The organism is Alkalicoccobacillus gibsonii (assembly GCF_016798245.1).
GTDB lineage: Bacteria > Bacillota > Bacilli > Bacillales > Bacillaceae_D > Alkalicoccobacillus > Alkalicoccobacillus gibsonii.
In genome coordinates, this window is the sequence record NZ_JAEUZA010000007.1 from 1 (window position 1) to 57671 (window position 57671).

63 protein-coding genes and 1 tRNA gene (1 of these 64 running past the window's edge) are annotated in these 57671 nt (G+C 42.2%); 10 read left to right on the forward strand and 54 right to left on the reverse strand.

Going from position 1 to position 57671, the window contains the following annotated elements:
- Positions 1–306: 306 nt before the first annotated feature.
- The 24 genes from lysS to JNO66_RS19110 all read right to left on the reverse strand — a co-directional run bounded on the left by lysS (position 307) and on the right by JNO66_RS19110 (position 21679).
- Positions 307–1797 (reverse strand): lysine--tRNA ligase, encoded by a 1491-nt coding sequence (gene lysS, locus JNO66_RS18995; RefSeq protein ID WP_203090780.1) that lies wholly within the window; start codon positions 1795–1797, stop codon positions 307–309.
- An 81-nt stretch (positions 1798–1878) separates the two neighbouring features.
- Entirely contained in the window at positions 1879–2079 is a 201-nt protein-coding gene (locus JNO66_RS19000) for a helix-turn-helix domain-containing protein (protein WP_203090781.1), read from the reverse strand.
- Positions 2067–2555: a 2-amino-4-hydroxy-6-hydroxymethyldihydropteridine diphosphokinase gene (gene folK, locus JNO66_RS19005; protein WP_203090782.1), complete on the reverse strand. Its 489-nt coding sequence runs from the start codon at positions 2553–2555 to the stop codon at positions 2067–2069. Before folK ends, JNO66_RS19000 begins: the two co-directional genes overlap by 13 nt.
- Positions 2548–2919, reverse strand: coding sequence for a dihydroneopterin aldolase (gene folB, locus JNO66_RS19010; protein ID WP_203090783.1), 372 nt, complete (start codon positions 2917–2919; stop codon positions 2548–2550). Before folB ends, folK begins: the two co-directional genes overlap by 8 nt.
- 4 nt (positions 2920–2923) lie before the next feature.
- Positions 2924–3739, reverse strand: coding sequence for a dihydropteroate synthase (folP, locus tag JNO66_RS19015; protein WP_203090784.1), 816 nt, complete (start codon positions 3737–3739; stop codon positions 2924–2926).
- A 12-nt stretch (positions 3740–3751) separates the two neighbouring features.
- A complete protein-coding gene (gene pabC / locus JNO66_RS19020; protein WP_203090785.1) occupies positions 3752–4594 on the reverse strand; it encodes an aminodeoxychorismate lyase in 843 nt (280 codons plus the stop codon).
- Positions 4579–5172: an aminodeoxychorismate/anthranilate synthase component II gene (gene pabA, locus JNO66_RS19025; RefSeq protein ID WP_203090786.1), complete on the reverse strand. Its 594-nt coding sequence runs from the start codon at positions 5170–5172 to the stop codon at positions 4579–4581. Before pabA ends, pabC begins: the two co-directional genes overlap by 16 nt.
- Positions 5173–5184: 12 nt before the next feature.
- Positions 5185–6624: an aminodeoxychorismate synthase, component I gene (gene pabB, locus JNO66_RS19030; protein ID WP_203090787.1), complete on the reverse strand. Its 1440-nt coding sequence runs from the start codon at positions 6622–6624 to the stop codon at positions 5185–5187.
- 105 nt (positions 6625–6729) lie between these two features.
- Positions 6730–7656, reverse strand: a complete 927-nt coding sequence (cysK, locus tag JNO66_RS19035; RefSeq protein WP_210340952.1) for a cysteine synthase A — start codon at positions 7654–7656, stop codon at positions 6730–6732.
- 114 nt (positions 7657–7770) lie between these two features.
- Positions 7771–8649 carry an Hsp33 family molecular chaperone HslO gene (gene hslO / locus JNO66_RS19040; protein WP_203090788.1) on the reverse strand — a complete coding sequence of 293 codons (879 nt, stop codon included), beginning with the start codon at positions 8647–8649 and terminating at the stop codon, positions 7771–7773.
- A gap of 16 nt (positions 8650–8665) precedes the next feature.
- Positions 8666–9436, reverse strand: a complete 771-nt coding sequence (locus JNO66_RS19045) for a type III pantothenate kinase (protein ID WP_203090789.1) — start codon at positions 9434–9436, stop codon at positions 8666–8668.
- Positions 9437–9558: 122 nt separating this feature from the next.
- Entirely contained in the window at positions 9559–11547 is a 1989-nt protein-coding gene (gene ftsH, locus JNO66_RS19050; RefSeq protein ID WP_203090790.1) for an ATP-dependent zinc metalloprotease FtsH, read from the reverse strand.
- Between the two features lie 69 nt (positions 11548–11616).
- Complete coding sequence (hpt, locus tag JNO66_RS19055; RefSeq protein WP_369874037.1) at positions 11617–12156, reverse strand: hypoxanthine phosphoribosyltransferase; 540 nt, start codon at positions 12154–12156, stop codon at positions 11617–11619.
- A 53-nt stretch (positions 12157–12209) separates the two neighbouring features.
- Positions 12210–13595 carry a tRNA lysidine(34) synthetase TilS gene (gene tilS / locus JNO66_RS19060; protein ID WP_203090792.1) on the reverse strand — a complete coding sequence of 462 codons (1386 nt, stop codon included), beginning with the start codon at positions 13593–13595 and terminating at the stop codon, positions 12210–12212.
- 108 nt (positions 13596–13703) lie between these two features.
- On the reverse strand, positions 13704–14657 hold the full coding sequence (locus JNO66_RS19065; RefSeq protein WP_203090793.1) for a protein kinase domain-containing protein: 954 nt from the start codon (positions 14655–14657) through the stop codon (positions 13704–13706).
- The gene (locus JNO66_RS19070; protein ID WP_203090794.1) at positions 14623–15357 is read right to left on the reverse strand and encodes a VWA domain-containing protein; all 735 of its coding nucleotides are present in this window, start codon (positions 15355–15357) and stop codon (positions 14623–14625) included. Before JNO66_RS19070 ends, JNO66_RS19065 begins: the two co-directional genes overlap by 35 nt.
- A 74-nt stretch (positions 15358–15431) precedes the next feature.
- Positions 15432–17927, reverse strand: coding sequence for a stage II sporulation protein E (spoIIE, locus tag JNO66_RS19075; protein ID WP_203090795.1), 2496 nt, complete (start codon positions 17925–17927; stop codon positions 15432–15434).
- 325 nt (positions 17928–18252) lie between these two features.
- Positions 18253–18326, reverse strand: a tRNA-Met gene (locus JNO66_RS19080).
- A 142-nt stretch (positions 18327–18468) separates the two neighbouring features.
- Positions 18469–18939 (reverse strand): S1 domain-containing RNA-binding protein, encoded by a 471-nt coding sequence (locus JNO66_RS19085; protein WP_203090796.1) that lies wholly within the window; start codon positions 18937–18939, stop codon positions 18469–18471.
- A 76-nt stretch (positions 18940–19015) separates the two neighbouring features.
- The gene (locus JNO66_RS19090) at positions 19016–19393 is read right to left on the reverse strand and encodes an FtsB family cell division protein (RefSeq protein ID WP_203090797.1); all 378 of its coding nucleotides are present in this window, start codon (positions 19391–19393) and stop codon (positions 19016–19018) included.
- 6 nt (positions 19394–19399) lie between these two features.
- Positions 19400–19987, reverse strand: coding sequence for a spore cortex biosynthesis protein YabQ (yabQ, locus tag JNO66_RS21015; RefSeq protein WP_203090798.1), 588 nt, complete (start codon positions 19985–19987; stop codon positions 19400–19402).
- Positions 19984–20292, reverse strand: coding sequence for a sporulation protein YabP (gene yabP, locus JNO66_RS19100; RefSeq protein ID WP_203090799.1), 309 nt, complete (start codon positions 20290–20292; stop codon positions 19984–19986). Before yabP ends, yabQ begins: the two co-directional genes overlap by 4 nt.
- Positions 20293–20407: 115 nt before the next feature.
- Positions 20408–21214, reverse strand: coding sequence for an alpha/beta fold hydrolase (locus JNO66_RS19105; RefSeq protein WP_203090800.1), 807 nt, complete (start codon positions 21212–21214; stop codon positions 20408–20410).
- 126 nt (positions 21215–21340) lie between these two features.
- A complete protein-coding gene (locus JNO66_RS19110) occupies positions 21341–21679 on the reverse strand; it encodes a L,D-transpeptidase (RefSeq protein ID WP_203090801.1) in 339 nt (112 codons plus the stop codon).
- 389 nt (positions 21680–22068) lie between these two features.
- On the opposite strand from JNO66_RS19110, the gene ehuB reads away from it, so the two are divergent.
- The 4 genes from ehuB (at position 22069) to ehuA (ending at position 25160) form a co-directional block, all read left to right on the forward strand.
- Entirely contained in the window at positions 22069–22929 is an 861-nt protein-coding gene (gene ehuB, locus JNO66_RS19115) for an ectoine/hydroxyectoine ABC transporter substrate-binding protein EhuB (protein WP_203090802.1), read from the forward strand.
- Between the two features lie 100 nt (positions 22930–23029).
- A complete protein-coding gene (gene ehuC / locus JNO66_RS19120) occupies positions 23030–23686 on the forward strand; it encodes an ectoine/hydroxyectoine ABC transporter permease subunit EhuC (protein WP_203090803.1) in 657 nt (218 codons plus the stop codon).
- Positions 23683–24387: an ectoine/hydroxyectoine ABC transporter permease subunit EhuD gene (gene ehuD, locus JNO66_RS19125; RefSeq protein WP_203090804.1), complete on the forward strand. Its 705-nt coding sequence runs from the start codon at positions 23683–23685 to the stop codon at positions 24385–24387. The genes ehuC and ehuD overlap by 4 nt, the downstream gene beginning before the upstream one ends.
- Positions 24384–25160, forward strand: coding sequence for an ectoine/hydroxyectoine ABC transporter ATP-binding protein EhuA (gene ehuA, locus JNO66_RS19130; protein WP_203090805.1), 777 nt, complete (start codon positions 24384–24386; stop codon positions 25158–25160). The genes ehuD and ehuA overlap by 4 nt, the downstream gene beginning before the upstream one ends.
- Positions 25161–25217: 57 nt before the next feature.
- Here the strand turns inward: ehuA and JNO66_RS19135 are convergent, their stop codons facing one another.
- Positions 25218–25814: a YqaA family protein gene (locus JNO66_RS19135; protein WP_203090806.1), complete on the reverse strand. Its 597-nt coding sequence runs from the start codon at positions 25812–25814 to the stop codon at positions 25218–25220.
- Positions 25815–26078: 264 nt separating this feature from the next.
- Here JNO66_RS19135 and JNO66_RS19140 point away from each other — a divergent pair, with 264 nt between their 5' ends.
- Positions 26079–26231, forward strand: coding sequence for a DUF1540 domain-containing protein (locus tag JNO66_RS19140; protein ID WP_203090807.1), 153 nt, complete (start codon positions 26079–26081; stop codon positions 26229–26231).
- Positions 26232–26278: 47 nt separating this feature from the next.
- Here the strand turns inward: JNO66_RS19140 and JNO66_RS19145 are convergent, their stop codons facing one another.
- The 5 genes from JNO66_RS19145 to JNO66_RS19165 form a co-directional block, all read right to left on the reverse strand.
- A complete protein-coding gene (locus tag JNO66_RS19145; RefSeq protein WP_203090808.1) occupies positions 26279–27346 on the reverse strand; it encodes an NAD(P)/FAD-dependent oxidoreductase in 1068 nt (355 codons plus the stop codon).
- Between the two features lie 121 nt (positions 27347–27467).
- Positions 27468–27677 carry a hypothetical protein gene (locus tag JNO66_RS19150; RefSeq protein WP_203090809.1) on the reverse strand — a complete coding sequence of 70 codons (210 nt, stop codon included), beginning with the start codon at positions 27675–27677 and terminating at the stop codon, positions 27468–27470.
- 202 nt (positions 27678–27879) lie between these two features.
- Positions 27880–28047 (reverse strand): hypothetical protein, encoded by a 168-nt coding sequence (locus JNO66_RS19155; RefSeq protein WP_203090810.1) that lies wholly within the window; start codon positions 28045–28047, stop codon positions 27880–27882.
- An 80-nt stretch (positions 28048–28127) separates the two neighbouring features.
- The gene (locus JNO66_RS19160) at positions 28128–29822 is read right to left on the reverse strand and encodes a M3 family oligoendopeptidase (RefSeq protein ID WP_203090811.1); all 1695 of its coding nucleotides are present in this window, start codon (positions 29820–29822) and stop codon (positions 28128–28130) included.
- A 46-nt stretch (positions 29823–29868) separates the two neighbouring features.
- On the reverse strand, positions 29869–30315 hold the full coding sequence (locus JNO66_RS19165) for an Lrp/AsnC family transcriptional regulator (protein WP_203090812.1): 447 nt from the start codon (positions 30313–30315) through the stop codon (positions 29869–29871).
- Positions 30316–30476: 161 nt separating this feature from the next.
- Between JNO66_RS19165 and JNO66_RS19170 the strand changes: the two genes are divergently transcribed.
- Entirely contained in the window at positions 30477–31106 is a 630-nt protein-coding gene (locus tag JNO66_RS19170) for a YitT family protein (RefSeq protein ID WP_203090813.1), read from the forward strand.
- Positions 31107–31126: 20 nt separating this feature from the next.
- Here the strand turns inward: JNO66_RS19170 and JNO66_RS19175 are convergent, their stop codons facing one another.
- Genes JNO66_RS19175 through JNO66_RS19200 form a run of 6 tightly spaced genes read right to left on the reverse strand, consistent with a single transcriptional unit; the run spans position 31127 to position 36117 of the window.
- Complete coding sequence (locus JNO66_RS19175; protein ID WP_203090814.1) at positions 31127–31663, reverse strand: phosphoglycerate mutase family protein; 537 nt, start codon at positions 31661–31663, stop codon at positions 31127–31129.
- Between the two features lie 24 nt (positions 31664–31687).
- Positions 31688–32119: an NUDIX hydrolase gene (locus JNO66_RS19180; RefSeq protein ID WP_246483373.1), complete on the reverse strand. Its 432-nt coding sequence runs from the start codon at positions 32117–32119 to the stop codon at positions 31688–31690.
- Between the two features lie 18 nt (positions 32120–32137).
- Positions 32138–32776: an HAD family hydrolase gene (locus JNO66_RS19185; protein WP_246483374.1), complete on the reverse strand. Its 639-nt coding sequence runs from the start codon at positions 32774–32776 to the stop codon at positions 32138–32140.
- The gene (locus JNO66_RS19190; protein ID WP_203090817.1) at positions 32776–33036 is read right to left on the reverse strand and encodes an RNA-binding S4 domain-containing protein; all 261 of its coding nucleotides are present in this window, start codon (positions 33034–33036) and stop codon (positions 32776–32778) included. The genes JNO66_RS19185 and JNO66_RS19190 overlap by 1 nt, the downstream gene beginning before the upstream one ends.
- 16 nt (positions 33037–33052) lie before the next feature.
- A complete protein-coding gene (gene yabN / locus JNO66_RS19195) occupies positions 33053–34507 on the reverse strand; it encodes a bifunctional methyltransferase/pyrophosphohydrolase YabN (RefSeq protein WP_203090818.1) in 1455 nt (484 codons plus the stop codon).
- 8 nt (positions 34508–34515) lie between these two features.
- On the reverse strand, positions 34516–36117 hold the full coding sequence (locus tag JNO66_RS19200) for a putative polysaccharide biosynthesis protein (protein ID WP_203090819.1): 1602 nt from the start codon (positions 36115–36117) through the stop codon (positions 34516–34518).
- A gap of 167 nt (positions 36118–36284) precedes the next feature.
- Between JNO66_RS19200 and JNO66_RS19205 the strand changes: the two genes are divergently transcribed.
- The gene (locus tag JNO66_RS19205) at positions 36285–37352 is read left to right on the forward strand and encodes an undecaprenyldiphospho-muramoylpentapeptide beta-N-acetylglucosaminyltransferase (RefSeq protein WP_203090820.1); all 1068 of its coding nucleotides are present in this window, start codon (positions 36285–36287) and stop codon (positions 37350–37352) included.
- A 52-nt stretch (positions 37353–37404) separates the two neighbouring features.
- Here JNO66_RS19205 and spoVT read toward each other — a convergent pair whose 3' ends face one another.
- The 18 genes from spoVT to JNO66_RS19295 form a co-directional block, all read right to left on the reverse strand.
- A complete protein-coding gene (gene spoVT, locus JNO66_RS19210) occupies positions 37405–37941 on the reverse strand; it encodes a stage V sporulation protein T (RefSeq protein ID WP_203090821.1) in 537 nt (178 codons plus the stop codon).
- 154 nt (positions 37942–38095) lie between these two features.
- Positions 38096–41641 carry a transcription-repair coupling factor gene (gene mfd, locus JNO66_RS19215; RefSeq protein WP_203090822.1) on the reverse strand — a complete coding sequence of 1182 codons (3546 nt, stop codon included), beginning with the start codon at positions 41639–41641 and terminating at the stop codon, positions 38096–38098.
- A 169-nt stretch (positions 41642–41810) separates the two neighbouring features.
- Positions 41811–42038, reverse strand: a complete 228-nt coding sequence (locus JNO66_RS19220; RefSeq protein WP_203090823.1) for an anti-sigma-F factor Fin — start codon at positions 42036–42038, stop codon at positions 41811–41813.
- A gap of 70 nt (positions 42039–42108) precedes the next feature.
- Positions 42109–42666 carry an aminoacyl-tRNA hydrolase gene (pth, locus tag JNO66_RS19225; protein ID WP_203090824.1) on the reverse strand — a complete coding sequence of 186 codons (558 nt, stop codon included), beginning with the start codon at positions 42664–42666 and terminating at the stop codon, positions 42109–42111.
- Positions 42667–42741: 75 nt separating this feature from the next.
- Positions 42742–43392, reverse strand: coding sequence for a 50S ribosomal protein L25/general stress protein Ctc (locus tag JNO66_RS19230; protein ID WP_203090825.1), 651 nt, complete (start codon positions 43390–43392; stop codon positions 42742–42744).
- A 103-nt stretch (positions 43393–43495) separates the two neighbouring features.
- Positions 43496–44446, reverse strand: coding sequence for a ribose-phosphate diphosphokinase (locus tag JNO66_RS19235; protein WP_203090826.1), 951 nt, complete (start codon positions 44444–44446; stop codon positions 43496–43498).
- A gap of 29 nt (positions 44447–44475) precedes the next feature.
- On the reverse strand, positions 44476–45837 hold the full coding sequence (gene glmU / locus JNO66_RS19240; protein ID WP_203090827.1) for a bifunctional UDP-N-acetylglucosamine diphosphorylase/glucosamine-1-phosphate N-acetyltransferase GlmU: 1362 nt from the start codon (positions 45835–45837) through the stop codon (positions 44476–44478).
- A 168-nt stretch (positions 45838–46005) separates the two neighbouring features.
- Complete coding sequence (gene spoVG / locus JNO66_RS19245; protein ID WP_203090828.1) at positions 46006–46299, reverse strand: septation regulator SpoVG; 294 nt, start codon at positions 46297–46299, stop codon at positions 46006–46008.
- Between the two features lie 247 nt (positions 46300–46546).
- Positions 46547–46921, reverse strand: a complete 375-nt coding sequence (locus JNO66_RS19250) for a RidA family protein (RefSeq protein ID WP_203090829.1) — start codon at positions 46919–46921, stop codon at positions 46547–46549.
- Positions 46922–46934: 13 nt separating this feature from the next.
- Positions 46935–47777, reverse strand: coding sequence for a pur operon repressor (gene purR / locus JNO66_RS19255; RefSeq protein WP_203090830.1), 843 nt, complete (start codon positions 47775–47777; stop codon positions 46935–46937).
- A 29-nt stretch (positions 47778–47806) separates the two neighbouring features.
- Positions 47807–48700 (reverse strand): 4-(cytidine 5'-diphospho)-2-C-methyl-D-erythritol kinase, encoded by an 894-nt coding sequence (gene ispE, locus JNO66_RS19260; RefSeq protein ID WP_203090831.1) that lies wholly within the window; start codon positions 48698–48700, stop codon positions 47807–47809.
- Positions 48701–49087: 387 nt separating this feature from the next.
- A complete protein-coding gene (locus tag JNO66_RS19265) occupies positions 49088–49273 on the reverse strand; it encodes a small, acid-soluble spore protein, alpha/beta type (RefSeq protein WP_203090832.1) in 186 nt (61 codons plus the stop codon).
- A 118-nt stretch (positions 49274–49391) separates the two neighbouring features.
- Positions 49392–49661: a biofilm formation stimulator Veg gene (gene veg, locus JNO66_RS19270; protein WP_203090833.1), complete on the reverse strand. Its 270-nt coding sequence runs from the start codon at positions 49659–49661 to the stop codon at positions 49392–49394.
- A 228-nt stretch (positions 49662–49889) separates the two neighbouring features.
- Positions 49890–50753 carry a sporulation peptidase YabG gene (gene yabG, locus JNO66_RS19275; protein ID WP_203090834.1) on the reverse strand — a complete coding sequence of 288 codons (864 nt, stop codon included), beginning with the start codon at positions 50751–50753 and terminating at the stop codon, positions 49890–49892.
- Between the two features lie 54 nt (positions 50754–50807).
- On the reverse strand, positions 50808–51686 hold the full coding sequence (gene rsmA / locus JNO66_RS19280; RefSeq protein WP_203090835.1) for a 16S rRNA (adenine(1518)-N(6)/adenine(1519)-N(6))-dimethyltransferase RsmA: 879 nt from the start codon (positions 51684–51686) through the stop codon (positions 50808–50810).
- Complete coding sequence (rnmV, locus tag JNO66_RS19285) at positions 51679–52242, reverse strand: ribonuclease M5 (RefSeq protein WP_203090855.1); 564 nt, start codon at positions 52240–52242, stop codon at positions 51679–51681. Before rnmV ends, rsmA begins: the two co-directional genes overlap by 8 nt.
- Before the next feature lie 116 nt (positions 52243–52358).
- Positions 52359–53630, reverse strand: coding sequence for a G5 and 3D domain-containing protein (locus JNO66_RS20850; RefSeq protein WP_203090836.1), 1272 nt, complete (start codon positions 53628–53630; stop codon positions 52359–52361).
- Between the two features lie 466 nt (positions 53631–54096).
- Positions 54097–54867 carry a TatD family hydrolase gene (locus tag JNO66_RS19295; RefSeq protein WP_203090837.1) on the reverse strand — a complete coding sequence of 257 codons (771 nt, stop codon included), beginning with the start codon at positions 54865–54867 and terminating at the stop codon, positions 54097–54099.
- A 171-nt stretch (positions 54868–55038) separates the two neighbouring features.
- Here JNO66_RS19295 and JNO66_RS19300 point away from each other — a divergent pair, with 171 nt between their 5' ends.
- The 3 genes from JNO66_RS19300 to JNO66_RS19310 form a co-directional block, all read left to right on the forward strand.
- The gene (locus JNO66_RS19300) at positions 55039–56196 is read left to right on the forward strand and encodes an acyl-CoA dehydrogenase family protein (protein WP_203090838.1); all 1158 of its coding nucleotides are present in this window, start codon (positions 55039–55041) and stop codon (positions 56194–56196) included.
- Between the two features lie 56 nt (positions 56197–56252).
- Positions 56253–57095, forward strand: a complete 843-nt coding sequence (locus JNO66_RS19305; protein ID WP_203090839.1) for an aldo/keto reductase — start codon at positions 56253–56255, stop codon at positions 57093–57095.
- Between the two features lie 172 nt (positions 57096–57267).
- Positions 57268–57671, forward strand: the 5' end (the start) of a protein-coding gene (locus JNO66_RS19310; protein WP_203090840.1) for a hemolysin family protein. Its footprint extends 829 nt past the window's final position; 404 of the gene's 1233 nt are visible here — the first part of the coding sequence; its start codon is at positions 57268–57270; its stop codon lies beyond the right edge, outside the window.

Here is a 57671-nt window from a genome sequence, read left to right on the forward strand (position 1 = left end):
CTACGACTTTTTTATACTTATGAGATATCGTGTATCTCTTCGTACGCTTGGCTTTTGTTCAGTTTTCAAAGAACTTAACGTCGCTGTTCGTTGCGACTTTTCAATGTTAACAAATCTCATTTAGCTTGTCAACAATTATTTTTTTGACGCCGTTTCGTTCTTGGCGACAAGAAATAATATACCACCCTGGGAAAAAGAATGCAACTACTTTTCGAAAAATAATTAAAAGATTTTTAAAGTCCATGTGTAATGGCTCCACTTCACTGATTACTTCCGTGAGTGAAGCCATTATCCATGAATTCATTCCTACTCTTTGTTTCTCATCTGAGGGAATAGAAGAACATCACGAATCGAAGGAGAATTCGTTAATAACATAACAAGTCGATCGATACCAATTCCTAAACCACCTGTTGGAGGCATTCCGTATTCAAGAGCTTCAATAAAGTCATCGTCCATCATATGTGCTTCATCATCACCCTGCTCGCGTTCAACCAATTGCTGCTCAAAACGAGCGCGTTGGTCGATCGGATCATTTAATTCCGTAAACGCATTTGCATGCTCACGGCCAACAATAAATAATTCAAAGCGATCTGTAAATCTCTCGTCTTCAGGGTTCTTCTTAGCCAAAGGAGAGATCGCCAGAGGATGTCCATAAATAAACGTTGGTTGAATTAATGTTTCTTCTACAAAGTGCTCAAAGAATTCATTAACCACATGCCCATAGCTCATCGTTTCTTTAACAGGTACTTTGTGCTCTTTTGCAAGTGCGCGAGCCTCTTCGTCCGTCATTCGCTTCCAGAAGTCCACACCTGTTTGTTCTTTAATAGCATCTACCATATGAACTCTTCTCCACTCAGGAGTAAGGTCTACCTCATAATCACCATACTTAATAACCGTTGAACCTAACACTTCTTGTGCAATGTGAGCTACTAAATTTTCTGTTAGAGCCATAATGTCCTTATAATCTGCGTAAGCTTCATACAATTCAATCATCGTAAATTCAGGGTTGTGACGTGTTGATACTCCTTCATTTCTGAAGACACGGCCAATTTCGTATACTTTCTCGAGTCCACCGACAATTAGTCTCTTAAGGTGTAATTCGATCGCAATACGCATGTAGAGAGTCATATCAAGTGTATTGTGATGAGTAATAAACGGTTTAGCTGATGCTCCACCCGCTATTGAGTGCATCATTGGCGTTTCTACTTCTAGGTATCCTTGATCATCTAAATATCTACGCATTGATTGTAAGATGCGGCTACGAACAATAAATGTATCGCGCACGTCAGGCGTTACAATTAAGTCAACATAGCGCTGACGGTAACGTTGTTCAACATCCTTTAATCCGTGGAATTTATCCGGCAATGGCCGAAGTGATTTACTTAGAAGCTTCAAGTCAGTAACCTTTAATGAAAGTTCTCCTACATTTGTCTTGAATGCCGTACCAGATACACCAATGATGTCCCCGATATCAAGAGAGTTAAATAGTGCATATTGGTCTTCTCCAATCGCATCTTTACGAACATAGATTTGGATTTGTCCAGTTAAGTCCTGAATATGAGCAAATCCCGCTTTTCCTTTTCCACGCTTGGTCATGACACGACCAGCTAAAACGGCAGGCGCCTCTTTTTCGCTTAACTCATCCTTTGAGTATTCATCAAACTCTTCGGTCATTTGTGCAGAAGAGTGGGTTCTTTCAAATTTGTGTCCGAACGCGTCTATCCCTTGCTCTTCAAGCTGCTTTAATTTGTCACGACGCACCGCTAACAAATCGTGCAATTCTAGTTCTTCACTCATTTTTTCTTCATCTCCTAAATGATAGTAGCCAGTTTACCAGTTACTTCTTTATGATCGTTCTCCCTTTGCCTTATACAGGCATTAAGGACGCAATTCATCAATTGATATACTTAATACAGATGCAATGTGACCAATTAACTGTTCATCGGGAATTCGTGTATCTCGTTCGATTTCGCCTAATACAGAAACAGATACCCCAATTTCTTTTGCAAAGCTTTCTTGAGTGTATCCCTTCAACTTACGAAATGCACGAATACGCCTGCCCCAGTTTAAGGTTTCCACATTCGTACACCCTCTTTGTCCTGTAATTGATCGTACACTTGTTTTAAAGTCACTCCCTGAACGTCAAAGCTCAAATTAGGAGCAACCTCAAGTAATGGGATAATCACAAATGAACGCTGCCACATTCTTGGGTGTGGCAGGGTTAGACTCTCCATCTTCATATTTTCTTGATCATATAGAAGAATGTCAAGGTCTATTGTTCTAGGTCCCCATCTAATTTCGCGCTTTCTTCCCAACTCGTTTTCAATCTGCTGCGTTTCTGCTAAAAGTTCGAAAGGTGGCAGGGTAGTCTTTAAGCAGACAACTAGATTTAAAAAGGACGGCTGATCAATATATCCAACTGGATCGGTCTCATAGATTGAAGAGATAGCTGTCACTTCACTATCCTTCATTAACCTCAGCTTGCTTATCGCTTTCTCTAAATAACCAATACGACTCTCCATATTTGAGCCAAGCGATAGATATACGTTAGCCATTACCTGCTCTAGCCCTTGTAATCTCTATAGATACTGAATCGTAGTGGCCTGGTATTGGAGGGTCTGGCTTAATCAGTACGACTGTACATTGATTTAAAATGGGGTATGCAGACAATAACTCTTTTGTAATGGAGTCTGCCACGGCCTCTATTAGCTGCCTTGGTTCCCCTTCTACGATTTTCTGAACTCTTGCATACACATCTCCGTAATCAATTGATTTGGTAAGGTCATCTGTAGATGCAGCCTCTGTTAAATCAAGTTCAAGAGTTAAATCAACTTGAAAACGTTGACCGAGCTTTTGCTCTTCAGCAAACACCCCATGATATCCGTAAAACTTCATTCTATTTAACCGTATTTTGTCCATACGCTTAACGCCCCTTTCCAAGCAAAGCATCCATCATCTTTGCCATTCGACTCATTTCTTTAACATCATGTACGCGAATGATGGAAGCGCCTTTTGAAATGCCTAGGCAATTTGCTGCTCCTGTTCCTTCTAACCGATCATCTACAGGAAGGTCCAACGCTTTAGATATAAATGATTTCCTAGAAACACCAAGTAACACAGGATAGCCAAGTTTGGCAATTTCGTCGAGTCTACGAATCACTTCTAGGTTTTGCTTATAGGATTTTACAAACCCTACCCCAGGATCCAGAATAATCTGTTCATCTGAGACACCCGCTTCCTTGCATAGGGTAATACTTTCCTTTAGGTCCGATAGAACATCTTCCATAAAGTTTTCATACTCACGGTCAAAGCGATTATGCATTAAAATAATCGACGCCCCATTTTTTGCAGCAACCTTGGCCATGTTTTCGTCCGCCTTAGCACCCCATACATCATTAATGATAGAAGCACCCGCTTGAAGTGCACGTTCAGCTACCTCTGCCTTATATGTATCAATAGATAGCGGAACATCCACTTCCTGTACAATCGCCTCAATTACAGGGATCACTCGTTGTAATTCTTCTTCTTTACTAACCTTGTCTGCACCCGGTCTAGTGGACTCTCCACCAATATCAATGATATCTGCACCAGCTTCTACTAATTCACGCGCTCGTTTGACCGCTAGCTCCACTTCGTTATACCGACCACCATCAGAAAATGAATCAGGGGTTATATTTAATATACCCATAATTTGTGTAGCGCCTAGTTGTGCTGGATCAATTGCTTGTCCATCTGCCATACATTCACACTCCTATTCGGCAATGCTCCATCGCCACGTTGTTTCCTTCTTATACATCTGTTGCAGTGTATCTAGGAGAGGGTGGTCTTTATACCGCTTCTCATCACAGCTGTCTACTTTCACTAGTTCTTGAATCGAATTTGTTAAAAATACTGCATCTGCCTCGAATATAGCCTCTTGTGGATAGAGCCCTTCTTTTAACGGGATTCTCTTTTTAATTAACAACTCCGAGACATACTGTCGCGTAATTCCATTCAGAATTCCTGTATCTAGCGAAGGTGTAAAGACCGTATCTCCTTTTACCCAGAAGATGTTAGACGTAATCCCTTCTGCAATCCAACCTTCTTGAGTTAAGAAGATTCCTTCTGTATTTAATACGGATCCTAGCTCTCTTTTAGCAAGAACATTGTTTAAATAATGGTGAGACTTTAAGCGATAGTCCCCCTCTGGTGTGTTGCGCCTGCGTTTTAATATACTAATGGCTTTACTACCACCCATAGGAGGAAGTGGTTTCATCATAACTGCAACAGTTGGATCCAAATAGCGGCCTGTATACAGTCCAAGCCCCTCGTCTCCAGCAGACACATTCCATCTTACATACGCGTCCTGCACTTTATTTAAACGAGCCAGTTCTTGAAGAATCTCCGTAGCGTGATCCTTTGAAATGGTCCAATCGATTCCAATTTGCTCTAGCCCTTGTCCCATACGTTGAAAATGGTCATCCAATAAAAAAGGATGACCGTTATATAAACGAAACGTTTCAAATAAACCTAATCCATACAGGAATCCATGATCAAAAAGTGATACCGAAGCCATGCTCTCATCTACATACTTGCCATTTAAATAGACGAACATGCTTGATTCCCTGAATGAGCTTCAACAAAATTTCGCAATAGCTGCTTACCATCACCAGTCATTATTGATTCCGGGTGAAATTGAACGCCCTCTATTGCTAACTCTTTATGACGAATAGCCATGATTTCTCCCTCATCTGTTTCTGCGGAGATCTCAAAACAGTCTGGTAATGTTTCACGCTTCACAATGAGAGAATGATATCTGGTTGCCGTGATAGGAGATGGAAGATCTTTAAAGATAGATCTGCCATCGTGCTTCATTTCAGACGTCTTCCCATGCATTAAACGCTCTGCCCGAACAACATCCCCGCCAAATACTTGTGCAATAGACTGATGACCCAAACACACGCCAAAGATTGGAAGCTTCCCAGCAAAATATCGAATAGCTTCTAAGCTAATCCCAGCTTCGTTTGGACTACACGGTCCGGGTGAAATCATTAAAATAGCTGGATTAAGCTCTTCAATTTCTGAAATGGTAATCTGATCATTTCGTTTAACCACAAGCTCCTGGCCCATCTCACCTAAATATTGAACCAAATTATACGTAAATGAATCATAGTTATCGATCATAAGAATCATCATAATTCCTCCTCAGCTCATCTGTGTTTCTGTGTTACACTCTTCTTCGCTCAACTCTAGCGCACGCCATAATGCACGCGCCTTCTTAAATGATTCTTTGTATTCGTGGTGAGGGTTGGAATCACTCACAATCCCAGCACCCGCTTGTACATGCGCGAGATTATCATGACAAACCATTGTTCGAATGGTGATATTTAGCTCCATGTCTCCATGAAAACCAAGCCAGCCAATGGCACCAGTATATACACCTCTTTGCACAGGCTCAAGCTCTTCAATAATTTCCATCGTTCGTACTTTCGGTGCGCCTGTAATTGTGCCTCCCGGAAAAACAGCACGAATCACATCATAGTTAGAGTGCTTCTCCGCAAGCTCACCTACCACATTTGATACAAGGTGCATGACATGTGAATATCGCTCGATGACCATTAGTTCATCCACCTTAACTGTACCATAGCTCGAGACACGACCGAGGTCATTACGCTCAAGATCTACAAGCATGACATGCTCTGCACGCTCTTTCTCATTAGAAAACAATGAATCTGCAAGCTGCTGATCTTCCTCTTCTGTTTTTCCGCGGGATCGAGTACCCGCAATAGGTCTTGTGCTTAACTGATTGCCTTGCTTTTTCACTAGCAGTTCAGGCGAGGCACTAACAATCTGGAACCCAGGTGTTTGCATATATGCCATATAGGGTGATGGATTCAACGTTCTAAGATTTTCATATACATGCATGGGCGAAACGGTGAGTGGTTTGGTTGACCTGAGTGACAGGTTAACCTGAAAGACGTCCCCTTGTGCGATGTACGCTTTAATTTTGTTCACCGCTTGTACGAACTCCTGTTCCGTCATACTGGAACTGGATGATTTGTCCGTGTGTGATCTCTTCCAAGCTGGCTTAACACCTAATTCCATTCGCCAACGACTCTTATGCTCAACTAAACGAGTTTGAAGCTCAGCTTCATCTTCTCCATTCACACATAAGTAAAGAACTTCATGATGATGATCATAGACAAACACATCCTCAAACAGCATGAGGTACACTTCAGGCAGTGGAAGATCATCTTCTGCTTGAGTTGGAATCTGTTCCATTTCTCTCATCAAATCATAACTAAAATAACCAATTGCCCCTCCACTAAAAGGGATCCCCTCGATCGCTTCAGAGGCATCAATCATATATGGCTTCATCACTGATTCAAGACTTTCAAGTAACGGCCCCTGCCATACCTGCTTTTCTTGATTCATCTCAAACGTTAATGTTTGATCGTGCCCTTGGAGAATTGCAAATGGGTCAAGACCCATCATGCTGTACCTGCCACCGCGTCCACTTTCAAGTAGAACATGGTGCAGAGAATGGCTTGCCATTTGCTGATAATTCTTAAACCACTCTTCTTTTTTTAATGAGAATGAACTTGCTCTTGTGATTCTGGATGTCGTTGAGTTCAATGTAGACATCTCACCTTCTCCCTTTTAACCGTCAGATATGGCTTCTATTTTACATGACATCGAACCATAAGAAAAGGCAGTCCCGTGTTCTGGACTGCCTTTTTGTATAGACGATTACTCTTCTTCAAATTGATAGAGAGCTGTACTAAGGTATCTTTCTCCATTTGATGGAATAATTGCTACAACCTTCTTACCTGGTCCAAGCTTTTTCGCAACTTCAAGCGCAGCATAAATGGCTGCTCCTGATGAGATTCCACCTAGAATGCCTTCTTCTCTTGCTGCCTTACGAGCAAATTCAAAGGATTGCTCTGTAGATACTTGAATAACCTCATCATACACGTCTTGGTTAAGAATCTTCGGTACAAAACCAGCACCAATTCCTTGAATCTTGTGAGGGCCCGGGCTTCCACCAGATAGGACTGGAGAATCCTTCGGTTCAACAGCAACAACTTTAAGTTCAGGGAAATGTTCCTTTAAGAACCCGCCTGCACCTGTAATCGTTCCGCCTGTTCCAATTCCTGAGATAAAAGCATCAAGCTGACCGTCTACTTGTTCAAGCAATTCTTTACCTGTTGTATTACGGTGAATAGCAGGATTCGCTTCGTTTTCAAATTGTTGAGGCATAAAGTATCCATGCTCATTCGCAAGCTCCGTCGCTTTACGAATCGCTCCGCCCATACCTTCAGGACCTGGAGTGAGTACAACCTCTGCGCCGTATGCACGAAGAAGGTTGCGACGCTCTAAGCTCATGGTTTCAGGCATAACAAGTATGGCTTTAAATCCTTTTGCTGCAGCAACCATTGCCAGACCAATTCCCGTGTTCCCACTTGTAGGTTCAACAAATGAATCACCAGGCTTGATTTTTCCAGCTTCCTCAGCAGCTTCCAGCATTGCCAGACCAATACGATCCTTTACACTACTACCCGGATTGTAATATTCCAATTTCAAATAAACATCAGCATGTTGATCCGTCGTTAACCTATTTAATTTCACTAAAGGCGTGTTTCCAATTAAATCGAGAACAGAATTGACAGCAGTCATAATGAGCCTCCTTAATTCCTAGTAAATTTATTGGTTTTATAAGTTGATACTATCAGAACTCTACTTATAAGTCAATGAATCTACGAAATGAAAAAGAAGGATTTTACATTTTTATTAAACGGCTTGTTCTTTTAATTCTTGAAGCTCAGCACCAGTAAAGTGGTACTTTTCATTACAGAAGTGACATACGGTTTCCGCTTCGCCGTCTTCTTCGATCATTGCCGTAATCTCGGCTTGACCTAAGCTAATAATTGCATTAGCAATTCGATCCTTTGAACATGTACATTTAAAGACAACCGGTGTCTTTTCATGAATCGTTACTGATTCTTCTCCTAAAAGGGAATACAGGATTTCCTCAGGAGGCATCCCAAGTTCCACAAGCTTAGAAATAGGCGGAATCGTAGATAGACGTTTTTCAATCTCATCAATGACCGCGTCATCTGCACCAGGCATCAACTGGAGAATGAATCCACCTGCAGCTTGGACCGTGTTATCTGGATTAACTAAGACTCCTACCCCAACGGAGGAAGGTGTTTGTTCAGAGTTTGCAAAGTAATACGTAAAGTCCTCACCAAGCTCACCAGAAACAATCGGTACACTTCCTGTAAAAGGTTCACGCATTCCAAGGTCTTTCACAACAGATAGAGATCCTGTTGTTCCAACAGCTCTAGCTACATCTAACTTTCCGTTTTCATTTAAATCAAAATGAGTTTGTGGCTTCGAAACATACCCTCGCGTTTCGCCTTTTGCGTTACTATCGGTTACAATTGCGCCGATCGGTCCGCCGCCTTCTACTTTTACTGTTAGCTTTTCTTCACCTTTAAGCATCATACCCATCATTGAGCTTGCCATCATTGTACGACCAAGTGCTGCCGATGCGGTTGGCCATGTACCTTGTCTTCGCACAGCTTCATTTACCATGTCTGTTGCAACAAGCGCATACGCACGAACCTTTCCGTCAAACGCTGTTGATTTTACTAAATAATCGTTCATTTATTTCATCTCCACTCTAGATGTTTTTTTCGTAAATAGCTTTGAGCCCTTTTAACGTTAAATAAGGGTCTACTATATCAATCATAGACGATTCAGGTGCTAACAATTCAGCAAGACCACCTGTTGCAATCACTTTCGGCTTTACGGTTAGCCGTGATTCCTTATGAATTCGAGAGATAATCGCTTCCACGCCTCCAATATATCCATAAAACGTACCAGCCTGCATGGCGTGTATCGTATTTTTCCCAAGCATTGTCTTTGGCTTTGTCAATTCTATTTTAGGAAGCTTCGAAGCCCTCATATATAAAGCTTCAGCTGACACGGCCATTCCAGGAGATATGGCTCCTCCAACATATTGTTCCTTATCATTAATGTAACAATACGTAGTTGCCGTTCCAAAATCAACAATGATCGCAGGAGTCTCATAATGAGTCAACGCACCGACGGCATTTGCAATTCGATCTGCGCCCACCTCACGGGGATTCTCATAAAGGATGTTTAATCCTGTTTTCACACCAGGACCGACGACTAGCGCTGTCTGATTCATATACATCTTACACATCAGTTCGAGCGTGTGCATGATGGGAGGCACGACTGATGAGATCGCTATTCCACTAATATTTGAGAACGTGATTCCTACATCCGCAAACATCGACTTCACCAGAACCGCGTATTCATCTGCTGTTTTCTGTCGATCCGTCGCCATGCGCCAAGAGCGTATACATTCATTCTCTCTATACACACCAAACACAATGGATGAGTTTCCAACGTCCATGACAAGAATCATCTTTTCACCATCCTCGCTGATTCGTTTTATATTATGCGTGTAAATGATCTTTTTGGCAAAGATCGTGCCTAGTAAAAGAAAAAGAAGATACCCGAATGGGCATCTTCTTTCAGGCTTTTGAATTACCGACGATCGGTATCCTGGCTTCCACCATCAGCCGGTGGTTCATTTTCACCTTGATCCAGGTTTGTTGTTTCTTCATATGGAGTTCCGTCAGCACGACCATCTTGCTTTCCATTAATATTCACTTTCATATCGGAATCGCCTAGCTTATTTCCGTGATGATTCTCCGGAAGCTTTCCTTCGTTGACAAGGGAAAGAATTTGCTCAGCATCCAATGTTTCGAGTTCGATTAATGATTCAGCTACACGGTCTAATGCATCTTTGTGTTCTAAAAGGATTTGTCTACATTTTTCGTAAGCATCCTTAATGATCTTTTGAACTTCCATATCTATTTCGTGAGCAATCGCATCACTGTAGTTTTGTTCGTTTTGGATGTCACGTCCTAGGAATACTTGACCACCAGATGACTGACCAAATTGCATTGGTCCTAGCTTCTCACTCATTCCATATTCCGTTACCATCTTACGCGCAATACCGGTTGCACGTTGGAAATCGTTGTGAGCTCCAGTACTTACTTCACCGAATTGAATTTCTTCTGCAACCCGGCCACCGAGCAACCCAACAATTTTGTCGATTAATTCAGGCTTCGTCATAAAGTAACGATCTTCTTTAGGTAACATCATGGCGTATCCACCAGCCATTCCACGGGGAACAATCGTTACTTTGTGAACAATGTCAGCACCTTCAAGCTTCACACCAACAACAGTGTGACCTGCTTCATGCCAAGCCACAATGTTTTTCTCTTTCGCAGAGATTACACGTGTTTTCTTAGCAGGACCGGCAATGACACGGTCAATCGCTTCTTCAACATGAGACATTCCAATTTTCGTTTGGTTATCTCTCGCAGCGACAAGAGCCGCTTCGTTTAGAAGGTTTTCAAGATCTGCCCCTGAGAAACCAGGTGTTCTCGTTGCAATCACATCAAGTTTTACATCATCGCCTAATGGCTTGTTTTGAGCATGAACAACAAGAACCTGCTCACGTCCTTTTACGTCTGGGCGGTTTACTTGAATTTGACGGTCAAATCGTCCAGGACGAAGTAATGCTGGATCTAGAATATCGGAGCGGTTTGTCGCTGCGATGATAATAATCCCTTCGTTTGAACTAAATCCATCCATCTCAACAAGAAGTTGGTTAAGTGTTTGTTCACGTTCATCGTGTCCACCACCAAGACCAGCACCACGCTGACGACCAACTGCATCAATTTCATCAATAAAAATAATACAAGGAGCATTTTTCTTTGCGTTCTCGAATAAATCACGCACTCGAGATGCCCCTACCCCTACAAACATTTCTACGAAGTCAGAACCACTGATCGAGAAGAACGGCACGCCTGCTTCACCTGAAACAGCACGAGCAAGTAAGGTTTTACCTGTTCCTGGAGGCCCTACTAGAAGAACACCTTTTGGAATACGTGCACCAATTGCAGCGAATTTGCGTGGATCCTTAAGGAATTCCACAACTTCAACGAGCTCGGCTTTCTCTTCATCTGCACCAGCTACGTCCTTAAACTTAGCTTTTTTCTTATCATCGCTCACCATTTTAGCCTTACTCTTACCAAAGCTCATAACACGGTTACCGCCGCCCTGCGCTTGGCTCATAAGGAAGATGAATAATATGATAATGATTACAAATGGAATAAGAGACGTGAAGATTGCCACCCAGCTGTTTGTCTCATCAGCAGGCTGGATCTCTAATTTACTCTGTGCTTGCGCGAGTAGTTCAGAGGTTTGCTCACTACGTAGTACGTACGTTTCGAAAAATTCATCCTCTTTGGCCCCAACAAGCTGACCGCGTACCAGATAAACATCTCGTTCTGGTTTTATACTAAACGTTTCTACATTTCCTTGCTCTAGTTCTTGAGTAAACTGATTGTAATTTAGATCTTTTACAGTATTCTGATCTGTATTAATCACACTTACAATCCCGATAATTACCAAGAAGATAAGCAGATAAAAGATCGTATTTCTAAACACCCGATATTTCATTCTAGACCTCCTCCCACGTCCAACAAAGCTGCAATAATAGTACCATAACGGACTTTAAGTCCACAAACATTACCCCTCATAAATCTCTGGTTTTAACACGCCGATGTAAGGAAGATTACGGTAGCGTTCCGCGTAATCAAGTCCAAACCCTACAACGAAGGCATCTGGCACTGTAAAACCACACATATCAGGGACGAGATCTACCTTGCGTCCATCAGGCTTATCTAAAAGAGTGACAACCTTAACTGATTTGGCTTTTCTATAATGAAACAGCTCAATTAAGTACTTAAGAGTAAGTCCGCTGTCAATGATATCTTCGACAATCAAGACGTCACGTCCTTCAACAGACGTGTTTAAGTCTTTAATAATTTTCACTTCACCAGATGAAACCATGGCATTCCCATAGCTTGATACATCCATAAAGTCTAACTCAAGATGAGCATCTACATGCTTAATTAGCTCTGCCATAAAAGGGAGCGCACCTTTTAGAACACCTACAAAAAGAGGGAACGCGTCTTTATATTGTTCCGTAATTTCGCTTCCTAATTCACGGGCTTTATTCTGGATTTCTTCTTCGGAAATCAGTATCTCTTTCAATTCATCTTTCATCAAAGGCTTTAGACCCTCCTGTTTAATTCGGTTCCTAAACCGTATCAACCGGTTTAGTTCCTTAAAAATGTCAGCTTCACAATGTTCTTAGTCTTTTCTGTAACGACTGCTATACGTGATCTTTGTAAGTATGGTACCCAAATAATGCATCCATTTGCATCGGTAACAATTGGCCACTCTGATCTTAAAGACTTAGGTAACTTCCGATCAATAAAAAGCCTGTTAAGCTTCTTCGTACCGTCCATTCCTAAAGCATTAATCCGATCACCTGGTAGGGTTACGCGGACACTTAACGGCATTTGAACAGAGTCCAAATCTAAGAGCACTTCATGCGGTCCGACTGGTTCTTCTTGGCTTACAGAACTAGCGCTTACCTCTCCTAGTGAGTGAAACACTTTACCCGGTACCTTAAGCTCCTTAGTTATGTGATTCAGTTCGTTTTGCTCGTTTCGCACAAAGTGACAACGGTTGTATTCGCGATTTACTTTCAAACCATCAGGCAGTTCAAGCGTTGCTGAAGGATTATTCGCTCCTAGCATTGTTATCGTTTGCTCAATATGTACAGAAGTAATACGGGCAGACTTCTTGTAAAGATAATTTAATATTAGATGAATCATTCTCCTTTGTAAAGGGAGTGCCACTGAGAGGAATAAATCAATGGAGATTGTAACAATTTGTTCACGTTTATCAAGGACTACCTGCTTCATGGCCTCTTCTGCGAGACCATTTAAAAAGTCTTGATCTTCTGATTGCCACTCCTGATATCGTTGCACATGCATATGTATGTTTGGATTCTCTTCGGTTACAAATGGAAGAATCACTTCTCTAAAACGATTACGTGTATATGCTGATGAAGTATTGCTTGAATCGATCCTATAAGGAATCCTGTTTTCCTCGCAGTACGCGACGATATCTACTTTTGACAAGGATAAAAAGGGCCTTATCAGTGTCGCTTGATGAAAGGGTCGTAGAGCTTCCATTCCTGGCTTTTGCAGGGCATTTGCACTTCGAACGAGTTTCATTAGAACCGTCTCGATCTGATCATCACCGTGATGCGCAACGGCTAGATAGCCTCCCTTTACCTCATCCAATATTCTTTCCAATTGGCTGTACCGTAATTCTCTTGCTGCTAGTGATGAACCAATTCGTTGCTCTTGTGCATACCGCTTAACATCCACTCTTTGGGATATAAATGCGATCCCCGCCTGCTCACAATATGCCCTTACCAAGTGTTCATCCTGATCGGATTCATCTCCACGAAGTTGATGGTTAATGTGAGCTGCCGTTATGCGTATGTTATACTTTTGCCTTTCTTTATAGAGAAAATGCAATAAAGCCATTGAGTCCGGGCCACCAGAAACGGCAATAACAATATGCTGCCCTTCTATACCCATCTGTGTGTGCTTTATAAACGTATGCACCGACTCCTCAATGTTCAAACCAAAACGACCCCTTTGCCTTATGTTTTCACCCTACTTGAGTTTATTATAGCGCGTTTAAACAAAAACATGTCTCAAAAAAAGAAAAGGCCTTAACAAAATAGGCCCTTACATTGTAAGAATGAATATATATAGAAGACAACCAATAAAAAGCAAGGTTGCACTTAAGGCTAATTCTACTTTAAATCCGCGTTTTTTCTTTTGTTTATTTGCACGGTTACGTTTTGGTGTTCCTGTATAGTCAGACGCAGCCACTCGCTGCATCGCATTCGTCATGTCCCTTTTCATAACTCCCGCTTGATTGTAATGGCCCGTTAATGCTTTGACTAAAATCGATTCATACGGTCTTAAAAGAGGCTGGCCATGGATCGATGCTTTGAGCTGTTGGAGGGGCGATCCTGATTTCTTATCAAACCGTTTTGGGTATGCACAGTTGATCATAATCATGGCAACGGAAAACAAATCATAGGACGGCTCGGCCTTTCTTGTACCTAACGTCCAGTAGCCTCGATCAAAAAACTCCGTATATTCTTTGATCGAACGACCAAGAAGTGTTGTTCCTCCAACATCGAGCCATCGTACTCGTGAAGGAGGACCGGTTACAAGTAGATTATCTGGTTTTAAATCGCCAAATACCCAGCCTTCTTTATGAAGATTCTCCAAGTCTCCAAGTAATTGTAGAATCATTAGCCCCAACCATTCTGACCCCTTGCCGTTCATAAACGTAATTAACGCTTCACCTTTTACGTATTCCATCGCGTAGAACGAATAGATAGCTCCATTGTATTGAACGTCGTCCACATCCATTAACTTTGGACCTAGAACAACCCCTGTTCTTTTTGAGAATTGTCTTAGGACGTTGACTTCATTTGTTATCGACATGCTATCTATTCCCACTTTAAATGCCACTAAACCATCTGTTGATTGAGTCAGATACACGGTTCCCGTAGCACCTTCACCAAGGGTGCGGATGACCGTATACTGTTTTTTATTCCATTTACCAAGAAATCGCGCCCCAGAAGCAAACTTAATCGGCGATTTCGTCGAGTAACTGTTCCTCATGATTCAGCAAGCTCCTTTTCGAACCTTTTTGAGTAAAGATACGAACGGCTGCTTGAATCGCAGGACCAGTTGGCGTCGTTCCTCCGGGTGATAGCTTTTGAAACACACTAGTTAAGCTATCTAAACGAGGTGTCCATTCGAGTAAACGATCCACTTCTCGTCGTTTCCCAGGGAATGAATACAAAGCGAAGCGATTTTCCCCCACCCTCGAAGTTAAACTAATAGAAAGATCTGTTAGCGCCTCTTGCACCATCGGCAGCTTTTCTCGCATACTGGCGCTTGTATCAACTAGAATAAGTACCTCAAGTGAAATCGTCTCTCCTAAATCATCGACTACTTCCATGACCTGCCCTCTTTTTTCAGGTGGCAGATCCTCGAGTTCTTGCCCACCCCCTAATATATCCTGCAGCTCTTTATTTACGACTCCATGCAATGTCTGTGTCATGGCTTTTCTTGTCACCATCTGCACTGTTTTTGCAAGTTGCTTCGCATATACAATCTGGCTAACACCGCCTCCTGCAAGAGCAATCGCTTCTACTTCTTTTATACCTTGTTCATTTAACGAATCTCCATCAACGATCCCGATCACATTAAGTGTGATTCCTTGTTCCTTGCCGATCGCTGCTATCGCAATAGGATCTTCCCCTTGATTTGAATGACCATCTGTAATTAATAGGATTTGCTTCAACGTACCTTTCATCGACAATCCCTCCAAGTGTGTGTTTGGTACCATCCTTCACGCTTTAGAGAGAATCTATACCTATTGGTACGTCGTCAGGCTCGTTTTTTCAAAGGAGGCGAAGGCCGGTAAAGTGGGATCGAGGCCCATTTAGGTGTATTCCGTTTTACCTCAGCCACAATGACCGTCATATCATCCTCAATCTGATAGCCGCTATCTGACCGGATTACACGCTCCAAAATCATATCTGCCATCTCCTGTGGGTCAGCCCCCTCCAGTTCTCCGATCATTCGCTTCATCCATTGATCTTTGTTTTCAACGTGCGATGGAGAATCAAAGATTCCATCACTAACCATGATAATGACATCACCCGCTTTTAGCTGTTCACTGACAACATCTACGTCAAAATCCTGGAACATGCCCATTGGTAGATTGCTTGCATCAATTTGGAGCACTTTATCCCTTCGCTTAATAAAGGTCGGAATGGACCCGATTTTTAAAAACTTCGCTTTTGCTGTTTGTAAATCAATCATCGCTAAATCAAGAGTGGAAAAGATCTCGTCTGTGGTTCGGAGAGAAAGAACCGAGTTAACAGATTTAATTGCGACCATCTCTTCGATCCCGGACTCCAGTACCTTTTGCAGTAGCTTTAGCGTTTCTGTACTCTCTAAATGTGCCCGCTCCCCGTTCCCCATGCCATCGCTAATGGCGAGCGCAAACTGTCCTGATCCAAGCTCCAAGGTGGAATAGCTATCACCAGAAATCCAGGCACCTCCCTTAGCCACATTCGCGACACCGGTCTCTACAACAAATTGTCTTGCTGAAGCAAAGGTCATATGACTATGTCCATTTGAATAGAAGCCCGCCTCCTCCTTCTGTAGAACGATCGTTTCATTTAACAGGGATGAGAGCATCGGTGCAATTACTTTCTCGCCAATTCCCTGCCCCCCGTCAAACGGCACACTCAACTCAATTTCAGCTTGACCCGCTCTTAGACTGTAGATATCAATATGGCCCACTTCAATACCTGCTCCTCTAAGCATTTCTAGAAGCTCCTCCTCCTGCTGATAATGAGCCTCCTTCTCTTTTTGAATTTCCTTGGCGAAATCACCCATCACCTGTGACACTCCAAGTAATTGATCAGCGACAAGCTTCCGGCTTTCTGACACTTGTTTTCTAAGCATTTGATTCACTTGATAATGGCTATGCTCTGTCACAATGGCCTGAACGACCTTTTCCGGCCTTATACAATGCTTATTCCATTCCATTTGGAGTATTTGATCCTTCACCTCACCATTTTTCTCTGTTTCAGTCATAATTTTATTCATCGTTTCATAGGTTTTAGAAAAGTTCTGCACCCAGCACTTCTCTTTTTTAAAGCATGTTTGGCATGTTTTTTCCGTAACATTGCTCAGGAAATAATCCACTTCCTTTTCGCCTCGCTCCTGGTCATCAGTAGGAGGAGGCATCTGAAAGCTTTTTGATAGCGTTTGAAAAAGAGTGGAGAACTGTTCGACTCTACCTGCTGTAACATCACGTATTTTCTTTAAATATTGCTGTTGCTCATTCGCATACTCCACCGTACCTGGTATGTAGCGTGAAATCTTATGAATTAGGCGATTTGGCGTAAGGAAGAACAATAGAATTGCAGCAAATGTCTCGAGTAGCGTGGCAGCAATACCCGGTCCCCCCTCGCCATACATACCTATTAATAGAGTACCGACAAGAAGACCTACGGCTACGCCCACTTTTTTCCCTTCTTTAAGAAGACCTCCAAGTAGCCCTGAGAAGGCTAGTAGACTCATTTGATATAAATTGGCGAGACTAGCGAGACTTAATATGAGTCCGGTCACCACCCCGACTGTGGAACCAATCGCCGCTCCGCCAACTAATCCAAAAATAAGTAATAAATATCTGGCCATTACGTGTTCAACGGTCATATCATTCCAGGCCCAACCGACGGTTCCCGTCATGACGGACGCGAGTAAAATAATTAAACAAATAATTTCTTCATTCTTTAAAGGTCGCTGAATTCGTTTTGCTGTTAAAAGTGGAACGCTCTGCAGGAAGATCATCGTTAGGATGAAGCTAAGTCCTGATTCTACAGCTGCCATCATCAATGCATATCCTGATATGGTGCCGGTTCCTATAAAGACAAGCCCTAGCCTTGAAAGTAAGCTGGCTGAGAAAACAAGGTAAGGCAGTGCACTTGTTTGATCCGAGACAAATCGTGCTACAGCTTTTTGTAAGAGGATGTACGCAATGATGGCCGTAATGACAAATCCGACCTGACCGTGATAACTGAATATGGCTCCGCCTAAGAGAGAGAATGCGGCAATCGCTGCTTTATCACGTTTAAGTAGATACACCGCTGCTAGAAGAGGTAATACAAAAGGAGTTAACTCTGTTAAGATGACGGCTCGTCCGAGTAAGAATCCCATAATGGCTATTAGAAGACCCCATTTATAGAATGCTGTATCAAACCAATTGATGGCTTGTCGCTTCATTGAATCTGTGGTTCCTTGATAGACTTGTCCGACTTTCGCTATCCATACAGGTTCACTCCATAACTTTACAGCTTTCTTTAACATAAGAGACCCACCACCCTATTAGATTCGTGGTCTCATTATAAACAGAAGCGCGGGCAAGAATTTGTCACAATCACAGGTGGCAATGAAGGAATCGTTCGACTTCATTCGGCCTGAATCAAAGGAATGGCACACAGAAGGTTGAAAAGCGTGTTCAAATAGACGCACATAACCACCTTTTATCAGTGTGTCTGCGATAATTTGGCATACGGTTTTCTGTTTAATTTTATAATAGGTGTGAAACTAGCATTCTAGTGGGCTTTCTTTAAGACGACAAAAAAAGATCGACAGGAATTATCCTGCCGATCTTTCGTATGTCTTGCAATTATAGCGGCGGAGGGGATCGAACCCCCGACCTCACGGGTATGAACCGTACGCTCTAGCCAGCTGAGCTACACCGCCTCAAGTATGTCGCATGAAAATGACGACAAGACTTAATATACCCTCATATGCCGGTCATGTCAATCGTTTTCCGCATAAAAAAAGACAGATTCAAGATCTGCCTCTTTTGTCTATTCTATAAGGAGCTCATCCAAACAGCAGTTTAGCCTCTTTTTGCACCGCGTCCTCCACGTTTAGATTCAGTTTGACGCTTGATGGTCGTTAACCGTTCTTCGCTATCCTTTAAGAAGCGACTGACCTTATCTTCAAACGTAACAGTTTGCCTAACATTTCCTCTTTGACTGCGGTTTCCCCCTTGAGGTCGACTATTATTAAATGGTCTGGAGGGACGTGAGGCAGGACTAGGACGTGAAGCCTTGTCTGGCACACTAGCCGGGCGATCTTGAGCCTTTCTAATTGATAAACCAATTTTTCCATCTTTCTCAACGTTCACAACTTTTACCAGGACTTCTTGGCCAACCTTCAAAAACTCATTAATATCTTTAACATAGTTATCAGCCACTTCACTAATATGAACAAGTCCCGTTGTTCCGCCCGGTAGTTCTACGAATGCACCGAAATGTGTAATGCCCGTCACTTTGCCCTGCACCTTGCTGCCTGCTTCAATTGACATGAAAAGATAGATCCTCCTTAAATATCTGTAAAAAAATCACTTTGAAATATAGTATAACCGAAAGCAAAAAAAGGTGTCAATCTGATGATGATTCTGGTAATTTATATAATGTTTCTCCAGGACGTGTTAAAAAATAATCCCTTCTGAGAACTTCTCCGATATAATCAGGATTATTATAATTCTGAATATCCTGTTCAAGCTTTTCCTGTTCCGCAATGAGGGCATCATGCTCTTCTTGTAATGTTGCCTGTTCTTCTTTTTTCTCTCCAATCGACTTGGCCTGGGTTATTAGTGTGGCTGATACAATGCCAAGTATAATGAACCCAACAAAGCCTAGCACCGTCAATCGTCTCATCAATCCCCGCTTACGCTTAAGCTGTAATTGCTTTTCTTGTTCGCGTTGCTTAATATAAGCAGAATCTAATTCTCTTATCGTAGGTTTTCTGTTGGCCATTCATGATCACCTCTTGTCTTTCTTCTTCCATACAGTACGGACAACCTCCTTTATTTTCATAAAAAAAGGTTGTAACCTTTTCCAAAGCTTTGTACCCCCGATTATTCGATTGATTGGCCGCATCAACCACTCGAGTGGTCTCCAAATTATCATAAATAGGATTAGACAAATCTTCCAAACGATCGTTACTATCATCATACAAAAGCTTAGGAATAGATACAATATCCATTTTATCGGCTTAACAATAACGTAATACAAACTTTTTTTTGCAAAACGGACAATGCCAACAATTAAAGCTATGAGCCTGTCCAGTAAGTAGTTAAAAATCCGCTGCAAAAGAGCTCTATATGCGGCGTACCCACATAATAAGGCACAAAACACATAAAAACGCAGCTCTCCCATATTAGATAGAAATAGCACATAAAAAACGATCAGTGCCAAGCAACACCAGAACAAAAAGTCCCTCACTGCTACCACCCAGCTAAACGAGTGTGGGTGGCGAGTGAGTTTACTGTACGTATCCAATGATGCTCCTAAACACGCACCCATAGCCAGCATCGATAACATGGTCTGAAGCTGTATGGTTAACGTCACTTAAATAACTTCCCTAGAAAACCTTTGGACTTATCCTGACCAGATTGATCCAGATAAATCATGTCATGAATTTTACCCTCTATTGAGACGAGTCCTTGCTCGACATTTAAATTTTTCATGTGAAGATTCTGGCCTTTAACCGATAAAAATCCCATGGTTGTTTCCATTAAGAATTCTTCATTATCAAAGCTTTCTACTTGTTTTACACCTGTAATATCGAGCTGCTTACGCCCTTTTAACGTAATATCGTGATCCTTGGATTCACTTGCCCTGCCCATTGGTGCACCGAATTCGAACTGATCCATCCGTATCTCCCTCCAACAACTTAGTAGTTCACTATATGACGGGAGGGAGCGAATTAGAACAAGCCCTTAAGCATAGGGAAAAGCTGCAGCACTTTGGCTCACAGCTTCGGACTTCTTATCTTTTTAAGAATTGCAAGATCTCATGATTTACTTTCTCTTTTTCTTCAAACACTAAGCCATGTCCACTATTTTCAAATGGAACAACTGTAGCCTCCGGAATCCCCTCTCTCATAAATGATGTGAACTCAAATGGACAGATCTCATCATGTTTCCCATGGAGGATTAACGTTGGAACATGTACACTTGCTAAATCAACTCGTCCATCCTCATCTCGTAATGCAACAGCAGAATGAATGGTTGCATGAGGAGACGCTGTTAGTCCTAGGTTTAAGAACCAATCTGAGAAGGCATCTGGCATATCCTGGTGAAAGAACATCCCACCAAAGTCTTTAAGCATCCCCGGTCGGTCAGACTTGAGATTTGCGATAATGTCATCTACTCCAGACTGTTCAAGGCCATGCGGATACTCGTCACGCTGAGTGAATAGTGGCGCAGCTGCTCCGAGCAAGACCAGCTTCTGGACCCGATTTTCTGTAAAATTCGCTAAGTAACGAATGGCAATCGGACCACCCATGGAGAAGCCAACGAGGACAACGTCTTGTAAGTCTAGTTCTCTCACAACTTTATCAACGTCTGCTGCCATCGTGTCATAATCATAGCCATTCCATGGTGCGTCGGATTTCCCGTAACCGCGCAAATCCATTCCAAGAAAACGATAACCATGTTTCGGCAGCTCAATTTGTTGGTACTCAAACATCTTATGGCTAACTGGCCATCCATGAAGAAATAAGATGGGTGTTCCTTCGCCCACGTCCTCTACATATACGTTTACATTTTGATCAACTTCTATATAATGTCCCATGTTAGACCATCTCCTGTTATTTGAATCTAGCTATCTTCATATGTTCCCCATTCCTACTACGGTAAACATAGCTCAAAGGAACGCGAAGAAACCGATGAGTACATCTTCACTCATCGGTTCTTCTTGTTACGGAATGATCGAGACCGGTGTTCCTACTGACACTTGCTTCGACAGTTCCAGTACGTCCTCATTGTACATTCGAACGCAGCCATGTGATACTGACTTTCCAATCGAGGACGGATCATTTGTTCCATGGATTCCATAATGGGGCTTAGATAATCCCATCCAGAATGCTCCGAACGGTCCTCCTGGATTCGCTTGTTTATTTACAATCGTAAATTGTCCGTATGGAGTCATTGTTGCGACCTTTCCTATAGCAACAGGATACGTTTTAATTGCTTGGCCATTCTCATAGAGCGTTAGTTGATGTGTTGACGTTTTTACTTGTATCGATTTATTAGGCATAAGCAAACCTCCGTATGTCATCATATGAACCTACAAAACCTGGCATGACGATCTTATTTATCAGAGCTAATTAATTTTTACTAAAAAAGCGTTTACTCTGAACGATCAACGGGTATAAGTACTTTCATATTTAAATTGGACTTAAATCAAATCGCTTTCATTTAATTCGCAATTCAGATGATTCGGACGATATCGCATGCTTAATCTATGAATAGTATGGTTCCCTCCCACTTAACACGCTAAAAAGCAACATAATTCGCTAATATGCTCTCATAGTGCTTTTGTCATCCCATTTAAGTTTTGTTACGCTAAATAAGTGCAAATCGTAGGAAAATTAACTAAGTGAGAATGTTTTTAACAAAATTACCATATATGAAGGGATTGGTTTTTTGAACGTAAAAACAGGTTACATACTTTCAGGCTTACTTTCTGTCGCTATTCTTAGTGCGTGTTCCAGTGTTGGTGGTGATACCCTAGAAAATATTCAAGACAATGGAAAGGTACAGGTAGGCGTAGCGAACGAGCGTCCTTATGGATATGAGGAAGCTGATGGTGGCGTAACGGGCGCTTCAGTGGAAGTTGCAAGAGCAGTGTTTAGTGAGTTAGGTGTCGATGAACTTGAAGGTAGCGTAGTAGAATTTGATGCTCTGATTAACGGGGTAAACTCCAGAAACTTTGATGTCGTAACTGCTGGCGTATACATAACCCCTGACCGTTGTGAGAATGCGTTGTTCTCTGAACCAGACTACCGGATTGGTGAAGGACTCGCCGTTCAACCTGGAAATCCGCATAACATAACAAGTTATCAGGATATCGCTGACAATCCGGATCTGACAGTCACCGTCATGTCTGGAGCGATTGAGATTGAGTACCTTAGAGAAATGGGCGTTGATAATTCACAAATCGAGCAGGTTTCAAGTATTACTGACAACATTTCCGCTCTATCGTCTGGTCGCACTGATGCCATTACGATGACTGATCTTACGTTGCGTACGGCTCTACAAGATCAAGATGATGATAATGTTGAGATTGTTGAAGACTTTGAACAGCCGGTTATTAACGGTGAAGAAGTATATGGATATGGTGCTGCCGTCTTCCATCCAGACGATGAAGAATTTAAAGATGCTTACAACGAGAAGCTACAAGAATTAAAAGATTCTGGCAGAATCCTAGAGATCATGAAGCCATTTGGTTTCACTGAGGATAATATGGTGGACGATATGACCACTGAGGAGCTTTGTGCAGGATAATAAACAAAACTAAATGGATCAGGGGGATATCTCTAAGACGTAAACCGTACAACGAGGTATCCCTATTTTATTTAAATGAACCGTTAGGAGTGAACAACATTTGAGCGCAGTAGAGATTGTACAAGTACTTATGCGAGGATTGCCCACAACCGTTTCACTTCTGTTAACGGCAACAGCTTTGGCATTTACCGTTGCGTTTATCGCCGGTATTTCAAGAGTATCTAAGTACAAGTTTGTTCGTATTGGTACAATGATTTATGTAGAGTTCTTTCGAGGCACGTCCTTACTCATTCAATTGTTCTGGTTATTTTTTGTACTACCAGAAGCCTTCGGAATCCGTTTAGATCCGTTTGTTGCTGGGGTTATTACCTTAGGACTAAACTATGGTGCATACGGATCTGAAATTGTGAGAAGTGCGATTTTGTCTGTACCAAAGGGGCAAACCGAAGCAGGTATTGCCTTAAACATGACAAGAACACAACAAATGTTTCGGATTATTCTTCCGCAAGCCTTTCGAACCATGATTCCTGGTTTAACGAATAATTCAATTGAGCTACTAAAGGGAACCTCTTTGGTTGCGTTAATCACCCTTCAAGATATGATGTATTGGGGACAGAACTTACGTGGCGCGGACTACAGTAGCGCTCTTCCCGTTTTTGCTATTCTTCTTGTTATGTACTTTTTGATTGCCCTCCCACTCATTCTTCTCTCTAAGTACTTTGAGAAGCGGGCATCCAGGGGGGTGGCTAGCACATGATTGATTGGCAGGTTGCTATAGACGCGTTTCCTGTGATTTTTCGCGCGATGTTTGTCACACTTGGAATTACGCTTGGAGCGTATTTAGTGTCCGTTGTGTTTGGTTTGGTTTTAACCCTATTAGGCAGGTCTTCTTTTAAACCTCTTGCCTGGTGTGTATATGGCTTTGTACAATTCGTAAGAAGTACTCCGCCGCTCGTGCAACTGTTTTTTGTCTATTACGCGTGGCCACAAATCCCGGTAGTTGGTGTTTCAATGAGTGCTGTTACAGCAGGTATTGCGACTCTTGGAATTCACTACGCTACATATTTATCAGAAATTTATCGTTCAGGTATTAACGCGGTTCCAAAAGGGCAGTGGGAAGCGAGCCGGGCGCTCAATTTCAGTCGTCCTAAGACATGGATAAAGGTTATCCTGCCACAGGCGATTCCTCCGGTCATTCCGATGATGGGGAACTATTTGATTGTCTTATTTAAAGAAACGCCGCTTCTCATGGCGATTTCCGTTTATGAAATGCTCGCAGCAGCTCGTGAGCTTGGCGCCTCAAACTTTCAATATACAGAGGTGTATACGATTGTAGGTTTGTTATTCCTTCTTCTTAGCTATCCATCCTCACTATTAGTTGGCTATGCTGAAAAACGTATGAATAATCGAATTCAAAGAAAAGCCAAAAAAGTTGAAAAGGAGCAGGCATCCGCATGACACAACCTATTGTACAATTTAAAGGACTCGGTAAATCCTTTGATGAATTAGAAGTGATGAAAGATTTCACCCTGGATGTTGATCCAGGTGAAATTGTATCCATTATCGGTCCAAGTGGTTCCGGTAAAACAACCATTATTCGAATGCTAATGACGCTTGAGAAACCGACTGCTGGCGACATTATCGTAGAAGGCGAAAACTTGTGGAAGATGCAGTCAAAAGGAAAAATGGTCGATGCGGACGAAAAGCATTTACGAAAGGTTCGCTCCAACGTTGGAATGGTGTTTCAGCATTTTAACCTTTTTCCTCACATGACGATCTTGCGCAACTGTACGGAGGCACCGATCCACGTACTTGGTTTATCTAAAAAAGAAGCCGAAACACGAGCGACCCAAATGCTTGAAAAGGTTGGACTCGGTGACAAGGTAGACAATTACCCGATTCAGCTTTCTGGCGGTCAGCAGCAGCGTGTGGCGATTGCCCGTGCACTTGTTATGCAGCCTAAGATTATGCTGTTTGATGAACCAACATCTGCGCTGGATCCAGAGCTTGTTGGAGAAGTACTTGAGGTCATCAAAGACCTTGCGCAGCAAGGGGATATGTCTATGATTCTAGTCACACATGAGATGGACTTTGCATGGCAGGTCTCAGATCGTATCGTGTTCATCGCAGACGGCAAGCTCGTTGAACACGGAAAGCCAAGTGATGTGCTCGACAACCCTAAGAGCGAGCGTCTTAAAAACTTCCTTGAGCGTTTCCGCACTCAGGTGTAAGTCTATCGTTGAACACAAAAATGGCGAATCCTACCTGCAGTGGGGTTCGCCATTTTGTTATCCATTTTCCTTTTGTATGCCCGCCTCTTGGGAGCGATTCTTTTGCAGTTTGCGCTTCATATAAATACCGATAAAAAGAAGCACAGCAATTCCTAAGAAGATATAGGTTAAATACGAATCAATTAAGTTCTCTGCTGCTCTACCGTAAAAGTAAAATAAAAAGCCGACTGCATAAAACTTAACGGCTCGGCCAAGCGCTGCATACCCAATCAGCTTCCATATGGAGAACTTCATGGCCCCCGCCATAATTGTAAATACTTTAAAAGGAATTGGTGTAAATGCTCCTATTAAAATCGCAGCTTCTCCGTTCTTTGTGAAAAGGGTTTGTGCCTTCTCTAACGCATTTTTCTTAAGTAAGCGTTGGAGTATGGAATCCCCGAGAAAGTGCCCAATAAAGTACCCAACAGGGGTACCAAGTAAGCATGCGACATATCCAACAGTTGCAAGCCAAATCGCATCTGCTGGGTTCAATAAACTAAGGGAGACTTGAAGGAAAAATGCCGGGATCGGAAAGATAATCGCATCTGCAAAGGAATGAATAAATAATCCCCAGGCGCCAAAATCCCTCAAAAAATCAATGACTGCTTCAAACAACCCTTCTCCCCCCTCTCTTTTTCTAACTAGCTATGTAAGTTTATTATGGCATAGAAACTCGTATGAATATATATCTAAAATGGTTAAGAGAATATGAATACTGACATTTTTTTCTTCCTATTCTTGCTTGTGGAATCTTGTTTTGATATGATACCTCAGACCAGTTTTATCAACTGGTCCCACAAAAAAAGCCATTTAGATAAGGGCTTGGTTCTAAAGTTGTTTCTTTCCTGGTGGCCAATTGTTCAAACAGGAGGGAATACGATGGCACAACAGATCCTATGTGAAGTCTCAAGCTGCGTGCATTGGGCTGGAGAAAATCATTGTGGTGCAACGGAGATTTACGTGGTGAATCACGATAAGTCGAAGGCAACAGAATCCGCAGAAACGGATTGTAAGACCTTTGAGGTGCGATAGCCCGAAGGCAAAAGAAGAGACGCGCGTGCTGCACGTCTCTTCTTTTCTTATTCTGCTCCAGCAGTAACGAGCTGGTCTTTTTTAAGGATCTCTTCATTCTTTTCCTTAAATCGTTCATTATGCGAGGAAACATAGGCCTGTGCCGTTGCATCGGGCTCAATAAACACCTTCGCCTGATTAATGGCTTTTGCTCCATCCACATACGCTCCTGCAATCAGTCGTAGCTTCCCATCATTACTGACTAAATCACCAGCTGCAAAGACTCCAGGAACGCTCGTTTCCATCTTTTCATTAACCGCTAAAATGCCTTCATTTGTTTCAAACTGAAGCGGACTCTCTAAAAGAAAATCCAGATCCATCTTATATCCGTGGTTTACAATGACTGCATCTACTGGATATTCGGTGCATTCCTCTGATTCTAAGTGTTTTAACGTGATGCGCTCAATTGCCGTGCCCGCTGCATCCCCGTGTAGCTCCTCCAAACAATAAGGCGTAAAGACTTCAACAGAAGAAGACCTCATTTGGTTTACGTTGCTTTCATGACCACCAAATTCATCTCTGCGATGAACGACTTTTACACTTGCAGCAAGGGGCTCAAGAGCATTGGCCCAATCAACAGCTGAGTTCCCCCCGCCTGAAATGACTACATGCTTCCCTTTAAACGTATCAAGCTGCTGCACCGTGTAGTGCAGGTTGGTCACCTCATAGCGGTCAGCACCTTCAATCTCAAGCTTAGCTGTTTTAAAAATGCCATGTCCCACAGCCAATACAATGCTTTTTGAATAATGCGTTTCACCCGATGATCCTTTCAGTAGAAAGACTCCGTCTGCACGTCTGGTGAGCGTTTGAATTTGTTCATTCAAACAAACAGTGGGCTCGAAAGTTCGAGCTTGTTGGTTTAAATTTTCTAGGACCTGCTGACCTGGAGTGGGAGGAAGCCCTCCAATATCCCAGATAATTTTCTCTGGATAAAGCAAGATCTTACCACCCAGCTGTGGTTGATACTCAACAATTTTCGTTTTCATATCGCGCATTCCACTATAAAACGCACTGTATAAACCAGCGGGTCCACCGCCTATAATGGTCACATCAAATACCTCTTCGTGATTCGCCACAACGATCCCTCCAATTGGTGCATTGATCCTTTATTTGCCGATCTTTTCATTAATATTGATTCTCATTCTTAATTATAACAAGGATTTTCTCAATTGCATAGGAAAAAAGCAGTAGCTACCGCTACTGCTTCTCACATGTTACTGGTGACCAAAACCCTTCTTTTTGGACAACAACTCCGTTCCCTTCGTCAAAACGGTCAAAGCATTCATTAATAATACTCATATTTTCCTGATGATTCCGACTAATTTGCACAAGTAATAGAATGGTTCCAATGATTATAATGCTTCCGCCCACGATAAGAATGGTCCAATTCCTGTTCTTTGTCTTCATCGATTCCCTCCTACATCGTCTTAGAGCTATTCTATCATGTTATGAAACAACGTTCGGATACATGAAAAAAATCAAGCACACAAACAGTGTGCTTGATGGCGCCTAGAGCGAAAATGATTAGATACCAACCTTACGTGAGGAGTGTATCAGCCTCGTTAATAAGAGTGGTATGTAGGACGGAGTAATTACTCCGCCCTGAAAACTAATCAAGTACGTGCATCTCTGTTTCCTCGAGAACTTGTTCTAGATGTGTAATCTCCTCCTCAAGTGCTGCTGAAAAGCGACTATGTTCATTCGTCGCCTTACCCTTTAGCGTTTTGAGGAATTCTAGCTCTCGATGAAACAGTTCTCGCTCTAAGCGATGTAACATAGATATCCTCCTCACTTTTGGTTAGGTTGATACCTATGCTTTATGTTTACCCTTTTTAAGGACTTCGCAATCGTGTGGATTTACAGTTTCTCATCCTTCACTTCATTTAACCAGCCTTCAATCTCACCAATGACAGATGAAACGCAGCCATCTTCAAATGGTGAGCGCAAGCCTGCAACCTTAACCAGTTCAAGAAAGGACAAGCTTCCTCCTTTTTGACATAGGTTTAAATAATCCTGCCATGCCGCTTGTTGATCATCATTCATTCTTTTCCAGAATTGCAATGCACAAATTTGTGCGAGAGTGTAGTCAATATAATAGAAAGGCACCTGGTAGATATGTGATTGACGTTGCCAGAATCCACCGGACTCAAGATAAGCATTTCCATCATACTTCCGATGTGGGAGATATCGTTTTTCTAGCTTACTCCAATAGAGTTTGCGCTCCTCTGGTGTCGCTTCTGGATTCGCATAGACAAAGTGCTGGAACTCATCAACTGCTACTCCATAAGGAATAAACAAAATAGAATCCGCTAAGTGAGCGAACTTATACTTTTCTGTATCCTCTTTGAAGAAATGCTCCATCCAAGGCCATGCGAAAAATTCCATACTCATTGAATGGATTTCAGCTGCCTCCATTGTTGGGAACGCATATTCCGGTACACCTAAGTGGCGGCTTTGATACACTTGAAAGGCATGGCCTGCCTCATGTGTTAATACATCAATGTCACCAGACGTTCCGTTGAAGTTTGAAAAGATGAACGGGGAGCCGTATTCAGGAAGATATGCACAGTACCCTCCGCTTTCCTTCCCTTTTTTACTTAATAGATCCATTAGATTGTTTTCAATCATATATGTGAAAAATTCGTCCGTTTCCTTTGAAAGCTCTTTGTACATAAGCTTCCCATTCTCAATAATCCAGTCTGCATCGCCCTTTGGTGTTGCATTTCCAGACTGATACGTAAAGTTCTCGTCATAGAAATTCAGGGTGTCTACGCCAATTCGACGTTGCTGACGCTCTCTAAGTTTAGTCGCAACAGGAACAATCTCATCTTGTACCTGTTGTCTAAAGTTTGCTACCATCTCCGCATCATAATCTGTCCGTGTCATCCGGGCATAACCCATTTCTACGAAGTTAGCAAACCCAAGCTTTTGAGCCATTTTAGTTCGTACGTTAACTAAATCATCATAAATACGATCCAGCTGCTCTTCATTGTCTGCAAGGAATTGAAATTTAGCAGCAGATGCTTTTTTTCTTACGTCTCGATCCGTTGATTGTTCAAACGGTGTAAGCTGAGCAAGTGTACGTTCTTCACCCTCAAATTCAATTTTTGCCGAAGCAATTAACTGACCATATTCGGTTGTTAGCTTATTCTCAAGCTGCAGCTCCGGGATGATGTCTGGGCTGAATGTTTTTAAACTTAGCTCAGCAAGCTTAAATAGCTGACTTCCCCATCTTTCCTCTAATTGCACGCGAAATGGCGAGTCTACGATTGCCCGGTAGTAGTCTGTTTTAAATTCCTGCATAACAGGCATCACTTCATCTATGTATTCCTTTTCTGATTTGTAAAATGCATCCTCAGTATCAATCGAATGACGGATGGAGACCAGGTTCGCCTGAGTTTCAAGCCAGTTTGAATAATCCTGTAGGGACTTTAAGGCTTCAATTTGCCCTTCTACTGTATCTGATTCTTTAAAAAGCTGGATGTGCTCAGTAAATATTTGTTCTACTTCTTCTTTTTCTGGACGTTCATATGGGATCTGTTCAAATTTCATGGTTAAACACCCTTTCTTTTATTCTTAATCTATTCGCCACGCACAGTTACTTCTCCTTTTGCGCAGGAGAGATGATACGAAACGGGACTGGAGAATTAAGGACAGTGGACGTGTTGATCGTTCCATAAGGAATGAGCCTGTCTATTAGCATGGTCATTGCTTGCATATCTGCGACAGCCGCCTTTAAAAAATAACTGACTTCTCCTGTCACCCGGTGACACTCAATAATGGCTTCATCCTTTTGAATCATCGCTTCAAACTCTTGAATGGAAACCTTTAATCCAGCGACCTGAATGATCAGCATCATTTCTTTACCAATAGCCGGGAGTGAGATTCGTGCCGTATAGGCCTCGATAACCCCTTTTTCCCTCAATCGCGTTAACCGCTCTGCTGTACTTGGACGACTTAAGGATAGAAGCTTAGATAGTTCACTAACTGTTATCCTTGAATCTTCCTGAATCGCAGCAATAATTTTGCGATCTAACTGGTCCATTCTAGCTCCTCCTTCACTTTTACTCAATTATAAAATAAAAGACTTCATAAAGGCGGTTTTTTGTTAGATATTCCTTCAAAGTATTATGCGCACTTTTTGTTTCTTTCGATACGCTAGTAGAAGGAACATTGTCGTGAATATGTATGAAAGGAACGGTGTGTATGAAGCGCTGGTTACTTATTTTTGTTGGTTGTTTTTTAGCTTCATTAGGAGTGATTGTGCTCACTCATTCAGATCTAGTTACAGGCGGTACTGCAGGACTTTCCTTAAGTATTGCATACCTTACAGGCTTACCATTTGCCATTTTATTTTTTCTCATTAACATCCCATTCTATCTTTTTTCAATCAGTCGGATGGGGCTGTCCTTCACAGTCACAACGATTCTATCTGTCTCAATCTTAACGCTGATGACAAGCGTGAACACTTTTTTACCTGACTTCTCTATCCCTTATTGGTTTGGGGCATTAGTTGGTGGAGTAGTCATTGGATTAGGTCTCAGCCTTTTGTTTCGTCACCAGGCCTCGCTTGGAGGTTCTAACATTCTCGCTCTCTTTTTACAGAAACGCTTTGGCTTTGATCCCGGTAAGACAAACTTTCTCTTTGATTGTGTGGTAGTTGCTTCAAGTTTATATGCGATTGGATGGGTAAAAGGTTTTTTCTCTGTTTTATCTATCGCTGTTACGTCAAAGGTCATTAGTTATTATAAACAAGGGTATGTGGCTAAGAAATCAGAGCAACCTGTTCAGAGGACGATTGAGCTTTCATCAAAAAAACTGTCAACAGATCTCTAGTACGAGATCCTGTTGACAGTTTATTTTTCAAATAAATATAGCTTTCCATTTGACGGAATTTTAAAGTACGGACCTTTATATCCTCGTTTTTTTAAGTTCTTCCTCATAATGTCCATGACTCCACCATGACTAACAATTAAGCAATCCTTCCCTTCTTTCTCAGCCTGATCAAGGATTTCATCAAGTCGACTGCGCGTCTCCCATTTACTCTCCGGTTGAGAAGAATGCTTAAACAGCCATGCGAGTCGAATCATAATGAGATGAAGAAATAGAGGTAGGCGAAAGGATGGACGAAAAGGTGGAACGAGATCGATTTCACGTAGCTTTTCCGTTTCTTTAATCTTCCCCTGATAAATTGTCGCAGCGGTTGTTCTTGCTCGTGGTAGAGTACTAGAATAACAGCTTTTCCAAGTCACAGATCCTAGATCAACAGGAATCTCCTCTACGTCTGATTCGTCATATTCACTTACCCACTTTGTTAAATCTGCACTCGTGATCCACAGTTGCTTTGGATACCCTCGAGTTACTTTAAAGTGTCTGACTAACCCTATTTTCATGAGGAGACCTCACCTCCCATCTAGTTATCCCCAGCCATCACTGTCATACCACATGGACGATTGGTCTTTGTTTATTGCATGCAGAACATATGGAATTGTATGATCCGGTAAATCGTTGAGTGGAAACCATTCGAGAGCCGAGCACTTGTCGGGCTCAGCATTAAAAGGTGTTCCAGACCAGTTCTTAATTTCCACAAAGAAGTCGACCCAATTTAATGTTTCAGATAACCGGTGCAGTACACCGCATACTTTGATATCATCCCGGTTAACCGTCACTCCGATCTCTTCTTTTGCTTCTCGTTGAACCGATGTAAGCATGTCCTCATCCGGATCAATCTTACCTGCCACAACACTCCAATTCCCGTCTTCAAAGCCTGTGTTCTTTCGTTTGAGTAGTAATATTTGGTCATTTTGATAAAAAAGCAAGTGCACAGACCCATACAAATGAGGCTTCATTACCATCCCTCTTTCAGATTAAAGCTGATCTACATCAATCTCTTCAATTGCTTGAACAACCGTATCAGTCATTGATAAATCCTGATCTCCTGCATCAGGTGCAGCATACCCAATACATGTCATTCCGGCGGCTTTAGCAGAACGCGCTCCGTTATGAGAATCCTCCAAAACCACACAATCCTTTGGATCAACACCAAGAACGGATGCAGTCTCAAGGTAAATATCCGGGGCTGGTTTGCCCTGATCTACTTCCTCTCCACTAATTACGGACGTAAAGTCGTCTTCGATGTTAAATTTTTGAAGGACCGCCTCAATGTATGCACGCGGAGAAGAGGAAGCAACCGCCATTGGAATGTTGCGCTCTGACAGTTTCTTCATTAATTCTGGTATTCCTTTAATCGGTGTAAGATCAGATTCCTTTAAGCGTTTTAGCTTTTCTGTGTGCGCATGATCATGAATATCACGAACTTCACCTGTTAGGCCGTGCTTTTCCTTCACGCGCTCCCACATGTCGAGACTCACCATACCTGTGTATTCCGCAAGATCTTCTTCTGTAATTGTCGCTCCGTACCGTTTCGCTGTGGCAATTTCGACCTCGACGTGATGAGGCTCACTATCAATAATGACTCCATCCATATCAAAAATAAATGCCTTCATCATCCGTTCACCGGCTCTTCCTTGACGATGGTATACATGTTATCGGCATCGTCCTTGCGACTCGTTTCACGAACCTCGTTAATCTTCACGGTTACAAGCTTTTGACCAAAACGAACAACAAGCTCGTCCCCGGCTTTTACATCGGAACCAGCCTTTGCTTGATTCCCGTTAATCGAAATTCTCCCTTGGTCGCATACTTCCTTAGCAAGCGTTCTGCGTTTGATTAATCTTGATACTTTAAGAAATTTATCTAGTCTCATTATTGGTTCTCCCTTTTTAATCGTATTTTTTACTTTCCTGCCAAATGGCTTCAAGTTCGTCGAGACTAAGCTCGGGCATTTGTTTACCTTGTTCTTTTACCCGTTCTTCAATGTATTCAAAGCGCTTTTTGAACTTCGTATTTGTTTGGGCAATGGCCTGTTCTGCATCTAGCTTGTAAAAGCGCGCAACATTAGCAATCGTAAAAAGAACGTCTCCAAGCTCTGCTTCCATCTTTTGTTTATCAGCGCCTGCGAGTTCATCCTTCCATTCCGTTAATTCTTCATCGAGCTTATCCCAAATAGGTTCGACATTACCCCAGTCAAAGCCTACCTTGGCTGCCTTTTTCTGCAGGGCAATCGCCTTCATCAGTCCAGGCAGTGCAGTGGGAATATCAGTTAACAAGCCCGTCTCGGCGTCACCTTTTTCTGCCTTCTTGATGGCGTCCCAGTTGGTCAGTACGTCCTCTGCCGTATGAGCTGTACCCTCACCAAAAACATGAGGGTGACGACGAATCATCTTATTCGTTACAGCAGCGACTACATCCTGTATGGAAAACCAGCCTGCATCCTCTCCAATTTGAGCGTGCAACATTACCTGCAGAAGGACATCACCTAGCTCTTCAACTAAATGTTCATCATCCTGTTGATCAATCGCATCGAGTACTTCATAAGCTTCCTCAATCAAATATGGCTTTAAGCTTTCATGCGTTTGCTTTTTATCCCATGGACAGCCGTCTGGTCCACGAAGGGTTGCAATCACCTGTCTGAGTGTCGCAAATTCCTCTCTTAACAACGACTCATCCCTAACAGGCGGCACATACACAGCAGTCAGGTTATTAAGCGTTGTAACTCGGTCGAGATCGTGAAGCGGCACACGCAACAAGCTTTCATTCTTAGAGCCCACTGCTGTCGCAACTACCACTTCATATTCATCCGGTAAACGCTCCATCAACGTCAGCTTCACATCTGAAGCAATCATTGCATCATATACCTGCACAATGATCAGATGCTGTGTAAGCTGAAACTCATCCCTTTTAAAATGAGTTCCATCAAGGATTTGACTTCCTTCAATCGGGTCAATTTTAAGAGCGGTATACATGGAATCAAGGAAGCTTGTCCCTCCAAGAAACTGAAGCTCTACTCCCTCTGTCTCAGCGTGTTTTACTAAGAGTTGAATGGTTCGCTCAGCCACAAAAGGATGACCTGGAACTGCATACGTGATGTCTTCTTTCCTGGCTTCTTGTAATAAGGTTTCTGTGATCTCTTCGTACACAGCTTCGAATTGATCGTGCTTTTCATAGATTTCATCAAAAGATGTCCATGCTACATTCTCTTCGGCAAGTTCAGATAGTACCGGGTGGTCGTTTGTCCGGACAAACAAGTTACGTGCTACCTTTAGATGTCGATAGAGACCCATTGGCATTTGATCTAAATCACCTGCACCAAGTCCCACAATGTGTATCTTTGCCATCTATTCATTCATTCCTTCCTACGTATAAAAAATCCTCTAATTTTCTTTATTTTTGGGATCTGGTCCCACTCTGATGCTGTAAAAACCGGCAAGATGAGCATACATACAAGTACAACCAGCCCGCCTATCCCACTCAGCATTAAGGCCAATCCTGCATCATGCATACGACTCTGCCCTATACCTATTTCTGTCCAACGTGCCATGAATCCATAACAAACGCATGTTACAACTGCGAGTGCGGTGAGAGTGGTTGCTAATGCCATATAAGGAGTGACATGCAAGATCACTTTGCCCGCTGCACGCTTGATTGCAATCATCCCGAGGCCAGCCATCGTTGTAAAGGCAATGGTTGTAGCAATGGCAGCTCCCGTCGCTCCATATGAGGGAATCAGTGCAATGTTAGCCAGCGTCTTTAATACAAGCCCTATACCCAAAATGACGACTGGTACTCGAATTCGGCCATGCCCCTGCAGGACGGCCGCTGCGGTTAGATAAACGGCGGCCGGAGCAATGGATAAAACCAACAGTCTTAGAAAGCCAGCTCCTTCTATGTCTGTAAAGAGCATATGGTTTAAAGGCTCCATAATAATCACCAGACCAATGGTTGCTGCACCGCCAATTAAAAAGGCAAGTCGTAAAGACATGTCCTGATATTGCAAGACAGCCAGTTTCACGCCTCGGGCCCTTGCTTCTGACATTGCGGGTACAAGAGCTAATGCAAGGGTTGTGGCAAGTATGGTCCCAAGTTGGATGAGTGGTTGTCCTCGGTCATAAATCCCTTTTAATTCATATGATTCCCCCTCAGATAATCCAAATGATTGAAGCAAATGAATCATAGAGAACACATCGACAAATTGAAAAAGGATCAGGATGAGCGCATTGATACAAATGAACACGCTTTGCCCTAAAAGCAAGCTTACTTGAGATGTCATCTGCTTAAACGAAACGTGCCGTAATTCGTTTATACCTAGTGCGATTCCTCGCTTATGTAAGAACATGAATAATAAAATGACACCTGTTAAGCTACCAAAAAGAGAGCCATAGATCGCTCCTGTTCCTAATTGGTAGGCATTAGCACTTGCATTCATTAGTAGATATGTAATAAGTAAGATTGCTGTGACTCTGCCAAGCTGCTCCCCCACATTTGAAATGGCGGTAGGTAACATATCATGTTGCCCTTGAGTTGCACCTCTTGCTACACTTAGGAACGGGACAAATAGAAAGGAAAGTCCTGTTACCCGTAACACACCTGTTAGTGCAGGATCTCCCATTAAAATGGCTAGCCACGGTGCGAGAACCAACATTCCAACACACGTCACCAAAGAAAAGAAAAGCAAACCAACAAAATAAAAACCTGTTGTCGCCTGTTGCTTTTTAGGAATTTCGGCAAGCTGTCTAGAAAGAACAAGCGGAAACCCATATAATGAGATGATGGTCATGAATCCGTAGAATGGATACACCTGCTGGTACACGTAAAACCCTAAATCACCAGCCATGTTTTGAAAGGGAATCCGATACCCCGCGCTAATGATTTTTGTTATAATCGCAGCGATTGATAGTAATACAGCGCCTCCAAGGAAAGACGTCTTTTGATTGCCTTTTCTGTTCAAACGTCTTCCTCCTTACAATTGGTACCTGTCTCTATCATACTCAATTTATCTGAAAATCGCCATTCATGCTTGAAGCGGTTGAGCTAGACACAAAATTCAAGTAAAGTGAACGAGTAATCATCTGAAAGTACGCCCCTCTTAAATGTGGCATAAGGAGAAATTTAAACATGAAAAAAATTGTCTTTACCGGTGGAGGATCTGCCGGACATGTGACACCAAATATCGCCATTATGGATTCACTTGATCCAAGCGAGTGGGACATTTCCTATATTGGTTCGCATTCTGGTATTGAAAAAGAACTAATCGCACGTACAAATATTCCATACGATTCGATCTCAAGCGGTAAACTACGTCGTTACATTGATTTAAAAAACGCGACAGATGCGTTTCGAGTACTAAAAGGAATACTAGACGCTCGTAAAGTACTAAAGAAACGTAAGCCTGATCTTGTCTTCTCAAAGGGAGGATTCGTTACAGTCCCTGTTGTGATTGCAGCATCTAGCTTAAAGATTCCTGTTTTTCTTCACGAAAGTGATCTTACACCTGGGCTTGCTAATAAGATCGCTCAACGCTTTACCACACGAATCTTCACATCATTTGAAGAAGCAGCCGCTCATTTTCCTGCTGATAAAACGACAGCCATCGGCTCACCTATTCGTCGTGAGTTACTTGAAGGTAATCCTAAGCTCGGCCTCGACTTTCTTGGGTTTCGCCCAGGCAAGCCCGTCTTAACGATCATGGGTGGAAGCTTAGGTGCAAAAGCTGTAAATGAAGCGGTCCGTGCAGCACTGCCAGAACTCTTAACTGAGTTTCAGATTGTTCATTTATGTGGAAAAGGCCACTTAGATCCTGCGTTAGATGATCAGCCTGGTTATAAGCAATTTGAATACGTACATGATGAGCTTTCTAATCTTCTTTCAGCAACAAGCTATGTGATTACACGTGGTGGCTCCAATGCGATCTTTGAATTTTTAGCACTAAAGAAGCCGATGCTAATCATTCCACTCTCACGGTCTCAAAGTCGCGGTGATCAAATTTTAAATGCCAAATCATTTGAGAAAAAAGGGTACAGTCTTACTCTTGAAGAGGAAAACTTAACAAAAGAATCGTTGCTTGACCACCTGACAAGGTTAAAAGAGAACGAAACAGACTTTATTCAAAAGATGGATGAGTCACATGAAACCGATGCGATTCAAACCATCCTATCAGAAATGAATTCATACGCATCCTCTTAACAAAAAGAACCGCTATCTACTATTCGTTATGTAGGTAACGGTTCTTTTTATTCTATTCCATTTGTCTAGCTAAGAAGCTTGCTGCGGTTTCCGCCATTTTTTGCTCAAGCGTTCCATTCAGCGTTTGTTCTTTATTAAAAATAACGACCGTCCCAATGGGATCACCATTCGCAATGATTGGAGCAATGACATATCCTTTATAATCATCATGGTGCTCACTGACAAGATTATATTCTCCTGGGTTGGCTTCAACCTTCGTTTTACGTTGGGTCATTGCAGACTCTACAACCTCGCCAACCGCTTTATTGGCGAATTCCTTTTTTGATGCACCTGAAACAGCGATAAACGTATCGCGATCGGAAATTAAAATATGGTGGTTCAAGCTTCCATAAAGAGCTTCAGCATATTCCTTTGCGAAATCGCCAAGCTCAGAGATCGGTGAATATTTCTTAAGAATAACTTCTCCATCACGATCCACAAAAATCTCAAGAGGATCCCCTTCACGGATTCGGAGTGTTCTTCTGATCTCTTTAGGAATAACAACTCTACCCAAGTCATCAATACGTCTTACAATTCCAGTTGCTTTCATGCTGTGTTTCCTCGCTTTCGCTGATGTAATCCCTGGACACTTTTGGCTGCTTCTATAAGTTCGGGTTATAGGTAGTATTTGTCTTGAAATAAGAACTATTCCCCAATTCTTGAATTTGTTTCAGTGTCTTGGATGGATCAACCAGTGAAAGTGATTAGGAAGCAGGTGTTTTTGACTTTTTCTTCTTCTTTGAACGCGGTATGGCGTGAACTGCTTTCTCCAATAAATCTAGCAGCTGTTCATTAGTAAGCTTCCTGGTTTTGATGACAACTTTAATTCGTTTGCCTTCTGTACCAAGGGATACCTCACGTCCAAGCGTATTCACCACATCAAACAATTTACTACCATCCATTTGCTCTGATGTTTCTTCCGTGAGCAGGATGGTCAATTGATCCTTGTTCTCTGTAATCTTTTCAATTCGCTCTGCATCACCGATTAATTTTATCGCGGTTAAACGAATTAAATCACTTACTTCTGTTGGATATTCACCGAAGCGGTCAAACATCTCATCTTTTAAGTCCTGAAGCTCCTTGAGCTGTTCAATCCCTTTAAATCGTTTATACATTTCGATCTTTTGTTTAGCATCCGTAATATAAGATTCAGGAATATACGCGTCTACCTTTATGTCCATTTCCATCTGGAATGGCGGCTCTTTAGGTGTTTCACCTTTTCGTTCTTCAATGGCTTGCTTTAGCATTTGAGAGTAAAGGTCAAATCCAACTGACTCAATAAAGCCATGCTGCTGGGCCCCAAGTAGATTCCCGGCTCCACGAATCGTTAAATCCCTCATGGCAATCTTAAAGCCAGAACCAAGCTCAGTAAACTCCTTAATCGCCTGCAGACGTTTTTCAGCCACTTCCGTTAACACCTTGTCACGCTGGTACGTAAAATACGCATATGCGACACGGTTCGAACGTCCCACTCGTCCGCGAATTTGATAAAGCTGGGAGAGTCCCATCTTATCCGCATTATAGATGAACAGTGTATTTACATTTGGAATGTCTACCCCTGTTTCAATAATTGTTGTGGTTACGAGTACGTCACTATTACCCTCAAGGAAATCGAGCATGATGGACTCAAGCTCACGTTCATTCATTTGACCATGGGCAAAGCTAACCTTTGCATCTGGAACAAGCATTGATATCCGTTCTGACATCCGCTCAATGTCTTCAACTCGGTTATACAAGAAATAAACCTGTCCTCCGCGGGCCATCTCCCGTTCAATTGCTTCCCTAACAAGCGATTCATTAAACTCAACCACATATGTTTGCACAGGAAATCGGTTCTCAGGTGGCGTTTCAATCACAGAAAGGTCGCGCACACCTAGCATCGACATATGTAATGTACGTGGAATCGGTGTAGCCGTTAGTGTCAGTACATCAATATTCGCTTTTAGATGCTTGATCTTTTCTTTATGTGTTACACCAAATCGTTGTTCTTCATCAACGATCAGTAAAGCAAGATCCTTGAAGACCACATCTTTAGATAAAAGACGATGTGTACCAACTACAAGATCAATGGATCCTGCTTTTACTCCTTTTAACGTTTCTGTTTGCTCTTTACGCGAGCGGAAACGACTTAACACACCGATGTTAATTGGAAAATCAGAGAAACGCTCAACAATGGTTTCATAGTGCTGTTGAGCAAGGATTGTTGTTGGGACAAGAATTGCCACCTGCTTCCCATCCATAATGGCTTTGAAGGCAGCTCGAATCGCCACTTCTGTTTTCCCGTAACCAACATCTCCACATAAAAGACGATCCATCGGACGGATGCGCTCCATGTCTTTTTTAATCTCTTCCACTGCACGCAGCTGATCCTCTGTTTCAGAGTATTGAAAGGACGTTTCAAATTCACGTTGCTCATGGCCATCCTGACTAAAAGCATGTCCTTTGCTTGCTTCTCGTTCTGCGTATAGCTTAATTAAGTCATCTGCGATATCTTCAACAGAGGATTGTACTTTTCGTTTAACCTTTTTCCAATCGCTTCCGCCTAATGCGTATATCTTAGGGTCCTTCTCTTCAGACCCAACGTATTTCTGAACCTGATCAATTTGATCCACCGGTACATAAAGCTTATCATCGGCTGCATATCGAAGGTGCAGATAGTCCTTATGAAGGCCATTAATCTCGAGTGTTTCAATACCTAGATACTTTCCGATTCCGTGATTCGTGTGAACAACGAGATCGCCTACTTTTAGCTCAGAGTAGCTTTTTATGCGTTCTGCATTCGAAAGCTTCTGATTACGTTTAGGACGCTTCGTTTGCTTAGCAAAAACCTCTTCCTCAGTCAAAACGACCAGCTTTTGAGAAGGCAACTCAAATCCAGAGTGCAGCTGACCTTGGATAATGTGAATCTTTCCAGCGGTCAATTCTGTATCACGGTCCACCACATGAACGTCGATACCCTCTTCTTCCAGATTTAACGATAGACGATCGGCGCGATCCTTTGTTCCTGCGATAAATAGAACCGCATTGCCCGCTTTCTGCCAGCGTTTAACCTCAGACTCAAGAAGCTGCATTTGCCCATGAAAATTCTGCATGGACTTACATGAAATACTCACCACATTTTGAGGTGAGGTTGATGGAACATGCTTTAAGAACAAAGATAGATAAACCACTGGGAAAGGAGATTTTTGAATCGATGGTAGCACATCAATCGACATTTGCACGTCATGTACTAAGTCTCCATTTTCAATCAATGAAAGACTCCAATTCGCCTCTTCCTTTTGTAGGCTATCTGCCATTTCCTTCACTCTGGTTAATTCATCTACGATACACATCGTGCCCTCAGGCATATAATCAAGCAGCGATTCTGCCTCATCAAAATACAAGGACATATACTTGTACATACCTTCGAAGCTAGTCCGTTGTTTAAGTTTATCAATGTCAGCTGTGATTTTTTCGTCAAGCTGAGCTCGTGTTGTTTTTGCCGAGACTTTCTTTAATGTACTCGCAAGCTTCTCCTCTAAACGGCTGGCCGCCTGCGAAAAATGTTGATCAGATAAGATAATCTCCGTTGCAGGTCCAACCTTAAGATTCTCTACATTTTCGATCGATCGCTGAGTATCTAATGAGAAGGTTCGGATGGAGTCGATGTCTGTGTCAAATAACTCAATTCGAACAGGATTCGCCTCTGTTAGCGGATACAAATCAATAATTCCACCACGAACACTCATCTCGCCTGGTGCAGACACCATATCCACTCTACGGTAGCCCATTTTTATAAGCTTCGTTAGCATTTGATCAATCGAACCAATGTCTGATCCTATGTCGAAGGAATAAAAGCTATCCTGCCAAACCGATTTAGGTGTGAGCATTCTGCGTACTCCAGCTAACGGAGCAATCACCACGCCAGAAAAGCCTTCAGCCAGTTTGTTCAACAGGTCAAGGCGCTGCGCTTTCATTTCGGGACTTGCTACGGCAATTTCAGCAGAAATTAGTTCATTCACTGGGTACAAATAGACCTGCTCTTCTCCCAAAAGGTCTACTAGGTCTTCATGAATCTTTTGAGCTTGAAATAAGTTATGTGTAATTACCAGTTGACTTCTTTTTGTTTGCCGATACAAAGAAGCCATGGCTAAGGTTCTCGATGAACCACTCAAACCAGAGATAAGCTGCTCACTCATTGAAGCTTCTAAGCTCTCGAGAACCGTCTTAAGCTCCTGACTATGACTAAAATATGATTGCAATCCTAACATTCTGGATCCCCCTGTTTCGTAAAAAAACCTTAGATAATCGGTCGTACACACTTCTATTTATTTATTGCTACTCATGTTGCCCCAAACTTATGACAACAGACAGGTAGTTTGAATAGAAAAACGCTTTGGCATAACAAGCCAAAGCTTCATGTATATAAATCAACTTACATTACTGTATAAATGAATCTAATTCGTAGAGCGCTGGATTACGCGTAAGTGCCTCATGACAGTGCTCACATATTGCTCTCACATGTATATCACCGTTATCATCATATGTCAATACTTCCTCACGATGACTCTGATCCAACGTATCAATTCCTAAATGAGACGTCTCAACAGTCTGTGACAGGGATCCCATATCTGCTTCACAGTGTTTGCATGTATAATGTATAGCCAACTCGTCCACCTCTTTTGCGCTTATTCTACGTTGTAGTATAAGCAGAGGGATGACTTGCTATACAAATTGCTTAGTTAAAGGCGTTCATTACTTCAAGAAATGGTTTATCAAACCATGCTTCGAGAGCCTTCGAGGATTGAACAATCGAATCTTGGATGGCTTCTTTTTCTTCCGGGCGATATCTCCCAAGTACATAGTGAACAACCTGTGTTCCTGGTTCCGGGCGATCAATTCCTACTCGAATTCGGTTAAATTCATTTGTACCTAAGTGAGAAATAAGAGATTTGATTCCATTATGACCACCAGCGCTGCCTTTTTGACGCAACCGAATTTTTCCTGCAGGTAAATCAAGATCATCATACACCACAACTAAATCTTCAAGTGGTATCTGGAAATACTTCATTAAAGGTGCGACGGACTCTCCTGATAAGTTCATATAGGTAAGAGGTTTTAAGAAAAGGATCTTTTCTCCTTTATGAATGTATGTACCATAAACCCCTTTAAACTTAGATTGATCAAAAGAAAACCCTAAGTCCTGTGCCGAATGATCAAGAATATCGAATCCTATATTGTGTCGTGTTCCTGCGTACTTAGCCCCTGGATTACCAAGTCCTACTACTAGCTTCATGCCAACCTACACCCACCAATCATACTCCCGAAAAAGGTATAACCGCAACGGCTATACCTTTAAGGGAGATAAAAATTATTCGACTCGACCGTCTTTATTTTCATCCTTACGTTCTTCTGTTGCTTCCACTTGATCTGGAGAAACATCCTCTTCTGGTTCTTCGTCTGGATCTGGTTCAATCGTTGGTGGCTGAACAGTCACAATGGCTTCTTCATCTTCACTTGTTACTTCAACTGAAAGCGAACCTTTCACATCAGCAACCGTTAATCCATCGCCAATTCCTAGTTCAGATACGTCCACAACAACCTCTTCAGGAATATCTCCCGGAAGACATCTTACACTAATTTCATGCTTCACTTGTGCAAGAACGCCGCCTTCCTTCACTCCCGCAGCTTCACCTTCAACACGAACAGGAATCTCAACATCTATTTCAGACTTCATGTCTACTTCAAAGAAGTCAATGTGAACAAATGAATCCTTTAGTGGATCTGTTTGAACTTCCTGCACCATCACTTGATGCTTCTTCCCATCACTTACTTCTAGAGAGAAAAGACCATTACGGCCAACTTCACGCATTGTTTTTAGGAAATCTACGCTTTCTACTGAAACTGGTGTAGATTCTGTTTTGTTTCCGTATAATACGCCAGGTACATATCCTGCATTACGGACTTTTCTAGTGCCTGATCCTCTCATATCTGTACGTTTTTCTGCTTTTAAAACTGTCATCTTTATCACCTCTGATTAGATTAACACTCTATTGTATGTGTTCCCCTAATCAGTAGGTTTCAAACCGACTTCACAAAAAAATGATCAATTTTTAGGTGATGGATCAATCAAATAATGTACTAACAGAAGAGTTTTCGTGTACACGAATGATTGCTTCTGCAAGTAATGGAGCTACAGATAATGACGTAATTTTTTCAATTTGCTGCTCTTCTTTTAAAGCAATTGTGTTTGTCACAACTAGCTCTTTAATTTTTGAATTGCGGATACGCTCAATTGCCGGTCCAGATAGAACTGGGTGTGTACAGCATGCGTATACTTCCTTCGCACCATATTCAACAAGCGCATTTGCTGCTAGTGTGATCGTTCCTGCTGTATCGATAATATCATCAATAATGATACACGTTTTGCCTTCAATGTTTCCGACAATGTTCATAACCTCAGATACGTTCGGTTTTGGTCGTCTTTTATCAATGATTGCAATTGGCGCTTTTAAGCGATCCGCCATTTTTCTAGCACGAACCACTCCACCATGGTCTGGAGATACAACGACAATATCATCAAGCTGCTTGTCACTGAAGTAATCAGACAAGATTGGTACACCCATTAGCTGATCAACCGGGATATCAAAGAAACCTTGAATTTGAGTTGCGTGTAGATCTACCGTTAACACACGAGTCGCACCCGCTGTTTCAAGTAAGTTAGCAACTAATTTCGCTGTAATCGGTTCACGCGCACGTGCTTTGCGGTCTTGACGTCCATACCCGTAATAAGGAAGAACAATATTGATTGTTTTTGCAGACGCTCGTTTAAGAGCATCAATCATAATCAATAGCTCCATAATATGTTCGTTTGCAGGAGCAGACGTTGATTGAATTAGGTAAATATCGCATCCACGAATACTTTCTTCAATATTAATTTGAACTTCTCCATCGCTAAAACGCATAACGGAATTCTTACCGAGTGTAACACCGATATTTTCTGTAATTTCCTGGGCAAGATCTTTGTTTGAATTAAGTGTAAACACCTTTAAGCTTGGATCGCCATACTTAGCCATTTTGTTGTACCCTCCACACTTTTGTTGAATCAATTTGATTTCTTATAGTTTTCTTTATTAACCTGTCTTGCTCTTGCAATCGATAATGCCTGGTGTGGAACATCTTCTGTAATTGTTGAACCAGCTGCCACAAGTGCATTTTCACCAATGTGTACTGGTGCAACAAGATTTGAGTTACTGCCTATGAATGCACCATCGGCAATGGTTGTTTTATATTTGTTTTCTCCATCATAGTTAACTGTTATTGTACCACAGCCAAGATTCACGTTCTGACCCACTTCGGCGTCCCCTACATAACTTAGGTGAGCAGCCTTGGAGCCTTTCGCAAGGGAGGATTTCTTCACTTCAACAAAGTTTCCGATTCTCACATCTTCACCAAGCGCAGATCCTGGTCTAATATGAGCGAATGGTCCAATGGTGACACGAGATTCTACCTTACTGTCGTGAATAACAGATTGTTTGACTTCAACAAAGTCAGCGATCACACTATTTCGAATTTCACTGTTTGCCCCAATGACACATTCAGAACCAATAACGCTTGTTCCTTGAATAGAAGCACCTGGATAAATCACCGTATCTTGACCAATTGTAGCCTCAGAAGAAATATATGTTTGTGCCGGATCAATCATTGTCACGCCAGCTCTCATCCAGCGTTCATTAATACGTTTCTTCATAATGGATTCCGCTTCTGACAAAGCGACACGATCATTTACTCCAAACGTTTCCGAGAAAGTAGGAGATTGATATGCTGCAATCACTTCTCCTTGCTTTTGTAAAATTTCAATCACATCAGGTAAGTAATACTCCCCTTGTGCGTTCTCGTTCCCAACCTGCTTTAGCGCTTGGAACAGGAGCTCATTATCAAAGCAATAGGTGCTCGTATTAATTTCACGTACCTTTTGTTCTTCAGCCGTTGCATCCTTATGCTCAACCACACGCTCAACGAGTCCATTTGCACCACGAATGACCCTGCCGTAACCTGTTGGATCCTCAGCAAGGGCTGTAAGTACAGTAATCTTAGCCTGTTTCGCTTGATGCTCCGCGATTAATGCATCAATGGTTTCACCTGTAAGTAAAGGTGTGTCCCCAGCTAGTACTACCGTAATTCCTTTTTTGTCTTTTAATAGTTCATCTGCTTGCAGAACTGCATGGCCTGTTCCCAGTTGCTCCGCTTGCAAAACATAATGAAACTCTTCCCCAAGCTGTGCTTTTACTGCTTCTGCACCATGGCCCACTACAATCACCGTTTCATCGAACCCTACTTGATTAAGCGCATCTGATACATGCTGAACCATAGGTTTCCCACAAACTGGGTGAAGTACTTTATAAAGCTTTGATTTCATTCGAGTACCTTGACCCGCTGCTAAAATCACCGCATAACGATTCGTCATAGCTTCCTCCCCATCTTCTATATCCCTTACGAATATATCCTAAAAATCAGGTCTTTTCAAGGAAAGATCGACCTATTTCAACAGGGATATATTGTTACTACCCTAGTTCTTTACGGATTTTCAACAAAAAGAGCTACTGCAAAAAATGCAGTAGCTCACAATCCTGAATTAAGAGGCGCCTGCCTCTTCATAAGAGACTTCCTCTGCTGCTCCAACTCGTTCAAATTCCTTCAGGACGGCATCCTGAATTTTGTCACGTGTTTTTGAAGAAATTGGATGAGCAATGTCTCTAAATTCCCCTTCTGGCGTTCGTTTACTAGGCATAGCTACAAACAAACCGTTGTTCCCATCAATCACTCGAATATCGTGTACAACAAATTCAAAATCCATTGTTATTGAAGCAATCGCTCGCATACGTCCGTCCGTCTGTACGCGTCGTAGTCTGACATCTGTGATTTCCATGTAGCCATCCCTCCGATATATACTTTCTTACTACCCATTCATTTCGCTGTAAGAATGCGTTTTCCTGCATTAAAAATGAAAAAATTAAAAAAATACGTTTAAAATATCCAATTTTTCCACGAAATTAGTCGAATGATATGTAGTTTGGTTGAGGAAGGTTCATTTTAGGATGATAGAGAGTGTTTTTTCAATCAGAGAGGATTAAAAAAGCCAGAGCGAACACTCTTGTTCACTCTGGCCTGACAAACTATTTTACTAATGCAATGACTTCGATCTCTACAAGTACATCCTTTGGCAAGCGCGCCACTTCTACGCAAGAGCGAGCAGGCTTGTGGGTATCAAAATATGAACTGTATACTTCATTAATAAGAGGGAACTCATCCATGTTTTTAATGAACACTGTTGCTTTCACAACAGAATCTAAGGATGAACCTGCTTCAGCAAGAACTGCCTTCAGGTTGGCGAACACTTGGTGTGTTTGCTCCTGAACATCGCCTTCTAATAACTCGCCATTTGGCTTTAGAGGAATTTGTCCTGAGCTGTAAAATAAATTGTTTACGATCACTCCTTGGGAGTAAGGGCCAATCGCTTCTGGAGCAAGACTAGTGTAAACGGTTTTCATTTTATTCTCCTCCTTATAATTCTGTTTGCTTGTCTATTTTGTCTAGGACGTTACCTGGTTCAATCGTAATCGTGCGATCTCGCAAGTTCATTTCATTTAGACGAGTAATGGAAATATAATCGTCGATGAGTCGTTCTTCAACACCTACCGTTTCGGTCAAAACACCAACCGCAACAAGGTCTGCCTCAAATTCCTTTAGTAGATCAACCATTCCTTTAAGTGTACCGCCCGCTTTCATGAAATCATCAATTACAAAGACTCTAGCACCTGGCTCGAGACTGCGTCTAGCCAGTGTCATCGTTTGAACACGCTTTGATGAGCCTGAGACATAGTTGATACTAACCATAGAGCCTTCCATAACGCGAAGATCACGGCGAACAATCCGTACTGGTACATCTAAATAATGGCCAACTGCATACGCAAGCGGAATGCCTTTTGTAGCAACCGTTAATACCGCATCAATTTGCTTATCTGACAGAACGGATGCAAACAACCGGCCGACTTCATGCATAAGTCTCGGATTTCCTAGTAAATCCATCATATATAGGTAGCCGCCAGGAAGAATCCGTTCTGGATCAGATAATTCTTCTATTAATTTGTCTACGAGCTCCATCGTGTCTTGCTTATTCATTTTAGGAATGAATGTTACGCCACCACTAGCCCCCGGAATCGTGAGTAAAGAACCATACCCTTCTTCTTCAAAGATTTCCTTAACAATCACCAAGTCTTCACTTATTGAAGATTTTGCCGAATGATAACGCTCTGAGAAGTGAGAAAGAGAAATGACCTCATGAGGGTGCTGTAGTAAGTAGTATGTCATATCTACAAGGCGACCACTTCGTTTAAGTTTTTTCATAATACCTCCGCCAAAAACCGAATAATTGTTTATAACATATCATCTTTGTACGGTTTTAAGCAAGTATTACTGGAACGAATTAATCGAACAGCATGGACGTCGTCACAGAATCCTCTTAATCCATTATAAATTCGATTTAATCGAGATTCCTTAGCAACTAAACCAAAAACAGTCGGCCCACTTCCACTCATCAAGACGCCATCTGCACCAAACTTTTGCATTTGCTTCTTAATATTATCTACCTCTGGATAGAGGTCTAATGTAACCGATTCAAGAACGTTGTGTAATAAACTGCAGATTTCATCAAAATCCTGTTCCTCAATGGCCGCTTCCATTGCTCTTGTATCCGGATGTTCTATGGCATCTAGCTTTAAGCCTCGATAAATGTCTGCCGTAGATACGCCTGTAGGAGGCTTGGCCAAAATGACCCAAAAAGGAGGGGGCGAATCAATGTGTCGAATGATTTCTCCTCTACCCGTAGCAATGGCTGTCCCCCCGTATACACAAAAAGGAACGTCTGACCCGATTTCTCCACCAAGCTTCGCTAATTCATCCAGGGAGAGACCCAGTCCCCAAAGTTCATTTAAACCACGCAGTGTGGCAGCCGCATCACTACTTCCCCCAGCAAGTCCTGCTGCAACAGGAATTCGCTTAGTAATGTAGATATGCGCACCTTTGTTCACCTTATACCGCTTTTGAAGCAAATCTCCAGCCTGCCATGCCAAGTTTCGGTGGTCGCTTGGAACAAAGCCTTCTGAAACCTCAACAGTAATTCGCCTATCCGTCGTTTCTGTTAAATCAATCCGATCGGCTAAATCAACTGTTGTCATGATCATTTCTACTTCATGATAACCATCTGCTCGTTTTCCTAATACATCAAGAGAGAGGTTGATTTTTGCCGGTGCTTTTACTGAACATTTCACGTCTTCACCTTCTATAGATATGCTTACGCTATTTTATCACTAGTTCCTTGAACATACCACCATCATTCCATTTTGCTTTTTTCTGCAAAACAAAAAACCTCAACGAAAGTAGAGGTTTTTATGTAACGTGACATATGTTATAGGTTACGTAATAAGTCTAAACGATTACTTAGAGCTATCACTAGTGTTCACTTGGCCTTCTTGTTTAGCTTCCTCGAGCATTTCATTAATGGACTCAATGTATTCCTTTAAACTCATTGACCTAACCTCCTAATCTAGTAATTGTTTGTTAGATTCATTATTCCCCGTCTCTCTTTTGTTTAAACATCTGCAAGAAAAAACAGTCCCGCGTATCGCGAGACTGTTCTGAATCGTTGTCGTCTTTTGTTACTTAGAGTTATGCTCATTAGCCAATTGATTTTCTGCAATTTCAATGGCTCGTTTCACCATATTTCCTGCATCAATGGCACGGATGCCGCCCCAGCCATCTTTTTCAACTGTTTCGTAAAAACCAAGCTCTTTTGCCAGTTCTACTTTCAATCGTTCAGACATGACGCCGCGTCTTCTACTCATCCGGAACATCTCCCCAAAACATATTGTGTACGACAACAGTATTAGGTTGCTTAAAAAACAAAAAAATATGACTCCCTGTATCTTACAGAAAGTCACGTTATTAGGTCTTATCCTGTTGTTAGGCGTTAAGTGCTACCTCATTATCTCCCTCTTCTGACTCGGTCAAAAGAAGTTCAACTGTTTGAGTTAATACATCTGCATAGCTGTAGGATACACGTTCAAACGCATTCTCTTCGTCGAGCTTAACAATAAATACCGATGGATAGGTTTCCTCTAATAATCCAGAACGTTCCATGGTTTTACGACGACCGCCGTTTGCTTTGATCGTAATTCTCTTCCCTACGTTTGCATCCAGTGTTCGCTTGATATCAATCAATGTTTTTGCCATCCTGACACCCACCTCACTATTTGCTCATCATAACACATTCGTCACAATTCGTCAAATAAATTTTTAATTATAACAATCCCATCTCAAACATGTCAACGCTTTTGCACAAAAAAAGAATCTTCCAACTATTAGTTACAAATAGCATGCTTCTTTTGTCGAATTTTATGTATAAAAACAAAAAAACACCCCATTTACATTAGTTCTTCTAATGTAAATGGGGTGTTTTGGTTATGATTCAGGCGTTTTAAGAGGCATCCCTAATCGCATAATGCCTTTTGTTTCTATGCCGCCCAACCCTTTTTCACCAGTAATGGTGTTACGTAAGACTTCCCACAGTTTAATGGCATCTAAGTAAGAGGTCTGACTTACCTTTGAGGCAATATAGACAGGGTCAAGAGCATGAATATTCACCCGATCCGGAGAACTTGCAAAGTTTGCTCCTGCTTTTATTAACGTCTCAAAATGAGATTGACAGGCACCAGCAAAAATAATTAATTGATCTCTATTTGCACAGTACTTCCGTGCAATTCGCACACATTCGGCAAAATACTTAGTATGTCGATATGCTCGCAGATCATCTCGGTTGCCTCGGGTCTCAAGGTAGGCATCATGTCCGGTAATCACTACAATGTCTGGCTGAACCATTTCAAGCAAGGATGCAATCTGATCCGGCATCTTCTTCTCATCAAGATGAACACCGTATACAGGCACGCCAAATCGTTCATATAGCTCCGTACACCGCTGCAGGTAAAATGCATCCCCATCTAAGTGTAGTACTCTTCCACGCAGTTCAAAAAAAGAGGCATCTGATTCGTAACCCGATGTCGCGGCATATTCATTACGTTTCTTCATTAACTTTGCATCTTGCCGGAAAAGTCTGTAGGATACATCTTCTTTTTGTTTCCCGAGCTCTCGTCTTTTACGCTTATCTATATCAGAAACTGGTAACAGATCATCTAATGGAGCATCTGCCAGAAGTCTCATTTCTTCTCCTGCAAGCATAGCTGTTTGGTCTGTGAGTTCAAGTATCCGAAACAGCATGTCATTTTGGTACGAATGTCTTGTTACGATATCGCCCACCACATACTTCATCGCTCCGCCCCCCTCCTGTTCAGCCTATGATTCATAGAAGGAAACGGTGCACTATTATGCCTTTAAACGAGAATACAGCGCATCACTTAGCGTGGCAAATTCCTGAATGGATAACGTCTCTCCACGTCTTTTTGGGTCGATCGCAGCTTCTGTGAGCGCTTCTTCAATATCAACCTTACGTTCTTTCGGGCCAAGGTTATGCACTAGATTGTTTAAAATGGTCTTCCGGCGATTCGCGAAGCTTGCATGAAACACTTCAAAGAAGTAGCGCTCGTCAATCACTTTAGCAGCAGGCTCATTTCGCACGCGTAAGTGAAGTACTGCCGAATCAACGCGCGGCGGCGGAACAAATACACTTGCAGGCACAGTCATGACACGCTCGGCTTCTGCATAGTACTGCGCTGCAATGGAGAGAGCACCGTATTCCTTCGTTCCCGGCTCAGCAGCAATACGCTGCGCAACTTCAGATTGAATCATAACTGTGATGCTTGTTACATCAACCTTACCCTCTAAAAAGCGCATAAGGATAGGAGTCGTCACGTAGTATGGCAAGTTTGCTACAACCTTTACCTGTTTCACATCAGAGAACTTATCCTTTATAAGCTGATCAAGATCTAATTTTAATACATCTGAATGTACAACCTCTGCATTCGAGTATGGGGACAGTGTATCAGCTAGAACCGGTAGGAGTCGTTGATCAATTTCAATGGAAACGACCTTTTTGGCTTTTCTGGCTAGATATTCTGTCAGCGCACCAATCCCTGGTCCAACTTCAATCACACCTGTTTCTTCATCGATCTCTGCAGCCTCTACAATATTTGTGAGGATGTTTGTATCAATAAGAAAATTTTGTCCTAAACTCTTTTTCAGTTGAAATCCATGTTTTTGAAGGATTTCTTTGGTACGTAATGGAGTGGCTATATCTTTAGTCATGCTGTTGTTCCTCCTTAAGAACTAAAATCAATGCTTCCCTGAATTCTTCGGGTTTGATTTGAAACATATGTAGTCGTTTGAGTAGCTGCTTGCCATTTGCATACCCAATTGAGAGCTCTTCACCTAGACGCTCCCGTCTTTGTTTAGCATGGGCACCAGCTACTAGACCAGCAGCGTGCAAATCCTCCCAAAGAATGTGAGCTGGGGCTTCCTCTGTAATCTCCTGGACCGAGGTTAGTGCAGCACGTATTGCATCCGGCGTAGCATTTTCTACTCCTAAGTCATCCCCGTTTTTTGAAATGGCTGCATGCTTAGGCAGAAATGCATGCTTACAGCCTGGCACGCGGTCGCTGACAATCCGGCGAATGCGTTCGCCAGGATAGTCTGGATCCGTTAAAATAATAACGCCTCGTCTCTCCTTGGCAAGTGCAATACGAGCGAGTACCGATTCACCTATGGCTGAGCCATTTGTTTCAATGGTATCCGCATCTACGGCTCGTTGAATGGCCGTTGTATCATCTCTGCCTTCAACCACAATGACTTCTTTTATTTTCATATCCATTCTCCGCTCTCTTATCTTCTGTCCTTTATTGTATCCTGATTCTGATTAAAACAAAAGAAGCCGATCACCTTGGATAACTTATCCATGGATCGACTTCGTGTAATCGTACATTATTCAACAATCGTTACTTTTACTTGCTTGCGGCCAAAGCGCTCCGCTTCTGCTTGAGATGGAACATGTAGGTCAATCTTATTCCCGGATATTGCTCCACCTGTATCTCCAGCAATCGCCGTTCCGTAGCCTTCTACGTGAACTTTTGAACCAAGTGGAATCACACTTGGATCTACAGCGACCACTTTCATATTACGGTTACTATTTAAATCAATACCAGTAGCTGTTACTCCACTACACCCAGCACAGCTCGCTGTATAGGCTGTAGCTGTCATGGTAAATGACTTCTCAGCTGCAGGTTCCTCTGCCGGGGCAGCCTCAACTTGTTCGCTTGCTATCTTTGTCTCTTGTTTTGCTTCTTTCACAGGCTCTTGCTCGGCTTTCGCCACAACGGCTTCCTCACGTGTACCAACAGCAACCACTCGATCTTTGTGATCCTTCGTTGTTTCTGTTTTCACAAGCTCACGTGATACTTCTTCTCCGTCTTCAAGAACAAGCTCATAGGTCTTCTCAAGAGTTCCCTCTTCGCCCTCTTCTTCAACCTTTTCCTTGCCCTTATCAATCGTGTCATCATTTTTCGTAATCGTCTCATACGAAATGTTCTCTTCCACCACATCGGTGACCTTTTCAATGCGTGTAACTTGAACAATTGATTCTTTATCTAAACGGTCCTCTACCACAGGCTCGACTCGATCTAAATCTCCTAGTTCAACATCTTCTCTATCCAAAAAGTCAGCGACAGTCGTCGAAGTTGTCCAAATATCCTGCTCTTCCCCATCGCTTTTTAACGTCACAAGAAAGGCCGAATCATATTGAACATTCATATTATCTGTAATAGCTGTATCTACTTGTGGCTCTAACTCGTCATGCTCTTTATACTCAATAGATAATTCATCAAGTAACCCTTTAACATCTTCTTGTGTGGTCCAGACCGTTTCTGTCTCCCCATCGGTCGTGACTGCTACTTCTTTTGCTTGTTTCCATAAAACCTCTGTGTCTTCGTTTATCTTTGTGTCGAGTGACGGTTCTATGAGATCATATTGGTTTGTATCCCAATCTTCATCAGCGAATAAATCTGCAACCGTGTCTGCGTGTGTTGATAGGACAACTTCTTCTGTTCCATCAATGCTAACAGTCACTGTATGCTTGGTCATTTCAAAAACCGCATAAAAAACGGCTGCTAATGCTAAAGCAAAACCAACGATTGAAATGAGATACTTATGATTAGAAACATGATCCAAAAGAAGCCTATATGTCTTAGTCGCTTCCATATGTATACATTCCTCCTCTTAACGCTATGAAGTATACTGATTGTCCCTCCTCTTGTCAAATAAACTTTAGAAAAAATTCATTTTTAACGTGAATATTGCCCTTATTATCTCTTGACAATTAGAAATTGAAAAGAAAATTCTTTCGACAATTACCCTTATGTCCAAAACTTGATTTGTAGAACAAAAGAGCCTTGTCTCAGGATTTGAGACAAGGTGTCGAATGCTAATACACATTATTTAGTTCCACTAAATTCGCTACCGTGCTGACCGGCAAGTCTCGCTCGGGAGGCGTTGAACTAAACTGGCTTCGCCAGTGTATTTCAACTTTGCCTCTTTTTCCCTTCGGAGTCGGCCGGTCAGCCCGTCCGCTTCGTAAGTTGAAAATACGTTGTTTAGTGCTCAGACTTTTTAAAACCCGAGAAAAAAGTAAATAACAATCATACCTTTATTTACCATTTAAACTTAATTAATCTTTAATCTTAAACAACTTCTTCGCGTTTTCGGTGGTTTGTTGTGCTAGTTGTTCGTATGTTGTTTCGCGTAGGGTTGCGATTTCTTCTGCTACTAGTTTGACGTAGGCTGGTTCGTTTCGTTTTCCACGGTTTGGGTGTGGGGCAAGGTAAGGACAGTCTGTTTCTATAAGTAGCTTGTCTGCAGGAACATGTTTGGCTACTTCTTTTGGCCGTCTGGCATTTTTGAAGGTGACCGGTCCGCCTAAAGAGATGTAGAAGTTCATCTTTAAGCACCTATCGGCAATTTCAACACTTCCCCCAAAGCAATGCATGATTCCTCCGACTTCATCCGCTCCTTCTGCTTCTAAGATTTCAACAATATCTTGGTCTGCATCACGGTTGTGAATAATAATAGGAAGATTTACTTTTTTTGCTAGGTGGATTTGTTTTCGGAAAACGTCTTTTTGAACATCCTTTGGTGATTTATCCCAGTGGTAATCAAGCCCCATTTCACCTAAGGCCACAACTTTTGGATGTGAAGCAAGCTCTTCTAGCCAGCTTAAATGTTCCTCCGTCATATCAATGGCATCAACTGGATGCCAACCGACAGCTGCATACAAAAAGTCATACGTTTCAACTAATTCAATAGCTTTTTTGATGGTTTTCTCATCAAAACCAACGACAACCATTCGCTCTACGCCTGCTTCATTTGCTCGTTTGAGTACCTGCTCAAGATCGTCCTCAAATTGATCTGCGTTTAAATGTACATGTGTGTCAAATAACATGATGTTCCTCCATTCACTGGTCTATGTCTCTGCCAAAGATCTTACCGCTTTTTGAGAGATCGATGCAAGGCTTCGGCATTTCTATCAAACACATCCGTTAAGTAAGAATAAATCGAATGATCATGATAAAATAAGGGTAAAGAGAGAAATCAGAAAAGGAGATGGATAACCTTGTCTAAAGCATTATTTGCAACAACTGATTTCCAACAAACATGGTTAAAAAAGCTCGAAGCCTTGCGTTCACAAATTGAATCTACAGCTAGAGATAACGATGAGTCGGGAACCTTCCCAACGAACCATATTCAAGCTCTTGTCGATAGTGGCTATACGACCCTTCCGATTCCCGAATCACTAGGCGGAAGTAGTCTTTCCATAGCGGACCTTGTTTTATTTCAAGAAACGTTAGGTAGTATGGATGGCGCCACCGCCCTTTCGATTAGCTGGCACCAAAGTGTAGTTGCCGAAATCTACGAAAAACGTAAATGGTCAGAGGAACAGCTATCCTTTTTAGCAAAAGAGGTGCAAAAAGGAGCTTTAATTAACCGTGCAGTCAGTGAAGCACAGACTGGCAGTCCAACACGCGGGGGTCGACCCGGGTCGACTGCAACTCGTTCGGGTGACGGCTGGATCATAAATGGAGAAAAAACATTCACTACGATGTCTCCTTTTTTAACTTATTATTTGGTAGGCGTATGGATTGAAGAGAAAGAAGCGGTTGGGTTCTTCCTAATTCATCGTGATACAAAAGGGATTTCTATTAGAGAAAACTGGAATATGCTCGGAATGCGTAGCACAGAGAGTCACGACTTACTTTTACAGGATGTGTGGGTAGAAGACTTTTATTTAGTGGAGGTAAACGATGGTCCTCGTGGACGCGAAGTCAATGCATGGATGATGCATATTCCCGCAAATTATCTTGGGATCGCACAAGCTGCACGTGATTATGCCGTGCACTTCTCAACGGTTCATGCACCAAATAGTATTTCTGGCAAAATTAGTGAATTACCGAATGTCCAAACGGCTATTGGCGAGATCGAATTATTAATGATGCAGTCACGGCACATGATCTATTCCGTTGCTCGAGCATACGATAACAGCCAAACTCGCCCGATAATCGAGCATGAAATCGGTGCGGTGAAGCACACCGTTGTGAATAACAGTATTAAAGTGGTAGATAAAGCGATGCGAATCGTTGGAGCAAAGAGCTTAGAGCTTTCATGTCCACTGCAGCGCTATTATAGGGATGTGCGAGCAGGTCTGCACAATCCCCCTATGGATGATATGACCATTTCGAAATTAGCTCATTCTGCTATTCATTCCATTGACTAACTTTTTACTCATTGGGTATAGAAGGGTAATCACATGATGGAGAGGAGTTTTTTCGTTTGACACACGGTATTTCCTCAAAAACGTTAAATGATGGGTTAGAGGTTCCTGCTATTGGATTTGGAACAGCTAATATTAAAGGTAGCGCAGGGGTTTCAATCATCTCCAGTGCAATCGACACTGGTTATCGTCTGATTGACTCTGCCTTTAATTATGAAAATGAAGGCGCAGTAGGTGCAGCGATTAGACGCAGCTCCATTCCACGAGAGCAGCTACGAATTACGTCAAAACTACCAGGTCGGCACCATAGCTATAAAAAGGCTGTAACAACCATTCAAGAATCACTACTACGAGCCGGTCTTGACTATTACGATCTCTATTTAATTCATTGGCCCAACCCGAAACAAGAGATGTATGTCGAAGCGTGGCAAGCATTAATCGATGCAAAGAAATGGGGACTTATTCGTTCGATCGGAGTCTCAAACTTTCTTCCTGAGCATCTAGAGAAGATCATTCATGAGACAGGTGTTACACCTAGTATGAATCAAGTGGAATTGCACCCTTATTTTTCACAGGAAACACAACGCTCCTATCATCAGGAGCATGGAATTATCACAGAGTCTTGGAGTCCTCTTGGTCGTGCTAGTCACGTACTGGAAAACAAGGATATTCAGTCTATCGCTCAAACCCACGATAAAACGATTCCTCAAATTATCTTAAGGTGGCACATTCAGCTAGGCGCATTGCCTCTGCCAAAAGCTTCATCAGCTGGACGTCAGCGTGAAAACTTGGCTGTGTTTGATTTTTCTTTGTCAGATCAGGAGATGCATACAATTAATAAGCTTACTAAACCAGATGGTCGAATTCACGATCAGGACCCTGCAATCTATGAGGAATTTTAAATCGAATGCTAAAAAATGTGAGTCGAGCATTTCCTTTCGCAGAGGTGCTCGGCCTTTTCTTGTTCTTGCGGCGCTTTGCACCTTCCTTGATTTTGCCCTTTTGCTTTATTATGATGGTTTTAGCAGTCCCTGACTTTGTTTTATGTCTGGACTTAAACTGGAGGGAACCAACTTGATCATTGCTATCATTTTGTTATTTGTCGCTTCGAGCTTCTTTTCCGGAAGTGAGACCGCTTTAACGGCGACAAATAAAATTAAACTTCAAACCAAAGCTGCAAATGGTGATAAGAAGTCAGAACGACTTCTAAAGCTTGTAACAAATGCAGAAGAATTTATACCAGGTATTCTTGTCGCTAATAACGTACCAAACATCATCCTTCCATCTTTAGTGACCATTGTAGCACTTGATTACGGCTTAAATGTCGGAATTGCCACCGGTGTTTTAACCGTTCTAATTATTATTTTTGCAGAGGTTCTACCTAAGTCAGTTGCCGCTGCCTTCCCCGAACGTATTGCCTATATGGTCTATCCACTCACCAAGCTCTTACTATTGATCCTCAAACCAGTGACGTTCCT

Coding starts and splice junctions, on each gene's coding strand:
- JNO66_RS19295 (WP_203090837.1), bottom strand. CDS start 54,867: ATGTTATTTGACACACATGTACATTTAAACGCAGATCAATTTGAGGAC.
- JNO66_RS19205 (WP_203090820.1), top strand. CDS start 36,285: ATGAAAAAAATTGTCTTTACCGGTGGAGGATCTGCCGGACATGTGACA.
- folP (WP_203090784.1), bottom strand. CDS start 3,739: ATGGCAGATGGACAAGCAATTGATCCAGCACAACTAGGCGCTACACAA.
- JNO66_RS19175 (WP_203090814.1), bottom strand. CDS start 31,663: ATGAAAATAGGGTTAGTCAGACACTTTAAAGTAACTCGAGGGTATCCA.
- JNO66_RS19155 (WP_203090810.1), bottom strand. CDS start 28,047: ATGTTACATCGCTTAGAGCGAGAACTGTTTCATCGAGAGCTAGAATTC.
- ehuA (WP_203090805.1), top strand. CDS start 24,384: ATGACACAACCTATTGTACAATTTAAAGGACTCGGTAAATCCTTTGAT.
- pabA (WP_203090786.1), bottom strand. CDS start 5,172: ATGATTCTTATGATCGATAACTATGATTCATTTACGTATAATTTGGTT.
- ehuD (WP_203090804.1), top strand. CDS start 23,683: ATGATTGATTGGCAGGTTGCTATAGACGCGTTTCCTGTGATTTTTCGC.
- JNO66_RS19160 (WP_203090811.1), bottom strand. CDS start 29,822: ATGAAATTTGAACAGATCCCATATGAACGTCCAGAAAAAGAAGAAGTA.
- spoVT (WP_203090821.1), bottom strand. CDS start 37,941: ATGAAAGCAACTGGAATTGTAAGACGTATTGATGACTTGGGTAGAGTT.
- yabP (WP_203090799.1), bottom strand. CDS start 20,292: ATGGATCAGTTCGAATTCGGTGCACCAATGGGCAGGGCAAGTGAATCC.
- folB (WP_203090783.1), bottom strand. CDS start 2,919: ATGGACAAAATACGGTTAAATAGAATGAAGTTTTACGGATATCATGGG.
- lysS (WP_203090780.1), bottom strand. CDS start 1,797: ATGAGTGAAGAACTAGAATTGCACGATTTGTTAGCGGTGCGTCGTGAC.
- pabC (WP_203090785.1), bottom strand. CDS start 4,594: ATGTTCGTCTATTTAAATGGCAAGTATGTAGATGAGAGCATGGCTTCG.
- ftsH (WP_203090790.1), bottom strand. CDS start 11,547: ATGAAATATCGGGTGTTTAGAAATACGATCTTTTATCTGCTTATCTTC.
- pabB (WP_203090787.1), bottom strand. CDS start 6,624: ATGTCTACATTGAACTCAACGACATCCAGAATCACAAGAGCAAGTTCA.
- JNO66_RS19110 (WP_203090801.1), bottom strand. CDS start 21,679: ATGCCTAATAAATCGATACAAGTAAAAACGTCAACACATCAACTAACG.
- JNO66_RS19150 (WP_203090809.1), bottom strand. CDS start 27,677: ATGAAGACAAAGAACAGGAATTGGACCATTCTTATCGTGGGCGGAAGC.
- JNO66_RS19070 (WP_203090794.1), bottom strand. CDS start 15,357: ATGAAAGGTACGTTGAAGCAAATCCTATTAATTACAGATGGTCATTCA.
- JNO66_RS19180 (WP_246483373.1), bottom strand. CDS start 32,119: ATGAAGCCTCATTTGTATGGGTCTGTGCACTTGCTTTTTTATCAAAAT.
- hpt (WP_369874037.1), bottom strand. CDS start 12,156: ATGAAAGATGAATTGAAAGAGATACTGATTTCCGAAGAAGAAATCCAG.
- JNO66_RS19235 (WP_203090826.1), bottom strand. CDS start 44,446: ATGGCTAAGTATGGCGATCCAAGCTTAAAGGTGTTTACACTTAATTCA.
- yabN (WP_203090818.1), bottom strand. CDS start 34,507: ATGGCAAAGATACACATTGTGGGACTTGGTGCAGGTGATTTAGATCAA.
- purR (WP_203090830.1), bottom strand. CDS start 47,777: ATGAAAAAACTTAAACGAAGTGGTCGCCTTGTAGATATGACATACTAC.
- JNO66_RS19085 (WP_203090796.1), bottom strand. CDS start 18,939: ATGTCAATTGAAGCAGGCAGCAAGGTGCAGGGCAAAGTGACGGGCATT.
- pth (WP_203090824.1), bottom strand. CDS start 42,666: ATGAAGCTAGTAGTAGGACTTGGTAATCCAGGGGCTAAGTACGCAGGA.
- JNO66_RS19185 (WP_246483374.1), bottom strand. CDS start 32,776: ATGAAGGCATTTATTTTTGATATGGATGGAGTCATTATTGATAGTGAG.
- JNO66_RS19090 (WP_203090797.1), bottom strand. CDS start 19,393: ATGGCCAACAGAAAACCTACGATAAGAGAATTAGATTCTGCTTATATT.
- JNO66_RS19190 (WP_203090817.1), bottom strand. CDS start 33,036: ATGAGACTAGATAAATTTCTTAAAGTATCAAGATTAATCAAACGCAGA.
- folK (WP_203090782.1), bottom strand. CDS start 2,555: ATGGCTAACGTATATCTATCGCTTGGCTCAAATATGGAGAGTCGTATT.
- JNO66_RS19105 (WP_203090800.1), bottom strand. CDS start 21,214: ATGGGACATTATATAGAAGTTGATCAAAATGTAAACGTATATGTAGAG.
- JNO66_RS19250 (WP_203090829.1), bottom strand. CDS start 46,921: ATGAAAACCGTTTACACTAGTCTTGCTCCAGAAGCGATTGGCCCTTAC.
- JNO66_RS19140 (WP_203090807.1), top strand. CDS start 26,079: ATGGCACAACAGATCCTATGTGAAGTCTCAAGCTGCGTGCATTGGGCT.
- JNO66_RS19230 (WP_203090825.1), bottom strand. CDS start 43,392: ATGACAGTTTTAAAAGCAGAAAAACGTACAGATATGAGAGGATCAGGC.
- JNO66_RS19165 (WP_203090812.1), bottom strand. CDS start 30,315: ATGGACCAGTTAGATCGCAAAATTATTGCTGCGATTCAGGAAGATTCA.
- spoIIE (WP_203090795.1), bottom strand. CDS start 17,927: ATGTTAAAGAAAGCTGTAAAGTTATGGAGTGAACCTGTATGGATAGCG.
- rnmV (WP_203090855.1), bottom strand. CDS start 52,242: ATGAAAATAAAAGAAGTCATTGTGGTTGAAGGCAGAGATGATACAACG.
- yabG (WP_203090834.1), bottom strand. CDS start 50,753: ATGAAGTATGTGGTGGGCGATATCGTAACAAGACATTCGTACCAAAAT.
- JNO66_RS20850 (WP_203090836.1), bottom strand. CDS start 53,630: ATGGAAGCGACTAAGACATATAGGCTTCTTTTGGATCATGTTTCTAAT.
- JNO66_RS19045 (WP_203090789.1), bottom strand. CDS start 9,436: ATGATTCTTGTCATGGACGTTGGAAACTCATCCATTGTGTTTGGTGTG.
- veg (WP_203090833.1), bottom strand. CDS start 49,661: ATGGCAAAAACATTGATTGATATCAAGCGAACACTGGATGCAAACGTA.
- hslO (WP_203090788.1), bottom strand. CDS start 8,649: ATGAACGATTATTTAGTAAAATCAACAGCGTTTGACGGAAAGGTTCGT.
- JNO66_RS19265 (WP_203090832.1), bottom strand. CDS start 49,273: ATGAGTAGAAGACGCGGCGTCATGTCTGAACGATTGAAAGTAGAACTG.
- mfd (WP_203090822.1), bottom strand. CDS start 41,641: ATGTTAGGATTGCAATCATATTTTAGTCATAGTCAGGAGCTTAAGACG.
- JNO66_RS19065 (WP_203090793.1), bottom strand. CDS start 14,657: ATGAGGAACAGTTACTCGACGAAATCGCCGATTAAGTTTGCTTCTGGG.
- spoVG (WP_203090828.1), bottom strand. CDS start 46,299: ATGGAAATCACAGATGTCAGACTACGACGCGTACAGACGGACGGACGT.
- rsmA (WP_203090835.1), bottom strand. CDS start 51,686: ATGACTAAAGATATAGCCACTCCATTACGTACCAAAGAAATCCTTCAA.
- cysK (WP_210340952.1), bottom strand. CDS start 7,656: ATGACTGCTGTCAATTCTGTTCTCGATTTAATTGGAAACACGCCTTTA.
- JNO66_RS19170 (WP_203090813.1), top strand. CDS start 30,477: ATGAAGCGCTGGTTACTTATTTTTGTTGGTTGTTTTTTAGCTTCATTA.
- glmU (WP_203090827.1), bottom strand. CDS start 45,837: ATGACGAATCGTTATGCGGTGATTTTAGCAGCGGGTCAAGGTACTCGA.